Source organism: Staphylococcus sp. MB377 (assembly GCF_001922505.1).
GTDB classification, from domain to species: domain Bacteria; phylum Bacillota; class Bacilli; order Staphylococcales; family Staphylococcaceae; genus Staphylococcus; species Staphylococcus haemolyticus.
In genome coordinates this window covers 1-57,671 of the sequence record NZ_MAON01000055.1, presented here as the reverse complement: position 1 = coordinate 57,671, position 57,671 = coordinate 1, and the positions used below count along the sequence as shown (strand labels likewise).

At 32.7% G+C, this 57,671-nt stretch carries 56 protein-coding genes, 1 pseudogene and 1 riboswitch (1 of these 58 running past the window's edge); of the genes and pseudogenes, 16 read left to right on the top strand and 41 right to left on the bottom strand.

Annotated elements, in window-relative coordinates:
• From BB045_RS09550 to cyoE, 3 genes are all read right to left on the bottom strand, one after another.
• Positions 1 to 85 carry the start of a CAP-associated domain-containing protein gene (locus BB045_RS09550; protein WP_075140714.1) on the bottom strand. It extends 974 nt beyond the left edge of the window, so the window shows 85 of its 1,059 coding nt (coding positions 1–85); it begins with the start codon at positions 83 to 85; its stop codon lies off the left edge, out of view.
• Positions 86 to 280: 195 nt separating this feature from the next.
• Complete coding sequence (locus BB045_RS09545; protein ID WP_011276111.1) at positions 281 to 742, bottom strand: DUF420 domain-containing protein; 462 nt, start codon at positions 740 to 742, stop codon at positions 281 to 283.
• Between the two features lie 29 nt (positions 743 to 771).
• Positions 772 to 1,683, bottom strand: coding sequence for a heme o synthase (gene cyoE, locus BB045_RS09540; protein WP_070581282.1), 912 nt, complete (start codon positions 1,681 to 1,683; stop codon positions 772 to 774).
• 247 nt (positions 1,684 to 1,930) lie between these two features.
• On the opposite strand from cyoE, the gene BB045_RS09535 reads away from it, so the two are divergent.
• On the top strand, positions 1,931 to 2,845 hold the full coding sequence (locus BB045_RS09535; RefSeq protein ID WP_070581283.1) for a COX15/CtaA family protein: 915 nt from the start codon (positions 1,931 to 1,933) through the stop codon (positions 2,843 to 2,845).
• Positions 2,846 to 2,967: 122 nt separating this feature from the next.
• Here the strand turns inward: BB045_RS09535 and BB045_RS09530 are convergent, their stop codons facing one another.
• From BB045_RS09530 to BB045_RS09520, 3 genes are all read right to left on the bottom strand, one after another.
• Positions 2,968 to 6,417 carry a pyruvate carboxylase gene (locus BB045_RS09530; protein ID WP_075140713.1) on the bottom strand — a complete coding sequence of 1,150 codons (3,450 nt, stop codon included), beginning with the start codon at positions 6,415 to 6,417 and terminating at the stop codon, positions 2,968 to 2,970.
• A gap of 346 nt (positions 6,418 to 6,763) precedes the next feature.
• Positions 6,764 to 7,990, bottom strand: a complete 1,227-nt coding sequence (ftsW, locus tag BB045_RS09525) for a cell division peptidoglycan polymerase FtsW (protein WP_037536194.1) — start codon at positions 7,988 to 7,990, stop codon at positions 6,764 to 6,766.
• A 324-nt stretch (positions 7,991 to 8,314) separates the two neighbouring features.
• Positions 8,315 to 8,593, bottom strand: a complete 279-nt coding sequence (locus tag BB045_RS09520; RefSeq protein WP_075140712.1) for an Fpa/YlaN family protein — start codon at positions 8,591 to 8,593, stop codon at positions 8,315 to 8,317.
• A gap of 140 nt (positions 8,594 to 8,733) precedes the next feature.
• Between BB045_RS09520 and BB045_RS09515 the strand changes: the two genes are divergently transcribed.
• Complete coding sequence (locus BB045_RS09515; protein ID WP_075140711.1) at positions 8,734 to 9,219, top strand: hypothetical protein; 486 nt, start codon at positions 8,734 to 8,736, stop codon at positions 9,217 to 9,219.
• Position 9,220: 1 nt separating this feature from the next.
• Complete coding sequence (locus BB045_RS09510) at positions 9,221 to 9,412, top strand: YlaI family protein (RefSeq protein ID WP_070581287.1); 192 nt, start codon at positions 9,221 to 9,223, stop codon at positions 9,410 to 9,412.
• A gap of 119 nt (positions 9,413 to 9,531) precedes the next feature.
• On the opposite strand, the gene typA is transcribed toward BB045_RS09510, so the two are convergent.
• A complete protein-coding gene (typA, locus tag BB045_RS09505) occupies positions 9,532 to 11,376 on the bottom strand; it encodes a translational GTPase TypA (RefSeq protein WP_011276119.1) in 1,845 nt (614 codons plus the stop codon).
• A 97-nt stretch (positions 11,377 to 11,473) separates the two neighbouring features.
• Between typA and BB045_RS09500 the strand changes: the two genes are divergently transcribed.
• Positions 11,474 to 11,665: a DUF5325 family protein gene (locus BB045_RS09500; RefSeq protein WP_011276120.1), complete on the top strand. Its 192-nt coding sequence runs from the start codon at positions 11,474 to 11,476 to the stop codon at positions 11,663 to 11,665.
• A gap of 71 nt (positions 11,666 to 11,736) precedes the next feature.
• Here the strand turns inward: BB045_RS09500 and BB045_RS09495 are convergent, their stop codons facing one another.
• The gene (locus BB045_RS09495; RefSeq protein ID WP_037536186.1) at positions 11,737 to 12,552 is read right to left on the bottom strand and encodes an inositol monophosphatase family protein; all 816 of its coding nucleotides are present in this window, start codon (positions 12,550 to 12,552) and stop codon (positions 11,737 to 11,739) included.
• Between the two features lie 179 nt (positions 12,553 to 12,731).
• Here BB045_RS09495 and BB045_RS09490 point away from each other — a divergent pair, with 179 nt between their 5' ends.
• Entirely contained in the window at positions 12,732 to 13,343 is a 612-nt protein-coding gene (locus tag BB045_RS09490; RefSeq protein ID WP_070440256.1) for a YktB family protein, read from the top strand.
• Between the two features lie 466 nt (positions 13,344 to 13,809).
• Positions 13,810 to 15,150 carry an Nramp family divalent metal transporter gene (locus BB045_RS09485; protein ID WP_075140710.1) on the top strand — a complete coding sequence of 447 codons (1,341 nt, stop codon included), beginning with the start codon at positions 13,810 to 13,812 and terminating at the stop codon, positions 15,148 to 15,150.
• Positions 15,151 to 15,207: 57 nt separating this feature from the next.
• On the opposite strand, the gene BB045_RS09480 is transcribed toward BB045_RS09485, so the two are convergent.
• The 13 genes from BB045_RS09480 to BB045_RS09420 form a co-directional block, all read right to left on the bottom strand.
• Positions 15,208 to 15,693 (bottom strand): DUF4064 domain-containing protein, encoded by a 486-nt coding sequence (locus BB045_RS09480; protein WP_070440260.1) that lies wholly within the window; start codon positions 15,691 to 15,693, stop codon positions 15,208 to 15,210.
• A 140-nt stretch (positions 15,694 to 15,833) separates the two neighbouring features.
• Entirely contained in the window at positions 15,834 to 17,036 is a 1,203-nt protein-coding gene (gene auxB, locus BB045_RS09475) for a lipoteichoic acid stability factor AuxB (RefSeq protein ID WP_070440262.1), read from the bottom strand.
• A gap of 72 nt (positions 17,037 to 17,108) precedes the next feature.
• Complete coding sequence (locus tag BB045_RS09470) at positions 17,109 to 18,182, bottom strand: ABC transporter substrate-binding protein (protein ID WP_075140709.1); 1,074 nt, start codon at positions 18,180 to 18,182, stop codon at positions 17,109 to 17,111.
• Positions 18,179 to 18,991 (bottom strand): ABC transporter permease, encoded by an 813-nt coding sequence (locus BB045_RS09465; RefSeq protein ID WP_070581291.1) that lies wholly within the window; start codon positions 18,989 to 18,991, stop codon positions 18,179 to 18,181. The genes BB045_RS09470 and BB045_RS09465 overlap by 4 nt, the downstream gene beginning before the upstream one ends.
• Positions 18,988 to 19,800, bottom strand: a complete 813-nt coding sequence (locus BB045_RS09460) for an ABC transporter permease (RefSeq protein WP_070581292.1) — start codon at positions 19,798 to 19,800, stop codon at positions 18,988 to 18,990. The genes BB045_RS09465 and BB045_RS09460 overlap by 4 nt, the downstream gene beginning before the upstream one ends.
• Positions 19,793 to 20,887 (bottom strand): ABC transporter ATP-binding protein, encoded by a 1,095-nt coding sequence (locus tag BB045_RS09455; RefSeq protein ID WP_070581293.1) that lies wholly within the window; start codon positions 20,885 to 20,887, stop codon positions 19,793 to 19,795. The genes BB045_RS09460 and BB045_RS09455 overlap by 8 nt, the downstream gene beginning before the upstream one ends.
• A gap of 15 nt (positions 20,888 to 20,902) precedes the next feature.
• A complete protein-coding gene (locus BB045_RS09450) occupies positions 20,903 to 21,442 on the bottom strand; it encodes a helix-turn-helix domain-containing protein (RefSeq protein ID WP_011276130.1) in 540 nt (179 codons plus the stop codon).
• Positions 21,443 to 21,612: 170 nt separating this feature from the next.
• Positions 21,613 to 21,885: a UPF0223 family protein gene (locus tag BB045_RS09445; RefSeq protein ID WP_037535602.1), complete on the bottom strand. Its 273-nt coding sequence runs from the start codon at positions 21,883 to 21,885 to the stop codon at positions 21,613 to 21,615.
• A gap of 187 nt (positions 21,886 to 22,072) precedes the next feature.
• Positions 22,073 to 23,479 carry a dihydrolipoyl dehydrogenase gene (gene lpdA / locus BB045_RS09440; protein WP_053019394.1) on the bottom strand — a complete coding sequence of 469 codons (1,407 nt, stop codon included), beginning with the start codon at positions 23,477 to 23,479 and terminating at the stop codon, positions 22,073 to 22,075.
• 3 nt (positions 23,480 to 23,482) lie between these two features.
• On the bottom strand, positions 23,483 to 24,784 hold the full coding sequence (locus tag BB045_RS09435) for a dihydrolipoamide acetyltransferase family protein (RefSeq protein ID WP_070440276.1): 1,302 nt from the start codon (positions 24,782 to 24,784) through the stop codon (positions 23,483 to 23,485).
• A 202-nt stretch (positions 24,785 to 24,986) separates the two neighbouring features.
• Positions 24,987 to 25,964, bottom strand: coding sequence for an alpha-ketoacid dehydrogenase subunit beta (locus tag BB045_RS09430; RefSeq protein WP_011276134.1), 978 nt, complete (start codon positions 25,962 to 25,964; stop codon positions 24,987 to 24,989).
• A gap of 3 nt (positions 25,965 to 25,967) precedes the next feature.
• Positions 25,968 to 27,080, bottom strand: coding sequence for a pyruvate dehydrogenase (acetyl-transferring) E1 component subunit alpha (gene pdhA / locus BB045_RS09425; RefSeq protein WP_011276135.1), 1,113 nt, complete (start codon positions 27,078 to 27,080; stop codon positions 25,968 to 25,970).
• 172 nt (positions 27,081 to 27,252) lie between these two features.
• The gene (locus tag BB045_RS09420) at positions 27,253 to 27,876 is read right to left on the bottom strand and encodes a YkyA family protein (RefSeq protein ID WP_070581295.1); all 624 of its coding nucleotides are present in this window, start codon (positions 27,874 to 27,876) and stop codon (positions 27,253 to 27,255) included.
• Positions 27,877 to 28,006: 130 nt separating this feature from the next.
• Between BB045_RS09420 and def the strand changes: the two genes are divergently transcribed.
• The 3 genes from def to rnjA all read left to right on the top strand — a co-directional run bounded on the left by def (position 28,007) and on the right by rnjA (position 30,941).
• Complete coding sequence (def, locus tag BB045_RS09415) at positions 28,007 to 28,558, top strand: peptide deformylase (protein ID WP_011276137.1); 552 nt, start codon at positions 28,007 to 28,009, stop codon at positions 28,556 to 28,558.
• Between the two features lie 485 nt (positions 28,559 to 29,043).
• Complete coding sequence (locus BB045_RS09410) at positions 29,044 to 29,262, top strand: DNA-dependent RNA polymerase subunit epsilon (RefSeq protein ID WP_002448185.1); 219 nt, start codon at positions 29,044 to 29,046, stop codon at positions 29,260 to 29,262.
• Entirely contained in the window at positions 29,262 to 30,941 is a 1,680-nt protein-coding gene (rnjA, locus tag BB045_RS09405) for a ribonuclease J1 (RefSeq protein WP_011276138.1), read from the top strand. The genes BB045_RS09410 and rnjA overlap by 1 nt, the downstream gene beginning before the upstream one ends.
• A gap of 78 nt (positions 30,942 to 31,019) precedes the next feature.
• Here rnjA and BB045_RS09400 read toward each other — a convergent pair whose 3' ends face one another.
• The 4 genes from BB045_RS09400 to BB045_RS09385 form a co-directional block, all read right to left on the bottom strand.
• Complete coding sequence (locus tag BB045_RS09400) at positions 31,020 to 31,406, bottom strand: YbaN family protein (protein WP_037549350.1); 387 nt, start codon at positions 31,404 to 31,406, stop codon at positions 31,020 to 31,022.
• Between the two features lie 158 nt (positions 31,407 to 31,564).
• Positions 31,565 to 32,224, bottom strand: coding sequence for a potassium channel family protein (locus tag BB045_RS09395; protein WP_011276142.1), 660 nt, complete (start codon positions 32,222 to 32,224; stop codon positions 31,565 to 31,567).
• A 128-nt stretch (positions 32,225 to 32,352) separates the two neighbouring features.
• On the bottom strand, positions 32,353 to 33,369 hold the full coding sequence (locus tag BB045_RS09390) for a cytochrome d ubiquinol oxidase subunit II (RefSeq protein WP_053024630.1): 1,017 nt from the start codon (positions 33,367 to 33,369) through the stop codon (positions 32,353 to 32,355).
• Entirely contained in the window at positions 33,369 to 34,721 is a 1,353-nt protein-coding gene (locus tag BB045_RS09385; RefSeq protein WP_070581296.1) for a cytochrome ubiquinol oxidase subunit I, read from the bottom strand. The genes BB045_RS09390 and BB045_RS09385 overlap by 1 nt, the downstream gene beginning before the upstream one ends.
• 203 nt (positions 34,722 to 34,924) lie before the next feature.
• Here BB045_RS09385 and BB045_RS09380 point away from each other — a divergent pair, with 203 nt between their 5' ends.
• The gene (locus tag BB045_RS09380) at positions 34,925 to 35,158 is read left to right on the top strand and encodes a glutaredoxin family protein (RefSeq protein ID WP_070581297.1); all 234 of its coding nucleotides are present in this window, start codon (positions 34,925 to 34,927) and stop codon (positions 35,156 to 35,158) included.
• A gap of 110 nt (positions 35,159 to 35,268) precedes the next feature.
• Here the strand turns inward: BB045_RS09380 and ptsP are convergent, their stop codons facing one another.
• The 5 genes from ptsP to auxA all read right to left on the bottom strand — a co-directional run bounded on the left by ptsP (position 35,269) and on the right by auxA (position 40,845).
• On the bottom strand, positions 35,269 to 36,984 hold the full coding sequence (gene ptsP / locus BB045_RS09375) for a phosphoenolpyruvate--protein phosphotransferase (RefSeq protein ID WP_075140708.1): 1,716 nt from the start codon (positions 36,982 to 36,984) through the stop codon (positions 35,269 to 35,271).
• 2 nt (positions 36,985 to 36,986) lie between these two features.
• On the bottom strand, positions 36,987 to 37,253 hold the full coding sequence (locus tag BB045_RS09370; RefSeq protein WP_011276148.1) for a phosphocarrier protein HPr: 267 nt from the start codon (positions 37,251 to 37,253) through the stop codon (positions 36,987 to 36,989).
• Between the two features lie 334 nt (positions 37,254 to 37,587).
• Positions 37,588 to 38,130, bottom strand: coding sequence for a hypothetical protein (locus BB045_RS09365; protein WP_053024628.1), 543 nt, complete (start codon positions 38,128 to 38,130; stop codon positions 37,588 to 37,590).
• Positions 38,131 to 38,187: 57 nt separating this feature from the next.
• On the bottom strand, positions 38,188 to 39,360 hold the full coding sequence (locus tag BB045_RS09360) for a class I SAM-dependent rRNA methyltransferase (protein ID WP_070581299.1): 1,173 nt from the start codon (positions 39,358 to 39,360) through the stop codon (positions 38,188 to 38,190).
• 189 nt (positions 39,361 to 39,549) lie between these two features.
• Positions 39,550 to 40,845 carry a lipoteichoic acid stability factor AuxA gene (gene auxA, locus BB045_RS09355; protein ID WP_075140707.1) on the bottom strand — a complete coding sequence of 432 codons (1,296 nt, stop codon included), beginning with the start codon at positions 40,843 to 40,845 and terminating at the stop codon, positions 39,550 to 39,552.
• Positions 40,846 to 40,994: 149 nt separating this feature from the next.
• On the opposite strand from auxA, the gene graF reads away from it, so the two are divergent.
• The 4 genes from graF to BB045_RS09340 all read left to right on the top strand — a co-directional run bounded on the left by graF (position 40,995) and on the right by BB045_RS09340 (position 44,382).
• The gene (gene graF, locus BB045_RS12240; protein ID WP_107609884.1) at positions 40,995 to 41,114 is read left to right on the top strand and encodes a glycopeptide resistance-associated protein GraF; all 120 of its coding nucleotides are present in this window, start codon (positions 40,995 to 40,997) and stop codon (positions 41,112 to 41,114) included.
• Between the two features lie 286 nt (positions 41,115 to 41,400).
• Positions 41,401 to 41,500, top strand: a riboswitch (TPP riboswitch).
• Positions 41,501 to 41,588: 88 nt separating this feature from the next.
• Positions 41,589 to 42,164 (top strand): ECF transporter S component, encoded by a 576-nt coding sequence (locus BB045_RS09350; protein ID WP_053017839.1) that lies wholly within the window; start codon positions 41,589 to 41,591, stop codon positions 42,162 to 42,164.
• 12 nt (positions 42,165 to 42,176) lie between these two features.
• Positions 42,177 to 43,580, top strand: coding sequence for an ABC transporter ATP-binding protein (locus BB045_RS09345; RefSeq protein ID WP_075140706.1), 1,404 nt, complete (start codon positions 42,177 to 42,179; stop codon positions 43,578 to 43,580).
• Positions 43,573 to 44,382, top strand: coding sequence for an energy-coupling factor transporter transmembrane component T family protein (locus tag BB045_RS09340; protein WP_070440293.1), 810 nt, complete (start codon positions 43,573 to 43,575; stop codon positions 44,380 to 44,382). Before BB045_RS09345 ends, BB045_RS09340 begins: the two co-directional genes overlap by 8 nt.
• 483 nt (positions 44,383 to 44,865) lie before the next feature.
• Here BB045_RS09340 and purD read toward each other — a convergent pair whose 3' ends face one another.
• The 11 genes from purD to purE are packed head-to-tail and all read right to left on the bottom strand — an operon-like array spanning position 44,866 to position 56,102.
• Positions 44,866 to 46,104: a phosphoribosylamine--glycine ligase gene (gene purD / locus BB045_RS09330; RefSeq protein ID WP_070581303.1), complete on the bottom strand. Its 1,239-nt coding sequence runs from the start codon at positions 46,102 to 46,104 to the stop codon at positions 44,866 to 44,868.
• A gap of 34 nt (positions 46,105 to 46,138) precedes the next feature.
• On the bottom strand, positions 46,139 to 47,617 hold the full coding sequence (gene purH, locus BB045_RS09325; RefSeq protein ID WP_075140705.1) for a bifunctional phosphoribosylaminoimidazolecarboxamide formyltransferase/IMP cyclohydrolase: 1,479 nt from the start codon (positions 47,615 to 47,617) through the stop codon (positions 46,139 to 46,141).
• A 15-nt stretch (positions 47,618 to 47,632) separates the two neighbouring features.
• On the bottom strand, positions 47,633 to 48,199 hold the full coding sequence (gene purN, locus BB045_RS09320) for a phosphoribosylglycinamide formyltransferase (protein ID WP_070581305.1): 567 nt from the start codon (positions 48,197 to 48,199) through the stop codon (positions 47,633 to 47,635).
• Positions 48,199 to 49,230, bottom strand: a complete 1,032-nt coding sequence (purM, locus tag BB045_RS09315; RefSeq protein ID WP_070440301.1) for a phosphoribosylformylglycinamidine cyclo-ligase — start codon at positions 49,228 to 49,230, stop codon at positions 48,199 to 48,201. Before purM ends, purN begins: the two co-directional genes overlap by 1 nt.
• Positions 49,223 to 50,707, bottom strand: coding sequence for an amidophosphoribosyltransferase (gene purF, locus BB045_RS09310; RefSeq protein ID WP_070581306.1), 1,485 nt, complete (start codon positions 50,705 to 50,707; stop codon positions 49,223 to 49,225). The genes purM and purF overlap by 8 nt, the downstream gene beginning before the upstream one ends.
• Entirely contained in the window at positions 50,686 to 52,875 is a 2,190-nt protein-coding gene (gene purL / locus BB045_RS09305; RefSeq protein ID WP_070581307.1) for a phosphoribosylformylglycinamidine synthase subunit PurL, read from the bottom strand. Before purL ends, purF begins: the two co-directional genes overlap by 22 nt.
• Complete coding sequence (purQ, locus tag BB045_RS09300) at positions 52,868 to 53,539, bottom strand: phosphoribosylformylglycinamidine synthase I (RefSeq protein ID WP_033079948.1); 672 nt, start codon at positions 53,537 to 53,539, stop codon at positions 52,868 to 52,870. Before purQ ends, purL begins: the two co-directional genes overlap by 8 nt.
• 1 nt (position 53,540) lies before the next feature.
• The gene (gene purS / locus BB045_RS09295) at positions 53,541 to 53,801 is read right to left on the bottom strand and encodes a phosphoribosylformylglycinamidine synthase subunit PurS (RefSeq protein ID WP_033079949.1); all 261 of its coding nucleotides are present in this window, start codon (positions 53,799 to 53,801) and stop codon (positions 53,541 to 53,543) included.
• Positions 53,801 to 54,505: a phosphoribosylaminoimidazolesuccinocarboxamide synthase gene (gene purC / locus BB045_RS09290; protein ID WP_070581309.1), complete on the bottom strand. Its 705-nt coding sequence runs from the start codon at positions 54,503 to 54,505 to the stop codon at positions 53,801 to 53,803. Before purC ends, purS begins: the two co-directional genes overlap by 1 nt.
• Positions 54,506 to 54,508: 3 nt before the next feature.
• Entirely contained in the window at positions 54,509 to 55,633 is a 1,125-nt protein-coding gene (gene purK / locus BB045_RS09285) for a 5-(carboxyamino)imidazole ribonucleotide synthase (RefSeq protein ID WP_070581310.1), read from the bottom strand.
• Positions 55,620 to 56,102, bottom strand: coding sequence for a 5-(carboxyamino)imidazole ribonucleotide mutase (gene purE / locus BB045_RS09280; protein WP_037549288.1), 483 nt, complete (start codon positions 56,100 to 56,102; stop codon positions 55,620 to 55,622). Before purE ends, purK begins: the two co-directional genes overlap by 14 nt.
• 211 nt (positions 56,103 to 56,313) lie before the next feature.
• Between purE and folD the strand changes: the two genes are divergently transcribed.
• Positions 56,314 to 57,171, top strand: a complete 858-nt coding sequence (folD, locus tag BB045_RS09275) for a bifunctional methylenetetrahydrofolate dehydrogenase/methenyltetrahydrofolate cyclohydrolase FolD (protein WP_070581311.1) — start codon at positions 56,314 to 56,316, stop codon at positions 57,169 to 57,171.
• 262 nt (positions 57,172 to 57,433) lie between these two features.
• Positions 57,434 to 57,671, top strand: a pseudogene (locus BB045_RS09270) (ISL3 family transposase); the annotation flags it as partial.

Genomic DNA, 57,671 nt, shown 5'->3' with positions numbered 1-57,671 from the left:
ATTTAAGTCTAGGTGAGTAAAATAAATATATAAGAAATAATATTAAAAATATTACACCTAAAACTTTAATTATTAATTTTGCCATCTTTCACCCACCTGTTTTGAATTATATCTATTGTACAAAATAACTATTTTACTAATCAAGACATACTACTTAGCAAGACTACTTTTACCAAGTCATCCTTTTACAAATAAATTGATATTGATGTTACAAAAAAGACTAAGACAATGATGTCTTAGTCTCAATCAATTTGTATTTAAGTTGTTACACTAAATTCGATTATAATCCCAATGTTGCTTTAATTAGCGAAGTCGTTTCTCCACCTGGGTAAAATACATATAAAAGTAAGTAAACTGCTACACCAGTGATAGCTGTAAAGAACCATATAACTGATGCAATTGGACCTGCTTTTCTATGCCATTTAAATTTATCTTTATATGCTGTAATAATTTGAATTAGCCCTAGAACGCCACCAATTGTAGCTAAATTAATGTGGAAAATTAAGAAAATTTTATAATACGTTCTAACTGAGTCTGGTCCCCCGAAATCTGTATTACCTATAAATATAGTTCTTGATGCATAGATAATAAAGAAAGTTAATGCAAAGATTGCTGCCCATAACATTGTTTTCTTGTGCTTATCTATATCTCTATGCCAGATTTGCCACCATCCAATGGCAACAAAGATAGCACTAATCACAATACAACTTGTACTAATCGTCGGTAGAATTGGTAAATTCATATATTTCATCCTTATTAAATTTGTATATTTTAAATCATTTTTATCAGTGAGATAACAACAACTAAAACGAAAAATACTACTAAATAATTTAGGGAGTAAATAAACATTTTTGTTGCCCATTTAGTTTGATCTGTCGCTTTCTTAAAAGAAGTTAAACCAACATAAAGCCAACCTAAATTAAGCAATGTCGCTAATACTACAAATGTTGTCCCTAGACTTGATAAAAGAAATGGTAGCGGAAGTAAAAAGACTAACCATATAAACATACTTATTCTAGTACGTTTAAATCCTTTAACAGATGGTAACATAGGTATATTTGCTAATGAATATTCATCACTTCGTTTAATTGCTAGAGCATAGAAATGAATTGGTTGCCAACAAAAAACAACTAAAAATAATACAATTGCAATAAGACTTATATTTCCATCAATAGCAACCCAACCAATTAATGGTGGTACTGCACCCGGAAAACTCCCTACTACTGTGTTCCAAGTTGTATGTCTTTTAGACCAAATTGAATAATAAGACACATAACCCACAATGCCGATGAGTCCTAATACACCTGATGGTACATTTAATAAGAATAAACAAGCTTCTCCTACTAACATCATACCAAAACTTAAAATTAATAAATTTTTATCTGAAATTCTATCATTAACTGTCGGTCTATTTTGCTTACTTGGCATTATTCTGTCAATATCTTGATCATAATAATTATTTAATGCACAAGCGCCACCCATAATTAATGTTGATCCAATCAACATTAATAGAATTTGAGGTATTGACGATAGGAAGGAATGATTGCTCATCACAACAGCTAACCAAGCACCTGCAAATGCAGGAATTAAGTTACCTTGAACTAAACCCATCTTAATAATTTGTTGTAACTCTTTAAACGATACACGGCTCGATGGTTGTGTCAAAGTTTGCTCTTTGCTCATGATCCCCCTCCTTAAAATTTTCATATAATACTATGATATAGCAATTACTAAAAATTGACTAGTTTATATCAAATTTAATTGTGACACTTTAACGACATTCTACTTCATTAATTTTTTGTTAGTTCCTATTGTTGTATAATTATTTTAATAATAAAATTGTAATAAAAATAGACATTAATTAAGAGCATTCAGTACTAATTTATCTACACTGTCAAAATACTCTTGATTAATGATGGGGTGTATAATATTGTTTAACAAACGAAACCTTAAGTGGTTATCTGTATTAGCAACTATCATAATGGCATTTGTACAACTTGGTGGTGCATTAGTTACTAAGACTGGCTCGGAAGATGGATGTGGATCTTCTTGGCCTTTATGTCACGGTGCATTACTCCCTCAAAATTTACCTATCGATACAATTATCGAATTAAGTCATCGTGCCATCTCTGGTTTATCATTAATCGTTGTACTGTGGTTAGCTATTACAGCATGGAAACATATTGGCTATATTAGAGAGGTAAAGCCATTAGCAATAATTAGTATTGCATTTTTACTAGTTCAAGCATTGATTGGTGCAGCAGCTGTCATTTGGCAACAAAATTCATACGTATTAGCACTGCACTTTGGCATATCTTTAATCAGTTTCTCTTCAGTGTTTGTTTTAATGCTTATCATTTTTGAAGTCGATAAAAAATATGAAGCTGATGAACTATATATCAGAAAGCCATTAAGAAGATTAACATGGATGATGACAGGTATTGTGTATTTAACAATATATACTGGTGCTTTAGTTAGACATGCAAAAGCAAGTTTAGCATATGGTGGCTGGCCTTTACCTTTCCATGACATCATTCCACATACAGAGCAAGATTGGGTACAATTTGCGCATCGTGGTATGGCATTTATAACGTTCTTCTGGATAATGATAACGTTTATTCATGCAGTTAAAAATTACTCTGAGAATAGAACAATTCGATATGGGTATACAACTGCATTTATCCTTATCATCTTACAAGTAATTACTGGTGCACTATCTGTAATGACTAATGTAAATTTATTCATTGCACTTTTACACGCTTTATTTATCACAATATTATTCGGTATGATAGCTTACTTTATTATGTTAATGCTACGTACCATTAGAAGTGAAAAAATTAAATAACCTATTAGTATAAAAGGAGATGTGAATGGTTCATTCACACCTCCTTTTTATTTTAAAATTTTATTAACGATGACGTTTATAAATATTTATTAATTAGCTCATTTTTAAAATATATTTTGATTTTAATCTGCTTTTTCAATTTCAATAAGTAAGTCACCTGTTGCAATCGCATCGCCGTTTACAACCGTTACTTGTTTTATAGTTCCATTGAATGGTGCTTGAATCGTTGTCTCCATCTTCATCGCTTCTGTAATTAATAAAGGTTGGTTTACTTTTACTTCTTCACCAACTGTAACTTTAACTTCAGTTACCGAACCAGGCATTTGAGCACCAATATGACTAGGATTTGATTTGTCAACTTTAGGTTTCAAGTTCGTATTTGTTTTAATATTTTCATCTTTTATAGAAATACGACGTGCTTGACCATTCATAACATAATAAATTGTTCGATAACCATTTTCATCCGGCTCACTAATTGTTTCAAGTTTAATAATTAATCGTTTACCAGTATCAATCTCTATTTCGACTGTTTCACCATTACGCATACCGAAGAAGAACGTTGGCGTATCTAATAATGATAAGTCACCATATTGTTGTTTTGTTTGCATAAACTGATCAAATACTTTTGGATATAATACATAACTGATTACATCTTGTTCAGTCACTTCACCATAATCTTTTGCTTCAAGTTCTTGTCTAATTTCATCAAAATTCACAGGATCTAAATACTCACCTGGACGTTCTGTTAGTGGTTGTTGACCTTTGAGGATGACATCTTGCAATTCCTTATTAAAGCCATTGACTGGCTGACCTATATCACCTTTAAAATAAGATACAACCGATTCAGGGAAGTCTAACTTATGGCCTTCTTTGATGACTGATTGCTCATCCAAGTCATTTTGCACCATATAAAGCGCCATATCACCTACAACTTTAGATGATGGTGTTACTTTTACGATATCGCCAAATAAGAAATTAACACGACGATACATATCTTTGACCTCGTGGAAACGTTCACCTAAACCTAAACTTTTTGCTTGTTGTCCTAAATTTGAATATTGTCCACCAGGCATTTCATGTTCATAAATTTCGGTATTAGGAGACTTAATGTCACTTTCAAAGTCACTGTAGTATGGACGTACAATACTCCAATAGTGACTGAGTTCTTCTAATCCTTCAATATCTGCTCTTAGATTTCGATTAAAACCATTTAATCCATAATACAACGAATTGGCGCTAGGTTGACTTGTTAAACCACTCATTGATGCAACAGCTGTATCAATGATATCTACACCTGCATCTATCGCTTCTTTATAGATAAGTAGACCATTTCCACTTGTATCGTGTGTGTGTAAATGTATCGGTAAATTTATTGCAGATTTTAATTCTCCTATAAGTTCATATGCTGCTTTAGGTTTTAACAATCCTGCCATGTCTTTAATTGCTAAGATATGGAACCCTTCACGTTCAAGTTCTTTTGCTAATTTCACATAGTATTCAAGTGTAAATACATTTGAACGTTCAGGATTTAATATATCACCGGTATAACAGATTGCACCTTCAGAAATCTTACCTGCATTTTGAACCGCTTCATTTGCAACTTTCATTTGATCTACCCAGTTAAGTGAGTCGAAAATTCTAAAGACATCTACGCCTGCATTCGCACTTTCTTTTACGAATTTTTCAATCACATTATCAGCATAATTTTTATAGCCAACTGCATTTGAAGCACGTAATAACATTTGGAATAAAGTATTGGGAATTGCTTTACGTAATCTTTCTAGTCGTTCCCATGGATTTTCTTTTAAAAAGTTGTAAGCGACATCAAATGTTGCGCCTCCCCACATTTCTAAAGAGAAACTATCTTTAAACACTTCAGCAGTTTTAGAAGCAATATTCATCATATCCTTAGTACGAACGCGAGTTGCTAAGAGTGATTGGTGTGCATCACGAAAAGTAGTATCAGTGACCAATACGTCGCTTTGCTCTCGTACCCAATTAGCTACTGCTTTAGGTCCTTTACTATCTAGCAGCTGTTTCGTTCCATTCAACGTATTAATTTTACTATGTGGCACTTGTGGTATAGCTGTCGATTCATAATCAGGTTTGAGTCTTTTTTCAACATTAGGGAAACCGTTAATCGTTACATTACCGATATATTCTAACGTTTTAGTACCACGATCTAGAGTCGGTGCAATATTAAATAATTCGGGTGTTTCTTCTATAAATTTAGTCGTATAATCCCCACTGCGGAATTGATCATTACGCATCACGTTAATTAGAAACGGAATGTTAGTTTTCACACCACGTATACGCATTTCACGAAGAGAGCGTTCCATCTTTTCTTCAGCTTGTTTAAATGTAACCGCATGTGTTGATAACTTAACCAATAGTGAATCATAATAAGGAGATATTTCTGCACCTTGGAAACCGTCACCAGCATCTAAACGTATCCCAAAACCACCACTAGATCGATAAGCGATAATAGTACCTGAATCTGGCATAAAGTCATTAGATGGATCTTCTGTTGTTATACGACATTGAATTGCATAACCTAATGTTTGAATTTCTTCTTGTTGTGGCATAGAAACGCGTTCATCAAATAAGTTAGCACCATCAGCAACTAAAATTTGAGTTTTAACAATATCTATACCAGTAATCATTTCAGTTATTGTATGTTCTACTTGAACTCGAGGATTAACTTCAATAAAGAAGAACTCATCCCCTGATACTAAGAATTCTACCGTACCTGCGTTAACATATTTGATATTATTCATTAATTGTAATGCTGCATTACAAATTCGTTCTCGTAATTCTTTTGATAAGCCAACTGAAGGAGCTACTTCCACTACCTTTTGATGACGACGTTGCACCGAACAATCACGTTCATATAAATGAACAATATTACCATATTCATCCCCAATAATTTGTACTTCAATATGTTTGGGATTATCTATGTATCTTTCAATATATACTTCACTATTACCAAATGACTTTTCGGCTTCAGATTTAGCTCGATGGAATGCATCTTCTAATTCTCCTTCTTCATGTACGATACGCATCCCTTTACCGCCACCACCACTCGTAGCTTTAATCATTAAAGGAAAGCCAGCTTCTTGAGCAAATGCTTTTGCTGCTTCAAAGTTTTCAATCGGTCCATCTGTACCGGGAATAACAGGCAAATTAGCATTTATTGCAGTTGTTCTAGCTTTGACTTTATCTCCAAACATATCTAAATGTTCTATATGCGGACCAATGAATTTAATTCCTTCTTCATCACAACGTTGTGCAAATTGTTTATTTTCACTTAAAAAACCATAACCAGGATGAATGGCATCTACACCAGCTCGTTTAGCCACATCTATAATACGTTCAATGTTTAGATAACTTTCGGCTGGTCCCAAATCCTTTCCTACTAAATAAGATTCGTCTGCTTTATATCTATGCAAAGCGTTTTTATCTTCATTTGAGTATATTGCCACTGTTTTAATATTTAATTCTGTTGCTGCCCTAAAAATTCTAATTGCAATTTCGCCACGATTAGCTACTAATAATTTTTTTATATTTTTCAAAAAAGGCACTCCCCTTTTAAAGTTTGAATATTCTAACTAATTAGATAATAAAATTTTATACTAACTCAAAAAATAAAGCTATATTTATTTATTAAATAGTTGTTGTAAAATTTGTAAAGTAACTATAATGAATGAAAATGATTTCCGTATTAATAAACTATTAAAAAATAAATATTTCTATGGTAATCACTAAAAATTATCATTAGTTATAATTTCATATTATCATTTTAAATAATAATACTCCACTTCCAATGACGTTGTATATTATGTTTTCATAAAAATGTAAAAAACCTTTACATGAAATCAAGCTTATTTCACGTAAAGGTTATCATCCTTATTTAAGAGATTATCTAGTTATACCTAGTTTTTGTTTTCTAGCTTTTTGTGATCGTTTTTCATCAATTTTTATTTGTTTTGCGACTAACAATAGCAGACCCATTGCGATGCTTAAACTCAACATAGATGAACCACCAAAACTTATAAATGGTAGAGGTACACCAGTTAATGGAATCGTTGCTGAAATACCACCTAAATTGACAAAAGTCTGACTTCCAATATAACTAGCAACGCCTACACAAATTAATTTATAGAAATATGATGGTGTTTTAGTAGCTAATACGAAAGCACGATAAACTATGAAGAATAATAAGCAAATGACGAATAATCCACCTACTAAACCAAGTTCTTCACAAATGACTGCAAATATAAAGTCAGTATGTGCTTCTGGTAAATAACCAAGTTTCATAATTCCATTGCCTAAACCACGACCAAATAATCCACCATTTCCAATTGCCATCAATGAGTTGGTTAAATGATAACCTGTACCGGCTTCTGAACTAAATGGGTTCATTAATGTACTAAAACGCGCTTTCAAATAATGTGGCATCATTCCACTTACAATAAAGAGCAATGCAATCGCGATGAAACTTCCAGCAATAAGCAAAACCGGTCCTCTTACTAATTTTTGAACACCGATACCTGCAAAAATAAACATTGAAACAATAATAATCATGATTAACAATGTTTGCCCAATATCACCTTGCAACAATACTAAAAATAAGCATACGCCTATTAAAAAAAGTGGCGCAGCAATTACTTTAATTTTCTCTCTTACTTGCGGTAATTTTCTACTTATTACATATGAAATATATAATATGAATGCAATTTTCAATAATTCCGATGCTTGCAAGTTCATAAATCCAAGATTTATCCAACTTTTAGATCCGTTAATATTTTTACCTATAATAAGTGTTAAAAATAGTAATACGAAGATTATAATCATAATCCATTTTTGAATATTGGGTTGTTGTAATATTTTAATATTCAACATAAAAGCGATAAAAAATACGACAATAAAACTCATAATAACGTAAATGAGTTGTCTATTATAAAAATACGTGCCAGATACTTCAAGTCCACCTGTTAACGTCCCTTTAGTTGCAGCAACCATACTTGCACTATAAACCATGATTAAACCGAAAAGACATAAAACAACGTATGTAATTAATAATGGATAATCGATGAACTTAGCAGTTCTACCTATGTATCTAAATATATTTTTTAAATTACTCATAAAAATGATCATCCAATTCTAGAATTTTAAAATTATAATGGTAAATAAAATTACGTTTTAAACCAAATTTACTGTCTAAACTATTATATACTTTGTGCTCGTTGTTTAACAAATATAAACTAAATTTAAATCTAATTATTACTTTCAATATTTTTATATTTAATATGATAATAATGCTTAAAATATAAAATGACTGAAAATATTATAAACATAATATTTCAGTCACTATGGTGAGATAATTTGTATGTAATTAATATTACAAATAACTCAAATTTATAAACGAAAAGTAAATGAATAAACTTTACTTATATATTTAATCGATAGTTATTTTACATTTGTAAACGCTTCATGAAGTTTAGATAATTCCTTTTCTAAACAAAGCATTAAATTTTTGCCGTCTTCTTTATCAACTAAGCCAAGCTTAACTGCAAAATCAACTTCTTTTTGTAAACCAAACATTTGTGTGTCGAGAACTTCTTCATATAACGGGCATGAAGGTAAAGTTAAATTATCCATTTGAACTTTAATTAAATGTAAGATTCTATCAGCATCTTGATTTAATTGCTCATAAGCCACGTTACTCATCTTCGATTGCTTCGGCATCACATACTCCCCCTATCATTAAATATCTTCATATCAAAAGTTTATCTTACTACTTTTTAAAAAGCAAGTTTATTCAGTGAATACAAGAATTTAATTGTGATAAAATAATGACTAGAATGAAATTAGGGAGTGGGCAAAAAATGATTCAAATCAAAGGCTTAGTCAAGTTCCCTATCACTTTAGATAGTACAACTTGGATATTCGATGATAGAAAAGTAGAAATTGAAGACATTGAAAGTGGTGTGTTTGAAGGAACGAAACCAATTAGATTCGAAGATAATCGCGAATGGAATAGAGCGATTCTTGAAGGTCAAACGAATCCACCTACTTTAAACTCAGAGATAAAATATCGTAAGCGTTCTGTATTAGAAGATTCATATGCAATCAATATGACACCTTTCTTTAAAATTGCAGAACCAAAAGACGATGCTACTGCGATAAAATTATTTAATGATGAGTCCTCAATTGAAGTTCCAATAGAGTTATTACCTTATCTATTTTTCCAATTTGCGAAAGATGGAAAGCGTATGTATGATGATAATGCAGTAGACAGCTTTGTTTTCAACCCAGATGAAAAAGGATACTCACATGAATTTAAGTATGTTACGCATATAGAGGTGATCTAATTTGCGTGAAGTTCAGTGTATCATTTGTGATACAAAGGTTTTAATTGATGAAAATACGGTTGAAGCCAAACGACTTCGAAATAATCCTATAAGAACTTTTATGTGCGATGATTGTAAAAGTCGTTTAGATAGACCAAAACAACGTCTTAATAAACACCAACCGTTTAACTTCGTTAAGAGTGAAGAATTGTAATTTTTTTAGTAAATTTAATTAGGTTTTACTCAAAAAAGCCAGTAAATGAAATGACAAAATTTCATTTACTGGCTTTCAAATTTGATGTTTCAAACTATATTTTACGTTATAAACTTTAATTACTCATCTTGCATCATTTGTTTAACACGTTTAGCTTCTTTTTCACGTAATGATTTATTTAAGATTTTCTTTCTTAAACGAATACTTTGAGGAGTAACCTCTACTAGTTCATCATCATTAATATATTCTAAAGCTTCTTCAAGAGTAAGAATTCTTGGTCGGTTCATAGTTTGTGTTTGATCTTTAGTTGCTGAACGTACGTTTGTTTGATGTTTCGCTTTAGTAATATTAACAGTTAAATCATTTTCACGATTATGTTCACCAACAATCATACCTTCGTAGACTTCAGTACCTGGCTCCATGAAGTTAACACCACGATCTTCTAAATTGATGATAGCGTATGCAGTTGCTTGACCTTGGTCCATTGAGATAAGCGCACCATTACGTCTACCTCCAATTTGTGCTTTAACACGAGGTCTGAACTCTTCGAATGTATGGTTGATAATACCATATCCACGAGTCATAGACATAAATTCAGTTGTGTATCCAATCATACCACGTGCAGGTACCATAAAGATTAAACGCGTTAATCCGTTATCAGTAGTCGACATGTCTAACATTTCACCTTTACGTGCACCTAATGATTCAATTACTGAACCTGCATTTTCAGAAGGCACTTCACATTGAACACGTTCGAAAGGTTCACTTAGAACACCGTCAATTTCACGTAAAATAACTTGTGGCTTAGATACTTGAAGTTCAAAACCTTCACGTCTCATATTCTCAATTAAGATAGATAAATGTAACTCACCACGACCTGCAACTACCCATGTATCAGGAGAATCAGTTGGCGTAACTTTTAATGAAACGTCTGTTTCAAGTTGTTGATCTAGACGTTCTTGGATTTGACGTGCAGTGACATAATCACCCTCACGTCCTGCAAATGGTGAATTATTTACTTTGAATGTCATTTCAAGAGTTGGTTCATCAATACGTAATACAGGGAGAGCTTCTTGGTGATCTGTAGGTGTAACTGTTTCACCTACGTTAATATCTTCCATTCCTGAAACCGCAATTAAATCACCAGCTTGTGCTTCTTCGATCTCTTCACGTTTCAATCCAAAATAACCGAAAATCTTAGTCACACGGAAATTCTTAACTGTACCGTCTAATTTAATAAGTGACACGTTATCACCGACACGCATTTTACCTCTAAATACGCGTCCTACACCTATACGTCCTACATAATCATTATAATCTAATAATGCTACTTGGAATTGTAATGGTTCATCATGATTATCTAATGGCGCTGGAACATAATCTATGATTGTTTCATATAATGATTGCATGTTTTCATCTTGTTTCTCTGAATCAAGACTAGCAGTACCATTGACAGCTGATGCATATACTACTGGGAAGTCTAATTGTTCATCATTCGCTTCTAATTCGATAAATAAATCTAAAACTTCATCTACTACCCCTTCAGGTCTAGCTGATGGTTTGTCAATTTTATTTACTACTACAACGGGTTTTAAATCTTGTTCTAATGCTTTTTTTAGTACGAAACGTGTTTGAGGCATTGTTCCCTCGTATGCATCTACAACAAGTACAACACCGTCAACCATTTTCATAATACGTTCAACTTCGCCACCAAAGTCAGCATGCCCAGGTGTATCTAAGATGTTAATTCTTGTGCCTTTATAGTCAATCGCAGTATTTTTAGCAAGAATTGTAATACCACGTTCTCTTTCTAAGTCATTAGAGTCCATTGCTCTTTCGTCAACATGTTCGTTCTCTCTGAAAATTCCAGATTGTTTTAGTAATTCATCTACTAAAGTCGTTTTACCATGGTCAACGTGCGCAATGATTGCAATATTACGTACATCTTCTCTTCTATTAGTCATTTTATTATTCCTTTCTCGAGTAAACTCCCACTTTTAATTACAACTTTTTTATTATATCATATTATTAGTAAAAGATAACAAAAAGGTGGGGTATGGGATGGAAAAACCTAAGTCTAAAGGTATATTTTGGGTTCTATCTATTATAGCAGTAATATTTTTAGTGCTTTTTAGTTTCAGCGTTGGAGCTGGTAGTATTCCAATGATGATTTTAACATTTATACTTTTCATTGCAACTTTTGGCGCTGGATTCACGCTTAAAAAGAAATATCGTGAAAATAACTGGCTTTAATATAGAAAAATGTCTCGGTAGTAAAATTTGGAAGAAATTCACCTTTCAAAGTTGACTGACCGAGGCATTTTTTATTTTCTAAAACGTTGATGTAACTCTGTTAATACTTCATTATGAGGATTTAAATAATTTTCTAGTATCTCATTATGCGTTGCTTTATTTCCAACTAAAATAGAATTAGCACTTTCAATAGTGAGCGGTTCACCCATTAAATTACTTCCAATTCCACCAACTTCATTTAAAATAATCAAACCACCTGCAAAATCCCATGGTTGCAATCTTGGCGTGATATATGCAGCCAATTGTCCTTTGGCTACACTTATAATTTCTAATGCCGCACTTCCAAAAGCTCTACAACTTCTTGCTTGGTTTACAATCTCTGAAAAAATGGGTCCCATTTTTGGCTTAGTAACCCAGTTTGGATTAATTCCTATTAAACTTTGGTTAAGTTGCGTGTTATCAATGGTTTTTAATTCATGATTGTTTTCAAAAGCACCTTCGCCAACTTTAGCATGGTATAGTACATCCTTCATTACATCATAAACTAAACCTGCATATGGCTTGCCATCTCGATAAATACCTATGGAAATCGCAAATCCCTCTTGTTGATGAACAAAATTTAAAGTTCCATCAATTGGATCAACAACCCATACCACACCATTGACGTCTTCCATATGATGTCCATGTCCTTCCTCACCAATGACGCGATGATCAGGATAGCTTCTTAGAATTGCATCGTATATATAGTTTTCAGTTGCTTTATCAACATTTGTTACTAAGTCGTTTGGGTTCGATTTCGTTTCAATACTTAAATCTTCTTTCATCATTATTCTAACTTTGTTGCCCGCTTCTAGTATTAAACCTTGTGCAAATTCATATAGTGACATATCATCATCTCCTGTTGTCTTCTATTATACAAAATTTCTGGCATTATAATCTATACATCATTGTATACCTTATAATTGTGAGTTTAAACGCTTGAAACCTTAATTCTGCTTTTGGAATGATTGAGTCATTCTATGCTACAATAACTTTAAATTAATTATTCTGAAAAGGAGCAACGCTAATGACACAATATACATTTAAACCTAAAGATTTCAAAGCGTTTGAAGTTGAAGGCTTAGATGCTCGAATGGAAGCATTAAATGAATATGTAAGACCTCAACTTAATCAATTAGGAGATTATTTTAGTGAATATTTCACTTCTCAAACTGGAGAAACTTTTTATGCACATGTTGCAAAACATGCTCGTAGAAGTGTAAATCCCCCTGTAGATACATGGGTAGCTTTTGCTCCAAATAAACGTGGATATAAGATGCTACCTCATTTCCAAATTGGTTTATTTAAAGACCATTTATTTTTAATGTTCGGTGTTATGCATGAAGGTAAAGATAAAGCTGAACGTGTAAAAGTGTTTGATAAGCACTTTGATGTGCTTAAACAATTGCCTGAAGACTATCAAGTGAGTTTAGATCACATGAAACCTGAAAAATCCTTCATTAAAGATTTAAGTGACGATGAGTTACATAAAGCGATTGATCGTGTTAAGAATGTTAAGAAAGGAGAGTTCTTCGTTGCACGCTCCCTCTCTCCTAAAGATGCTGAATTAAAATCTGATAAAGCCTTCCTATCTTTTGTAAAAGAAACATTTGATGAATTTTTAAAATTCTATGAATAAATAAAACATTTAATTCAATATGAGTTGTAAACTATGTTTACCTTAAGTAAAAGCCTGGGCCATAATTCAATGACTCAGGCTACAAATATATATTGGCAATAGTTGACTGATTTAAAAATGTACTTGTAACAAGCTTTTTTAATTCTAGTCATCCTTGCCTGGTGGGCGGACCCCAACAAAGTGAATTTCCTAAAGAAATACTACAAACTAAGCAAGTTGGGGTTCGGGGTCCCAACAAAGTGAATTTCTCAAAGAAATTCTACAAGCTAAGCAAGTTGGGGTTTGGGGCCCCAGCAAAGAGAATTTCATTAAGAAATTCTACAAGCTAAGCAAGCTGGGGTTACAACGAAATAAATTTTGGAAAATATTATTTCTGTACCCTCCTTTTTTTACGCCTAATTTTATTAGGTTGACCTAAAAATAAAGTTGGATTATTATAAAATATATTAGTTTAAGGAGTTTTTTTATGGGTTCAATAGACAACAAAGAACAACGTAGTTTAGATGAAATTAATAGCACAATCGAATTTAATGGCTCGCAACGTACTAGTCAGAAATTTTTAGCTTTTCTAGGACCAGGTTTACTTGTAGCTGTTGGTTATATGGATCCAGGAAATTGGATTACATCAATGCAAGGTGGCGCACAATTTGGTTATACTTTAATATTTGTAATTTTAATATCTAGCTTATCAGCAATGTTGTTACAAAGTATGACTGTTCGTTTAGGTATCGCTACTGATAAAGATTTAGCACAAATGACTCGTCACTATTTAAACAAACCAACTGCAATTATATTTTGGGGGATTGCTGAACTTGCAATCATTGCCACTGATATTGCTGAAGTAATCGGAAGCGCGATTGCTTTGGATTTACTTTTTAATATTCCTTTAATCATAGGTGCTTTAATAACAGTTTTTGACGTATTTTTATTACTTTTTATAATGAAATTTGGTTTTAGAAAGATTGAAGCAATCGTTGGTACTTTAATCTTTACTGTACTGATGATTTTTGTATTTGAAGTTTACATTTCATCTCCAAATTTAATTGAAATACTTAACGGATTTGTTCCACATTATCAAATTATTGCTAATCATAGTATCTTGTATATTGCATTAGGTATTATTGGCGCTACAATTATGCCTCATAATTTATATTTGCACTCATCAATCGTGCAATCACGTAAGTATAATCGCCATAGCTTTACTGAAAAAGCCCAAGCGATTAAATTTGCAACAATTGATTCTAATATTCAATTAAGTATCGCATTTATTGTAAATTGCTTACTACTTGTTCTAGGGGCTGCTTTGTTTTATGGCGTCAATTCAAATAGCTTAGGTGGTTTCTATGATTTATATCAAGCTTTAAGAACACAACCTGTATTAGGTGTTGTAATGGGAAGTATAATGAGTACACTATTCGCAATAGCATTATTAGCATCCGGTCAGAATTCAACAATCACTGGTACACTCGCAGGTCAAATAGTTATGGAAGGGTTCTTAAAACTTTCTATACCAAATTGGATGAGACGCTTAGTAACAAGAAGTTTGGCTGTCATACCTGTTTTAATATGTCTTGTTATTTTCCAGGGCAATGAGTCTAAAATGGAACAATTGCTAGTATTTTCACAAGTGTTCTTAAGTATTGCACTACCTTTCTCATTAATACCTCTGGAATTAGCAACAAGTAATGAAAAATTAATGGGTCCGTTTAAAAATAAAAAGTGGGTTAATATATGTGCTTGGGGTTTAATCATCATATTGAGCTTCCTCAATATTTATCTAATAATAGAAACCTTTAAAGAATTATAAAAAAATCTAACGATTTAGCATTATAAATACTAAATCGTTAGATTTTAGTTTTATATTTTAATAAATATATGGATCATCTTTCTTACGTTCATTATATGATTTTTCAGTTTGCCATTCATCCATTTTTAATTTTGTTGATTTAGGTTTTTGTTTAGGTAGATTAGGATCCTTTTTAACAAATAGCATGATTGCTACAATAATCCACAATATTCCTGCAATTAAACTCATATTAAATATACCTACTAATGCTGCGACAATTAAAAGACAACCTGCTAAAATAGGACGACCTTTAATGATTAACATACCAATAATGCCTAACAACGTTGAAAAGATTAATGTTCCCATAGAAAAAGCCATAGCAAAGTTGACCATTTCAGGTGTAACTTTAACATCTTGATTTCCAAATTGTTTTATCATTTGTTGATATTGTTCAGTATTATTGTTATTCCTAACCATAAAGTAAGATAGTGATGACATAATTAAATAAATAATACTTAAACCACAAGCAATCCATCCAAGAATTAACTCTACTTTTCTACTCACTTTCTTAGCCTCCATTATTAAAGTATTTAATTAAATCATACTAAAATTGTAATATGTTTGCGACTAACTTCATGAATTAAATTTTGGATATTGACACAAAACGATTAAGCCATATATGACTTAACCGTTCTAAGTGTATATTAGTTTTTATTATCTTCTTCTTGGTTGTTGACGTCTTTCTCTGATTCGATGTCATCTTTATTCAAGATTTGTTTACGTTCTTCATAGTTCATACGACGTTGACTAACAGCACTTGGTTGATTTTTACGACGCTCTTTCATACGTTGATTATAAGCTTTGCGCTTTTCTTTTTTCTTAGCTTTAATTTCAGCTTTTTCTCTCTTACGTTGTGCTTTTTCTTCTCTTTTATCAACTTTTGGCTCAGTATCTACTACATTTTCAGCAAAATCGTAAGACTCTTCATCACTAGTGTTATCAAATTGTGATTTTTTATTCGCCTTTTTGTTGTATTTAGCCTGTCTAGAGAGTACTCCCGTTGCTTCAACATCATCAGCATCCGATTGATATTCTCCAGTAATTGCACGTTTTGGATATTGATTATATTTATCTTCCTCAGTATCAGTTGCTAAATCTTGCTCTTCATCATTACGAATCGTTGTTTCATCGTAGTTGTTATCTCGATAATTACTATCGATATCATCATTGTAATAAGGTTTTTTACGACGTGTACGACGTTCAGATATTTTGGTTTTACGTGGTGATTCAACATAGTCTTCATCATAATCATTATATTGATTATGATCGTCGTAATCATAGTCATCATTAATATTTCTATTAAATCCATAATAACGATCATCATATTCATCTCTAGGATAATATTGATTTTCGTAGCCGTGTGATGGACCATATATAGGCACTGTCTCGACCTTGCTCTTCCTTACAAACATCATGATTGCAATAATAAAGAAGAAAATAGGAATAATTAATGTTACGAATAATAATACTAATGGCAATGTAATAATTGAGGCAATTAAAAATAAGAATCCAGAAAGTATTCTCATATTCATAGATATAAGTGCTAAAAATGAAATAAGCAAACACACTATGAAATAAACGATAATTGCCCATACACCATTTTGTAACCAAATTACAAATTGTGTTGTATTTAAACTATTATTTGTTAAAATTTGCTGAATTAGTTCATTACTATTCATTGAGTTTTCAAGATTTTGAATTGATGTATCATTACTAAATGACACGAGTGCAATAAACATTGTAATAACCGTCAATATAAGTAAGAAAATCCAACTAAACCAACCTAAAAGTTTTTCAGTCAGACGACTCACAGGCCGTTTGATTTGCGTGTAACGTTCTCCTGACATGTATTACAACTCCTTATTTTACTTATCAAATAATTATATCTAATTCATTATAAAATAACTACTATTTATAGTCTATTTTAAAGACATTTTAAAGTTTAAGAAACTTTCGTTATATTCTCCTAAAGTTTTAGGACCTAAATCTTTGTAGACTTCTAATCGTGATTGCTCTTTTTGAGTAGGATAGAAACGATGATCATCTCTAACTTCTTTAGGTAACAACTGACGAGCCACTTTATTTGGTGTAGAATATCCGACCCATTCTGTATTTTGTTTATTATTTTTAGCATCAAGAAGGAAATTCATAAATTTATAAGCCCCTTCTTTATTCTGAGCGGTTTTAGGAATAACCATATTATCAAACCATAGGTTAGATCCTTCTTTTGGAATAACATAACTATATTTGTCACTATCTTGTACTAAAGGAGCTGCAACACCACTCCATACTACTGCAATATTCCCCTCATTTTGTTCAAGCATCATTGTGACTTCGTCTCCAACAACACCACGAACTTGTGGTGTAAGGTGATTCAAATCTTTCTCTGCTTCTTTTAAATGACTTGGATTTGTATCATTTAAACTATATCCTAATTTGTTCAAAGCTAATCCCATAATTTCTCGTGCACCATCAACTAATAAAATATCGTTTTTATATTTAGGTTGATATAATGCTTGCCAACTACTAAAGTCTCCATTTGGGTAAACCTCTTTATTATATAAGATGCCTACAGTACCAAAGAAATAAGGTAGTGAATACTTATTATGTCTATCATATGACATGTTCATGTAATCAGAATCTAAATTTTTTATATTTGGAATTTTACTATGATCTAGTGGTTCCAATAAATTTTCACGCTTCAATTTCTGAACGGTATATTCACTAGGAAAAGCCACATCATAATGGGTTCCACCATTTCTAATTTTAGCTTCCATGGCCTCATTAGAATCAAACGTTTCATATATAACTTGAATACCTGTTTCTTTCTCAAATTGTTTAATTAAAGCGGGGTCTATATATTCTCCCCAATTATACACGTATATCTTTTCACCAGTACTAGTATTATCCTGCGATTTAAACCAGTGACTTATACCTAAGCATATTAATCCAACGACAATTGCACCTAATATTAACTGTAAAAATCGCTTCACTGATTTACACCTCGCTTAGTTAATTGCCGTCTCTTAACTGTATGTTGTATTGCATAATAACCAATAATTCCTAATACAATAGCTGTAAATAAAATAGTTGAAATTGCATTTATTTCCATACTAATACCTTTACGTGCCATAGCGTAAACTTCTACAGATAATACACTAAAGCCATTACCGGTTACAAAGAAACTTACTGTAAAATCATCTAATGAGTATGTTAGCGCCATAAAGAATCCACCTATAATTGAAGGCATTAAATTAGGTATTAAAACACGTCCAAGTATTTGTGATTCGGTAGCACCTAAATCACGTGCAGCATTTAGAATATTATTATTCATTTCATATAACTGTGGTAACACTACGATAACTACGATAGGAATGCAAAATGCAATATGCGACGCTAACACTGTTCCAAAACCTAGTCCTAAACCAGTTAAATGTCCTATTGCTGTAAACATAATTAAAAATGAGGCACCAATAACTACATCAGACGAAACCATTAGCACATTATTAAGCGTTAATAATGTTACTTTAAATTTTTTATTTCTTAAATAATATAATGAAATGGCACCAAATGTTCCTATTATGGTAGAAATTGCAGCTGCTAATAGCGCAACTGCTACCGTATTAAAAATTACAGACATCAGACGATCATTCTGAAATAGACTTTGGTAATGTTCCAAAGTAAAATGCTCAAAATGAATCATATTTCCCGCTGAATTAAATGAATAAAACATAAGGAAAAATATCGGAATATATAATATAGCTAATAAAATGCCAATATATAATTTTCCATACCACTTCATTTAATTCGCCTTCTTTCGTCCGTGGATTTCGATTTAGTAATGATTAAAATAAATGCCATAAATACAATCAAGAATATGGCGATTGTAGAACCCATACCGTAATTCTGAATAACTAGGAATTGTTCTTCAATCGATGTACCAATATTGATGACTTTATTACCTGCAATTAATCTTGTAATCATGAATAGCGATAATGCTGGAATAAATGTTACTTGAATGCCTGTCATGACACCTTCTTTAGTTAAAGGTACGATAACTTTTCTAAATGTAGTAAATGGACTAGCCCCTAAGTCACTAGAAGCTTGTAACAAATTATTCGGGATAGCTTTCATACTATTAAATATAGGTAGAATCATAAATGGTATATAAATATAGCTTGCTACTAATAAAAATGCCCCCGGTGTAAATAATAGATTAGCCGAAGGTAAATGAATAAAATTTAGAAATCTATTTATTAAACCCTCATGGCTTAGTAAACCAATAAAAGCATATGTTTTAAGTAATAGATTTATCCACGTCGGAATAATTAAAATGAGCAACCACATATTTTGATTTTTTGACGAACGAATAAAATAAGCAGCAGGGTAGCTAATTAATAGAGTGATTATAGTAATTAATGCTGCATAAAAAATCGAATCCCACATCATTTTTAAATATTTCATTGATAATATTTGTTCATAGTTTGTAAAACTAAAATGACCATTTAAATCAGTGAATGAGAAATATACAAGTAAAATAACCGGCACCATTATGAATAACACCATCCATAATAAATATGGAATGATTAGCACTTTATTTATATTACGCATTGTCAAATTCCTCATAACTTTCAATACGTTTATCAAATTCCTCTTCTGTTTCACCTGGAACCATGATGTGTATTGCCTCAGGGTCAAAATAGAGTCCTACTTCGCTTCCAACTTCTGCTTTTTTAGTTGTCTGTATGACCCATTCATATCCTTTTCTATCAATGCAACAAATTTCATAATGAACGCCTCTAAATAACATTGAATCAACAGTAGCTTTAAATAGCCCTTTGTCTGCGTCTATTAATGAAATATCTTCAGGTCTAATGACGACTTCGACATTTTTGCCTGAAGGTATACCAGCATCTACACATTCAAAATCTTGACCATATATATTTACTACGAAATCCTCAACCATTTTACCCTCAACAATATTGGATTCGCCTATAAAATCAGCTACAAAGCGATTGACCGGTTCATCATAAATATCTGTAGGTGTACCAAATTGTTGAATTTTACCGTCTTTCATAACAAATATGTAATCGCTGAGCGCTAATGCTTCTTCTTGATCGTGAGTAACAAAGATGAAAGTAATTCCTAAACGTTTTTGTAATTCACGCAATTCATACTGCATTTCAGTTCTTAATTTTAAATCCAAAGCAGATAGAGATTCATCTAACAATAAAATTTCCGGCTCATTAACTATTGCTCTTGCGATAGCAACGCGTTGCTTTTGACCGCCACTCATTTCATTAATATTTCGTTGTTCATACCCCGATAATTTCACTAGTTTTAAAGCATTTATTACTTTTTCATCAATATCTTTTTTGGAATGCTTTTTCAACTTTAAACCAAAAGCAATATTGTCATAAACATTCAAATGAGGAAATAAAGCATAATCTTGGAAAACAGTGTTCACCTTTCTTTTATTTGCAGGCAAATCACCTATTGATTTATTTAAATATATAATATCTCCATCATCTGGTTGTTCGAATCCAGCTATAAGTTTTAAGATTGTGGTTTTACCACAACCTGAAGGACCTAGTAATGTATAAAAATGTCCTGACTCAATCTCTAAATCCATTTTGTTTAATATCGTTACATCGTCAAAACCTTTTGTCACACCTTTAAAAGATAACAATGACTCCATTACTATACTCCCCCTTTATAAATATGATGCTGTCGCAACAATTAAAATTTCAATTTCATCGGTTGTTTCATTATGTAATTGATGTATTTCATTAGCCCTAAAATATAAAACATCTTGTTCATTTGCCTGATATCGTGAATTTCCTAATGTAAGTGTTACACACCCTTTTAAGCAATAAATGAATGTATCTGACTCAGATGGATCAAAGTGTTTATAAGACGCACCTGGTTTTAATGATAATATGAGCGGTTCCATTTCAAATTCATTAGATTTCATTACTAACCAATTAAGGACATAACCTCTATCATATTCATCGTAAATAGTTCGTTCATTTTTAGTGTATAGCACTTTTTCTTTTGACTTCTCTTTAAAAAAATCACTAGGAGAAGTACCTAACACTTCTAGAATATTTAAAAATGTTTCCATACTAGGGGAAGCATGTTGACTCTCAATTTGAGATATGTACCCTTTTGATAAATCTGTTCGTTCTGCTAGCTCTTCTTGTGTTAAATTCTTTTGACGTCTTAAATTACGTAATTTATTTCCAATTTGCATCGCTAATCACCTTAAAAAAGCTATACTTTGTTTAGTAATATTAAACATTTTGTTTAATGCTTAATAAAAATAACAAAATATAGCTTTAACTTCAATACTTTTTTGAAATTAATTAAAATTAATGATGCAGATATTATGATTTTTAATAATTAACGTTAAATCGTTATAAGTTATTTTGCGCTGAATGATGTTAATTCAGGATTGTTCTTTACTTCTTGTACAACTTTATAACTATTATAATTACTTTTTTCTTCAAATTCTTTAAATAATTGCTTTTCTTCTGCTTTGCCGGGAACAATTTCTTTGAATCGTTTATAATGATTCATTAAGTCTTGACCGTTAACCGAGTTTTCATAATAATTTTCAATTTTATTAAAGAAAGCAATCACATCAACCATTTCTTCATTAGACCAATCTAAGTCTAGTGGATATTGGTATTCCATTTTATTCCTCCATTCATTGTGTTAGCCATTAGTAATCTATTACCCTTTTTGGTTAAATAATTATAAAAAAGGGGTGAAACCAAGTTCAAACATGAACTTGAGTTGCACCCCTCTTGGATGTCAAATAACCTCAATCAAATCTAATTAAAGTTATTCGATCTATATAGTTAGTCAGTTTGACTAAAAATTACATTGTGTGGATTGGCAATCCAATTGCTTTTTCAGCAGCTTCCATAGACATTTCACCTAATGTTGGGTGAGCATGTACTGTTAATGCGATATCTTCAGCATTCATACCAGCTTCGATAGCTAGACCTAATTCAGAAATGATATCTGAAGCGCCATTACCGGCAATTTGTGCACCGATAACAGTATCGTCTTCTTTAAGTGTGATAAGTTTAACGAAACCAGTTGTATCATCTAATGATAAAGCACGGCCGTTACCAGCATAAGGGAATTTAGAAGCTTTGTAGTCTAAACCTTCTTCTTTAGCTTGTGCTTCAGTGTAACCTACTTGAGCTAATTCTGGTTCAGTGAAACATACAGCTGGCATACCGATGTAGTCTACTTCTGATGCTTGACCAGAGATAGCTTCAGCAGCTACTTTAGCTTCATAACTTGCTTTATGAGCAAGTGGTAAACCAGGGACGATATCACCAATTGCATAAATATTGTCGATAGAAGTACGGCTTTGTTTATCTACTTCTAATAATCCACGATCTGCGAATTTAAGTCCTAACTCTTCTAAACCTAATTCGTCTGTGTTTGGACGACGACCAACAGTTACTAATACATAATCAGCTTCGATAGTTTTTTCTTCACCTTTAGCTTCATAAGTAACTTTAACGCCATTTTCAGTTTCTTCGGCATTTTTAGCCATTGCTTCAGTAATGATTTCAACGCCTTTTTCTTTCATGCCTTTTTTAACTGGTTGAACCATTTGTTTTTCGAATCCGCCAAGAATTTCTTTAGCGCCTTCTAAAATTGTAACGTCTGAACCAAAGTTAGCAAATGCAGTACCAAGTTCTGAACCAATGTAACCGCCACCTACAACGACTAATTTACCTGGAACTTCTTGTAAGTTTAATGCACCTGTTGAATCGATAACACGTTTACCAAACTCAAAGTTAGGAATTTCAATTGGTCTAGAACCTGTTGCGATAATAGCGTGTTTGAAATTGTAAGTTTGTGCACTTTTTTCATCCATAACACGTAAGCTGTTATTATCAACGAAATAAGCTTCACCTTTTACAATCTCAACTTTATTACCTTTTAATAAGCCTTCAACACCACCAGTTAATTTGTTTACAACTGATTTTTTGAATTCTTGAACTTTGTCGAATTTAAGTGATACGCTTTCAGCGATAACACCTAAGTTTTCAGAGTGTTGAGCTTCTACAAAGCGATGTGAAGCGTGTAATAATGCTTTTGAAGGAATACAACCAACGTTTAAGCATACACCACCTAAGTTACCTTTCTCAACGATAGTAACTTTTTGTCCTAATTGTGCTGCGCGAATTGCTGCAACGTATCCACCAGGACCTGCTCCGATTACAATAGTATCTGTTTCAATTGGGAAATCTCCAACTACCATGTTTTACCCCTCCATTAATAATAATTCTGGATTATTTAATAAGCGTTTAATGTGATTCATAGCATTTTGTCCAGTTGCACCATCAATTTGTCTGTGGTCAAAGCTTAATGATAAAGCTAATACTGGAGCTGCTACAATTTCACCATCTTTAACGATAGGTTTTTGAGCAATACGGCCAATACCTAAGATAGCTACTTCTGGGTGGTTGATAACTGGAGTGAACCATTGTCCACCAGCTGAACCGATATTACTGATTGTGCATGTTGCACCTTTCATTTCATCAGATGTTAATTTACCATCACGAGCTTTAACCGCTAATTCGTTGATTTCATCTGAAATTTGGAAGATTGATTTTCGGTCTGCATTTTTAACTACAGGTACTAATAAGCCTCTGTCAGTATCAGCAGCAATACCAATATTCCAGTAATGTTTGTGTACAATTTCGCCAGCTTCTTCATTGAATGAAGTGTTAAGTGCTGGGTATTTTTTAAGTGCAGAAACTAATGCTTTAACAACATATGGTAAGAAAGTTAATTTAGTACCTTGTTCAGCTGCAACTTCTTTGAATTTTTTACGGTGATCCCATAAATCTTGAACATCAATTTCATCCATTAATGTTACGTGAGGAGCAGTGTGTTTTGAGTTAACCATTGCTTTTGCAATTGCTCTACGCATTGCTGGGATTTTTTCAGTAGTTTCAGGGAAGTCTCCTTCAGGTACTGATTGAGTTTGAACTGCAGAAGTATCTTCTGATGTTGATGCAGCTGCACTTTCATTTGAAGCTGTTGCTGCTTGAGCACCACCACCATTTAAGTGGTTATCGATATCTTCTTTAGTAATACGACCATTTTTACCTGAACCAGCTACTGCTTTGATGTTAACGCCTTTTTCACGTGCATATTTACGAACAGATGGCATAGCTTTGATTTGTCTATTTTCATCTACTTCTTCATCTTGTGAAGCTGATGCTGCTGGTGCATCTTCAGTTTTAGCTTCTTCTTGAGTTGGTGCTTCTTCAGATGAAGCATCGTCATCGTGACCACCTTTAAATTGCATATCTTCTGCATCAGGTGCATCGATTTTGACAATAACATCACCTACAACTGCTACAGTACCTTCGTCAACTACAACTTCTTCAACAGTACCGCTAACAGGAGATGGGATTTCAACTACAGATTTGTCATTTTGAACCTCTGCTAATACATCATCTTCTTCAATTGTATCTCCGGCTTTAACAAACCATTTTACAATTTCACCTTCGTGGATACCTTCACCAATGTCGGGTAATCTAAATTCAAATGCCACGTTCTTGTCCTCCTAGATTTCTTATTCATCATTTAATAAATTTATAACATAGAGTAAGGACAGAATAATTTGAAAGCCTAAACACAAACTATTTTGCCCTAATTCTCTAGTTTACACTTACTTATTCACACATAGAATAAAAAGTAAACATTTTACTTACTTCCTATAAGTCTGCTTGCTAGCTAATTGATAAGCTAAAATATTAGAATTCTAAAGTTGCTTTAGCTTTTTCAATGATGTCGTTTTTGTTTGGTAACCAAACATTTTCAGCTTGTGTAAATGGATATACTGTATCAGCAGCAGCCACACGAGCGATTGGTGCTTCTAATGAAAGAATAGCACGTTCAGCTAATTCAGCAGCTACAGTAGCACCAACACCAGCTTGACGTTGAGCTTCTTGAACTACTACAGCACGGCCAGTTTTTTCAACTGATGCAACTAAAGTATCGATATCGATAGGTTGTACAGTACGTAAGTCAATAACTTCAACTGAGTAACCTTCTTTTTCTAATTCTTCAGCAGCTTTTTCAGATTCTTGAACCATTGCACCGTAAGCGATTAATGTGATATCGTTACCTTCTTTTTTCACATTAGCTTTACCGATGTCAATTGTATATTCTTCTTCAGGAACTTCTTCACGGAATGAACGATATAATTTCATATGTTCTAAATATACAACTGGGTCATTAGATCTGATTGATGAAAGTAATAAACCTTTAGCATCATATGGACCTGAAGGAATAACTACTTTAATACCAGGTGATTGAGCTAAAATACCTTCTAAGTTATCAGCGTGAAGTTCAGGAGTATGAACACCACCACCAAATGGTGCACGGATTGTAACAGGTGCTACTTTTGAACCACCTGAACGGAAACGTGTACGAGCAATTTGACCTGCAACTTCGTCAAATACTTCAAATACGAAACCAAGGAATTGGATTTCCATTACAGGGCGGAAACCTTCAACAGTTAAACCAAGAGCTAAACCACCGATACCTGATTCAGCTAATGGTGTATCGAATACACGGTCTTCACCGAATTCTTTTTGTAAACCTTCAGTTACACGGAATACACCGCCGTTAACACCAACGTCTTCACCGAAAACTAATACGTTTTCGTCATTTTGCAATTCAGTTTTAAGCGCATTATTAATCGCTTGAACCATTGTCATTTGTGCCATGGCTTATTTCGACTCCTTCTCTTTGTAAATTTCATATTGTTCAGCTAAGTTTTGAGGCATATCTTCGTACATGATATCCATTAAGTCAATAACTGTTTGTTTTGGAGTATTGTCAGCCTCTTTGATAGCTTTCTTGATGTCGTCTTTAGCACGTTCAATAACTTCATTTTCTTTTTCTTCGTTCCATAATCCTTTGTTTTCAAGGAATTTTCTGAAACGAACTAATGGATCTTTTTTCTCCCAATCTGCATCTTCATCTGAAGTTCTATATCGAGTTGGGTCATCTCCAGCCATTGTATGTGGACCATAACGATAAGTCATAGTTTCAATTAATGTTGGACCTTCACCATTAATAGCACGATCACGAGCTTCTTTAGTAGCTTGATATACAGCTAATGCATCCATACCATCAACTTGGATACCTGGGATACCTACTGCAATAGCTTTTTGAGCTAATGAAGTTGCTGCTGTTTGTTTACTACGTGGTGTAGAAATAGCATAGTTATTATTTTGGATAACAAAAATTGCTGGTGCTTTATAAGCAGAAGCAAAGTTGATACCTTCATAGAAGTCACCTTGTGAAGAACCGCCGTCACCAGTGTATGTGATAGCAACTGCTTTTTTACCACGTTTTTTAATACCGAATGCTACACCAGCAGTTTGAATATATTGAGCACCGATAATGATTTGTGGACTGAATGCATTAACACCTTCAGGGAATTGATTTCCTTTGAAGTGTCCTCTTGAGAATAAGAAAGCTTCAGTTAATGGTAAACCATGCCAAATGATTTGTGGCACATCACGGTAACCAGGTAAGATGAAGTCCTCTTTTTCTAAAGCATATTGTGAAGCTAATTGAGAAGCTTCTTGTCCAGCTGTAGGCGCATAGAAACCTAAGCGTCCTTGTCTGTTTAATGAAATAGAACGTTGGTCAAGAATACGTGTCCATACCATTCTTTCCATTAATTCTACTAGTTGTTCATCAGTTAAATCAGGTACTAAGTCTTCATTTACGACATTACCATCTACATCCAAAATTTGAACCATTTCAAATTTCGACTGAGTATCATTTAATACTTTTACTGCATCGAATTGGGCTTGTAACTTAGGAGCCATTCAATTCACCATACCTTTCCCATATAATAGAAATTCATTTTATCCTCTCATAGTGTACCACAATTTATTTATACTGTTAAATATTTTAGTAAAGTTCTGTATTACTAAAAAAGATACAGTTTTTTACAACTGTATCATTCCAATCAACTAATCTGTACTAATGCTTATATTGCTACAGATTATCAACATCTTGTTTTTCTTTATTTACTGTGTTCATAGCTTTTGAATAATCTTTAAATTTATTTTGGAAATTCTTCTGAGCCTTATTCAATGCATCATTTTTTTCATCAACTTGTGATTGAGTTACACCATCTTGTTTAATAAGTTCAAACAAGTCTTTTTCTTTTTGCAAGACATTTTTATACGCACTTGCATATTCATCATGTACTTTATATTTATTTTTTACAGCATCGTCTAATTGCTTAACTTCTTTTTTCTTATCATCACTTTTAATTTCATCAATATGTGACTCGCCTTTTTTAAACTGTTTTTCAGAATCATTTAAAGTTGATACTTCTTTATCAAATGTTTCTTGTCTCTGTTTGATATTTTCAAGAATATCATCAGCAGCTTTCTTACGAGTATCCTCATTATCACTATTAGCTTTTTTATATAAACCTTGCTTCTTTTCCTCAAGTGAGTTTAATTTTTTGCTAATGCTATTAATTGATTGCTCTTTATCAAAAGCTTTTTGAATATTTTCATTATACGCTTTAACTTCTTTTTTATCTGTTGTACAGCCTGCTAATAAAATAGTTGATGCTGCTACTACCGCAACTGTTTTACGTAGTTTCATTGAGTGTAAACCTCCTAGTAGTCATTCGACTGTAATAATATAGAATTATACTTTATAAATCAAATGAAATAAGATAATGTACTTATTATTCATTTTTCTGTTATATTTTATTGTAAGGAAGGTGTATGACATGTTAACTATGAAAGATATTATAAGAGATGGTCATCCTACGTTACGTGCTAAAGCTGAAGACGTAAGTTTGCCTCTTTCTGATGAAGATAAAAATACATTAAAAGAAATGCGTCAATTTTTAATTAATAGTCAAGATGATGACATTGCAAAAAAATATGGTTTACGTTCTGGTGTAGGTCTAGCCGCCCCACAAATTAATGTTTCAAAACGAATGATTGCTGTCTATTTACCTGATGATGGAAATGGAAAAGCTTATGACTATATGCTAGTTAATCCTAAAATTATGAGTCACAGTGTTCAACGTGCTTATTTACCTACTGGAGAAGGTTGCTTAAGTGTGGATGAAAATATCCCTGGTTTAGTTCATAGACACTTCAGAGTAACAATTAAAGCGTTAGACATTGATGGTAACGAAGTTAAATTGAGATTAAAAGGTTACCCTGCAATTATATTCCAACATGAGATTGATCATTTAAATGGTGTTATGTTCTATGACTATATTGATCAAGATAATCCATTAACTCCACTACCTGATTCTGTTGAAGTATAACTTTTAACAATTTTATTTTGCTCAAACTATTTTCAATGATGGAACTAGTTTGAGTTTTTTATTTGTATTATAGTTGTTAAATTAAATTTATTCCTTTTAATAATTTTAAAAAATATATAACGTTTATGAAGTAATGAAGAGATATAAACTGCTTTATTTATTTATATACATAATGTAAAATGAGTAGTAACTGAAATCTTAGTGTAACGCTAATTTTCAAATAATGAACGACATTAACAATTACCTTAGTGAAAGCTTGAGACTCAAATTTACAAGATATTTATATGAATGTATATCATTAGGTCGACAATCATCAAGTGACTTTAAAACCATTATTTATACAGATAAATTTATCTTCTTATTTATGATTTATGAAGCAATTCCTATTGTCGTAATCAACTAGATTTGAAGTATCAAGTTAATAAATTAGGGTTCAGATTAATATAATCAATTTAGATGTTTAAATTTAGGAGGAACTATCCAATATGGCAGTATTTAAAGTATTTTTCCAACATAATAAAGATGAAGTAATCGTTCGTGAAAACACAAATACGATTTATGTTGAAGGTGAAACAGAAGAACAAGTAAGACGTTATTTAAAAGACCGCAATTACAATATCGAATTCATTACTAAATTAGAGGGCGCACATTTAGAATATGAAAAGGAACATTCTGATCATTTTAACGTGGAGAATGCTCAATAATGAAGCAATTACATGCTAACGAAGTAGGTGTATATGCTTTAGGTGGCTTAGGTGAAGTCGGTAAAAACACTTATGCTATCGAATATAAAAATGAAATTGTTATCATTGATGCCGGAATAAAATTCCCTGATGATAATTTATTAGGGATTGATTATGTTATTCCTGATTACACTTACCTCGAACAAAATCAAGACAAAATTGTCGGTCTATTCATTACACATGGACATGAAGACCATATAGGTGGTGTGCCCTACCTATTAAAGCAAATTAATGTACCTATCTATGGCGGTCCATTAGCATTAGGATTAATTCGCAACAAGTTAGATGAACACAACTTATTACGTAATGCTTCATTAAATGAGATTACAGAAGATAGTGTTATTAAGTCTAAACACTTTGAAATATCATTTTACTTAACTACACATAGTATTCCTGAAGCTTATGGTGTAATAATTGATACACCTGAAGGTAAGATTGTTCATACAGGTGACTTTAAATTTGATTTCACTCCTGTAGGCGAACCTGCGAATATTGCTAAAATGGCAGAATTAGGTAAGGAAGGCGTATTATGTCTATTATCTGACTCAACAAATGCATTAGTACCTGATTTCACATTAAGTGAACGTGAAGTAGGTCAAAATGTAGATAAAATTTTCCGTAACTGTAAAGGACGTATCATATTTGCTACATTTGCTTCTAACATTTACCGTGTACAACAAGCGGTTGAGGCTGCTATTAAATACAATCGTAAAATAGTAACATTTGGTCGTTCCATGGAAAATAATATTAAAATTGGTATGGAATTAGGCTATATTAAAGCACCGCCAGAAACTTTTGTTGAACCAAATAAGATTAACAATATTCCAAAACATGAATTACTAATTTTATGTACAGGATCTCAAGGTGAACCGATGGCGGCTTTATCAAGAATTGCAAATGGAACTCATAAGCAAATTAAAATTATACCTGATGATACTGTTGTATTTAGTTCATCACCTATTCCAGGTAACACTAAGAGTATCAATCGCACGATTAATGCATTATACAAAGCGGGTGCTGATGTTATCCACAGTAAAATTTCAAATATCCATACATCAGGTCACGGTTCTCAAGGCGATCAACAACTTATGCTTCGCTTGATTCAACCGAAATATTTCTTACCAATACACGGTGAATATCGTATGCTTAAAGCGCATGGACAAACTGGTGTCGACTGTGGTGTTAAAGAAGAGAACGTCTTTATCTTTGATATCGGTGATGTACTCGCATTAACACATGACTCTGCTCGTAAAGCCGGGCGCATACCTTCTGGTAATGTGTTAGTAGATGGTAGTGGAATTGGTGATATAGGTAACGTTGTTATTCGTGATCGTAAATTATTATCTGAAGAAGGATTAGTCATTGTAGTGGTTAGTATTGATTTCAACACTAATAAATTACTTTCAGGTCCAGACATCATTTCTCGTGGTTTTGTGTACATGCGTGAATCAGGTCAATTAATTTATGACGCTCAACGCAAAATTAAAACCGACGTAATTTCTAAATTAAATGCTAATCCAAATATTCAATGGCATCAAATTAAATCTTCAATCATTGAGACATTACAACCTTATCTATACGATAAAACTGCTCGTCGCCCAATGATTTTACCTGTGATTATGAAAGTAAACGAAGATTAAATATAATGATGTACTTCACATAGAGAAATCCGTAAATGAATTATAATATTCATTTACGGATTTTTTATGGAATTTCACCTATGAATCTTTTTCTTGATTAAAATTTGCTGGCAACGTTTTAACAAATGTAAATAATACAATTGTTTGAATCACGACCATTATCATTAATCCAATTCGAATATATAAGTTTGAAATCATAAAAATAGAAAAACCAACTACTATATATAAACTTATAAGTATTCTTATTTTTTCTTTCATAGTATACCCTTTGTATTTTTTAAAATTTTCAACATAATTTTTATAAATTTGAGTGCTTTCAAGCCATATTTTGAATTTCCGAGAACTATTAGTAAAACAAATCGCTGCTAAAATTAGAAAAGGTGTCGTAGGTAGTAATGGTAATACTGCCCCTGTAAACGCGATTACAGTAAATACTATTCCTAATGCTATTAATACATATCTCATGTAGTAGAATCATCACTCCATCATCTTATTCTCAAAAAATTGTTGCTGATTTTTAAATTCTTCTAACTGTTTATAAAAAAATCACAAATATCAATGTTACTAAATATGAAATCAATAGATTTTTATTTAGTAGTCATTAAATAGTTGTGATGCAACATTTATCTTACAATTTTCTTTTCAAAACGATTTAAATCATTATCGTGTCCGATCATAATCAATATATCTCCAAATTCTATATTCATAGACGGGTCTGGTGATACAACAATTTCCTTGCCTCGTTTAATTGCTATTATATTAATTCCAAATTGCGCACGAATATCCAAATCAATAATTGATTGGCCTGTCATTTTTTCGCTTGCTTTTAATTCAACTAGTGAATGCTCATCTGCTAATTCAAGGTAATCTAAAACACTAGCACTTGCGACATTATGTGCGATTCGTCGTCCCATATCTCTTTCAGGATGGACAACTGTATCCGCACCAATTTTATTTAAAATTTTAGCATGATAATCATTTTGAGCTTTAGCTGTAACTTTCTTAACTCCTAACTCTTTGAGAATTAGCGTAGTTAATGTACTTGATTGAATATTTTCACCAATCGCTACTATAACATGATCAAAGTTACGTATCCCTAAACTTTTCATCACTGCTTCATCAGTAGTATCAGCTACTACAGCATGCGTTGCAATATCACTATATTCATTGACGCGTGCCTCATCCCTATCAATTGCCATAACATCCATATCTAATGCATTTAATTCTCTTACAATACTTCCACCAAATCGACCTAACCCAATAACAACATATTCTTTCTCCATTTAATAGCTACCCCTATCTATAAAAAAAATAAGGAAAAAGCTGAAACAATCGACATCATGTAGATCACTATTAACCAAGTTAATGTACATAGATGTTAATTATTTCAGCCCCCCTTTTATTATTATAATTATTTTTTACCTTCAACATATTCTTTATCGAATACAAATAATCTTAATAATAATATTAACGATGGAACTAATAAAAGTAAACCTAAAATAAATACAATCACTAGTGCTAAGCCCATTGAAGCATTAACACCTGAATCACTCACTTTGATGTATGGATATAACAAGTAAGGTAATTTACTTATTCCGTATCCATAAAAAGCGAATGCCATTTGTAATATAACCATGATAAATGCTAGACCATGATATTTCTTGATGAAGTTTAAAATTCCGGCTACTACAAAACAAATGAAACTTAATGCGAACATCCACCAATAATTTTGAACTGCATTATTAAAATGATCTGCATTTTGAATTCTTAGAGATAAGAAAACAAATAGAGAAATAATAATCATTGGAGGTCCCCAGAAAATAAACCATTGTCGCATATATTTATAAGCTACTTCGTCTTTAGCTTTCGAAGCGTAATATGTTAAAAATCCAGAAGAAATATATAATACACTTATGATTGCTAGAAAGACGACTGACCATGCAAATGGACTTAGTAATAATTGGAACCAATCTAAATCAAAATGAGAACCACGTTCAGTAATATAGCCACCTTCCGATATAGTTAATACCGTTGCCAATGATGCTGGTATTAACAAACCTGTAAGTCCATACATGATAATCCATGGTAATTTAGTATCCTGACCATAATGTTCAAACGCGTAAAAGCTTCCTCTAATAGAAATTAAAATCAACGCAATTGAACCAGGAACTAATAGCACAGTACCAAAGTATAACGCTGAATCAGGGAAAAATCCTACGAATCCGACAAAGAAGAAAACAAAGAAAACATTAGTAACTTCCCAAACAGGATTTAAGTAACGCTCTACTAAGTGATTTATCTTTCTCTCTTCCCCAGTTAATTTTGTGTGTAAGGTAAAGAAACCTGCACCAAAGTCAATTGAAGCAACAATGATATATAAGAATAAGAAAGTCCAAAGTACGGTAATACCTATAGTTGTGTAATCCATTAAGCATGACCTCCTTTTTCAATGACTTTATCTACATCATCTTGAGCAGGCTTGTCTTTGAACATGCGAATTAAAACATATGCAGATGTAAAAAGTAATACTAGATAAAGTAGTCCGAATAGAATTGTTACAAGTGTTATTCCTCCTGCCTGAGTAGCAGCTTCACTTACTCGCATATAACCTCTAACAATCCATGGCTGACGACCTACCTCAGTTAAAAACCATCCAAATTCGATTGCTAACATTGCAGCTGGTCCTGTAAGAAGAACTGCATATAGCATACCTTTATGCGTAACGTATTTACGCAGTTTTTTAATCATTAAAGTTAAAATAAAGGCTCCTGAAATAACAAAACATAACACACCCATAGTTACCATTAAGTCAAAGAAATAATGAACGATTAATGGAGGTAATTCATTTTTAGGGAAGTCATTAAGACCCTCTACTTTAGTATTTACATTGTTGTCTGCCAAGAAACTAAGCATACCTGGAATCTTGATTGCACCTTCGACTTCTTGAGTCTTTTCATTTAGAACTCCGAAAAATACTAAATCAGCCTTAGATTGTGTATCAAAATGCCATTCGTAAGCTGCAAGTTTTTCTGGTTGAACTTGATGTAAGAATTTAGCAGATAAGTCTCCAGCTAACATTGACAATAATGTTGATATGAAACCAACAATCATAGTCATCTTTAAGGCCTTTTTATGGTATTCTGCATCTTTGTTGTATTTATTTTTCAATAATTTAAAAGCTGCAATAGATGCAAGAATAAACGCCATTGTCATACCTGCTGTAGCTACTACATGAAACGCCCTAACTAGGAATGATGAATTGAACATTGCTTCAAGTGGTTGTACATTAACCATTTTGCCATTTTTCATTTCAAAACCTGCAGGTGTATTCATAAATGAGTTTACAGAAGTAATAAAGAACGCGGAGAATGAACCACCAATGATGACTGGTATACTAATAATGAAGTGTGTCCATTTATTTTTAAAGCGATCCCATGTGTATAAATAAATACTAAGGAAAATAGCTTCAAAGAAGAATGCAAAAGTCTCCATAAATAAAGGTAAAGCAATCACGTGCCCACCCATTTTCATAAATGTTGGCCAAATTAATGATAATTGTAAACCGATAATCGTACCAGTTACAACACCAACAGCCACAGTAATGGTATAACCTTTCGACCAACGCTTAGCTAGTGCTATATATTTAGGATCCTTGTTTTTAATTCCTAAAAATTCTGCGATTGCGAACATTAAAGGCATACCAACACCGACAGTCGCAAAGATGATATGTACTGCTAGAGTCATACCTGTTAGGAAACGACTAATTTCAACGGAATCCATAATTTTATCACCTTTTCTATATCTAATTTTTAAAAAGCAATTAATTTAAATTATATTATGTTCTAATTTCTAACTAAATCCTTTTGCTTAAATTTAAGAAAGATTTTTAATATGTAATTCACATAATTTTCACAGTTTGCAATTGGATCAAAAATTTTATATAGTAATTTTCATGATAATAACCAAATTGGGAGTGAACTAAATTGACGGAATTAGTTATTTATACTCAAAATGATTGCCCGCCTTGTACATTTGTAAAAAATTATCTTACAGAACACAAGGTAGATTACATTGAAAAAAATATCTCGAATAATGAATACCGTTCTGAGATGATTGATTACGATGCATTTGCTACACCTTTTATACTTATAGATGGTGAACCAATGTATCAAGTTGATTTGGATAAAATCAACACTAAGTGTCACATTAAATCATAAAGTCATCGCAGTAATAACCTAACACTAAAAAGGAACTATTTAGTTGTTAGGTTTATTATTTTGTAATACAAAAACACCTCAACTTAAGTTAAGGTGTTTCGAATACATCATTATTTAGAAATGTTATTAACTAAATCTTTTACTTCTTCTTGAGTAGCACAATTAATTGCACGATTTGCTAATTCAGACATTTCATTTTTACTTAAACCATTAATTTGTCTTCTAGCTTTTAAGATAGATGTCGCACTCATTGAGAATTCATCTAATCCTAAACCTAATAATAATGGGATAGCTGTTTCGTCTCCAGCCATTTCACCACACATACCAGTCCATTTACCTTCTTTATGAGAAGCTTCAATGACTTGTTTAACCAAGCGTAAAATAGCTGGGTTATAAGGTTGGTATAAGTATGAAACGCGTTCTGACATACGGTCAGCTGCCATAGTATATTGAATTAAATCATTAGTACCAATACTGAAGAAATCCACTTCTTTAGCAAAGATATCAGCTAGAGCAGCTGTAGATGGAATCTCAACCATGATACCTAACTCAATTTCATCAGATACGTCATGACCATCATTTTTAAGATTTTCTTTTTCTTCTAAAAGAATGGCTTTAGCATCACGGAATTCATTGATTGTAGCTACCATTGGGAACATAATGTTTAATTTACCGTAAGCTGAGGCACGTAATAATGCACGTAATTGTGTTCTGAAGATATCTTGTTGATCTAAGCATAGACGAATTGCTCTGTAACCTAAGAATGGGTTCATCTCTTTAGGTAGATTTAAATAAGGTAACTCTTTATCGCCACCAATATCTAATGTACGAACTACAACTCGTTTGTCTTTCATTGTTTCTAGCACTTTTTTATAGGCTTCAAATTGCTCATCTTCAGTTGGCATTTGATCTCTACCCATATATAAGAATTCAGTTCTATATAAACCGATTCCTTCAGCACCATTTTCCATTACACCGTATAAATCATCAGGTGTACCGATATTAGCAGCTAATTCAGCATGTTCACCGTCGATTGTTACCGTTTCAGCATCACGTAATTTTTGTAATTCTTTTTTATCTTCAAAGAAACGTTCACGTTTGTTTTGATAAGCAACTAACTCATCTTCTGTAGGGTCAACAATAACGTCACCTGTGATTCCGTCAACGATAACCATATCACCTTGTTTAACTTCTTTAGTAACTGATTTTGTACCAACAACTGCAGCAATTTCTAATGATCGACTCATAATTGCTGAATGGCTCGTACGACCACCAATATTTGTTACGAAACCTTGAACAAATTCTTTATTTAATTGTGCAGTATCTGAAGGCGTTAAGTCGTTACCAACGATAACAACACTCTCATCAATCATACTTGGGTTTGGTAATTCAACACCTAAAAGATGTGCTAGCACACGTTTAGATACGTCTCTAATATCTGCTGCACGCTCTCTCATGTATTCATTATCCATAGATTCGAAGATTGTAATAAATTGTGAAGTTACTTCATCAAGCGCTTCTGGGGCACTCACTTTTTCGTTCGCAATTTTGTCTTCGATTGGTTGAATCAACTCTGGATCATCAAGTACTAATAAATGCGCATCAAAGATTGCGGCTTTATCAGGACCTAATTGTTTTTCAGCATTATTTCTGATTTTAGTTAATTCAATTTTAGAAGCTTCTAACGCATTTCTGAATTTTTGGATTTCAGCATCAGTATCAGTGACTTTTTCATTAGTGAATGATAAATCAGGTTCTACTAATAAATAAGCTTTAGCAATTGCGACACCGTCTGATGCCGCAATACCATTAATTAATTTTGACATAATTATTCAGTTAAACCTTCTTTAGATAAGACATCACTGATAGCTTGAATTGCGTCTGCTTCATCGCTTCCATCAGCATAGATAGTGATTTCAGCATCTTTACCTACACCTAAACTCATAACACCCATGATTGATTTTAAGTTAACTTTTTTACCGTTATATTCTAATTGAATATCTGAATCAAATTTTGATGCAGTTTGAACTAACATAGTTGCAGGACGTGCATGAATACCAGTTTCATCGATAATTACATAAGATTTTTGTTCCATAATCTATTTCTCCTTCGCAAAGTTAGAATATTCAAATTTGTCATAATCTAACATAATTTTATACCATAACACTACCAAAATATAATACTAAATTCAATTCTAATAGGATTGAAAAACTATTATAATCGGTTTTTATAGAAATAAACAAGTGTTTCAAATTCTATAAATTAGATTCTAATCTTCAATATTTTTTACTTACTTATAATATGCACAAAACACTAATTAAAATCCCTATAACAACTTCGGTTTAAATGATATTTTAAGACAAATTTGTATGATAATTATTTTAGCTTTATCACTAAGCTCACTTCAATTATACTACAACATTTTCAATTTAAATAATATCATGAAGCACTTTTTCACATTTTTCAATATGTTCACGTCCAAGTTTATTCATGAAATAATAGCTTATTGATGCTGAGACAACTTGTCCCACAACTGGGAACCATTTAGTTTGTTTTGCTGCCGCACGTTTTGCCATATCTCTAATAATCACTTTTAGTACTGCACTAGACACTTTTCTACCAATAAATGAACTACCTTGTATAGCAGCTGCTGCAAGAATTCGTTCTTTCACATCATCGCCAAGTGTATTAACTTGTTTGTGATCTAAACCATAAATTTTATTAATATCTTCAATAATATCTCTCATTAATTTAATATCTACACCGAAATCTAATCCTGGAATTGGTACAACACTCATACCTGAAGATAAAAGTGACTTTTTCTTAACAATTGTTTCTGCTTTAGCTCTGCGCTCAGCTATTTCTTCTTTCGTTGTTGGTAAAATACTTTTTTCTTTAATTTCTTCAATGTTTAGAACTTTATTACCAACTTTGTTTGTAACTCCACTTGAAAATCTATTCATAATGCCCATTAATAGACACACCTTTCATAATTCATTCATTAAACATTTATACCCACTTTTTATTATTTAATGCTTGATATTAATGAATACAGCTTTTAAATATTTTGAGGGTTTATAGTGCGGATGTGTTTTAAAGTCCTTAGGTAAGCCCATTACTTCCTCAATTTCGTAAGTTACACTCGCTTCGTTAAGTGTTGTTTTAATAACATTTTTAAATGCTTTTAATGAGAAAGCACTTGAATTTGTACATAATAATAACGAGCCATTTGGAGCAAGTATACTTAATGCACCATTAATTAAATCATCATAATTCTTTTGTACTGAGAATGTTTTCTTCTTATTTCTTGCAAAACTTGGCGGGTCAATAACTATTGTGTCGTAAACTTTGCCATGTCGTGCAGCATAATTGTAAAAATCAAATGTATCCATGACATATATATATTGACTTTTAGGGTCAATACCATTTAAACCAAAGTTTTCTTCAGTTAAACTACGTGAACGGTTGGCTAAATCTACACTTGTCGTTGATTTAGCATTTTGACCAGCTACTACAGAAAACGCACCTGTATAACTAAATAAATTTAGTATATCTTTCTCTTTTGCAAAATGATCACGTAATTTCTTACGTACTTCTTTTTGATCTAAGAATATACCTGTCATCAAACCATCATCTAGGTCTACATTGTAAAATGTAAAATTCTCCTCTATAACTATTGGAAAATCAGGTGTTTCACCGAGTACATGTCCACCGGTGTATTCAGAGTCTTTAAAACGCATTTTTTCATAAATTGACTTAAATGGAAATACCTGTTGAATGGCTTCAATGACATTATAGCGAAACTTATATATCCCCTTTGAATACCATTGAATCAATAAGTGACCATCGTAATTATCGATTGTTAAACCTCCAACACCATCGCCTTCAGCGTTAAATAGTCTAAACGCATTGGTTCCTTCAATGTGATAGTAATAATCACGCTCTTGTAATGCAACTTGAAATTTTTTTTCGAAAAAAGAAGTATTAATGGCTTCGTTTTGATCATAACTCAATACCCAGCCTAAACCTTTATGTTGACGTCCTACATATGCAGTCGCAATGTACTGTTCTTGATCGTTCATAAGATAAAATAAATCGCCTTCTTTTAAATGATCATTGTTATAAATATCATCTTCATCCACAAGTGGATATTGATTTAAATACTTTGATTCCTTACCTCTATTTAAAGTTGCTATTTTCATTTGTTAACGCTCCTAATTTGAATGCTTTTGTAGTTTAAAGTTTATAAAAATTTCTAAATATTATTCGTTATTATTTTAACAAATATGAATTTGTCATTACACAAAATAACATAAACAAAAAAGGTGGATCGCGAAGTCTATTTTGTCACCATAGATTTCACGCTTCCACCTAAGTAAAAATTGAAATAATTAAGGTCTTTCTCTCAATTGTAACGTAAATGCGATAATAACCGCCATCAACATTAAGATTAGAGTTGGAGTAATAAAAATCGATAATAATAATCCGTGAATCATAATGTTTACGAATTCAGTTAACAATTTAAAGAATAGAATACTAATCATAAATAATTGTAAATAATAATATTTACCTCTTAAGAAATGTGTAAATGTAGTTGCAATGTATGTAATGATTACAAACATTAACAATAACAATGTTACCCATTCAACAACATATTGCGTTTGAGATAGTTCCCATTCACCAGAAACAAACAATGCGTTTCTGTTATTAAATTCGATAAATGTAAATAAGAATAGAATGAAGCCACAGAATGTTTCTACATATGCTGGTTTAATCCATTTTGGACGTCTCATCCAATTTGGTATATCATCTTCTTCAATATTAAATACATTTTTGAATTTATTTTTAAATTTATCACGTTTTGATCTGATTTTTTCTAAATCGACACTTCTTCTCGTCTTACGTGCATATTCTGATGTTTTATCTTGAAGTTGTTTAAAATGAACTTTAGACTGATTCGAAACATTTCCCTTACTTGTTCTTGATAATTCAGGTTCTTCTTCACCCAATTCTTCTTTAGTTAATGGTAAAGCTCTTCTTAAGAATAGGAAATTCCATATTGAAGCTTGCGCTAATAACCACATAACTAAGAAAAATGTATTTACACTTAAAATATCTATTGGTGCAATTTCATTTGCATCAATTTTACCGTATAGAGAAATTTGAGTAATTAAATAACTTATTCCGTATGAAAAGATAATCCATAGATAATGGCTTTTTCTATTAGCAACATTAAGTTCATCTTTATATACAATGAAGCCTGTGTGAATTATAAAAGGAATAATAAAGATAATTGCCCAAAAACTGTACACTTGTGTCATTAAAGTAATTGAAATGAGGAAGTATAAAATCCCAATAATTAAAAAGAAAATTGAGATGTCGTAATCATATTTCGTAGTTCTAAATAATGCGTATCCAATAAGCATTACAAGAATACCAAACAGAATAATTATGACTGCACTAATAATAGGAAAGTTGCCTATGAACCTACTCATCACTCTAATAATTTCACTGAAGAATGCATTAAGAAAATCCCATAAATTATGAATTTTCAATTCAACTTTTTCTTTATCTTTTAATTGATTGATTAAAGGTAAGTTTATTAATATTATGAGACCCGTGAAGAGTGAAACGATACCGATAATATAACTAAAAATTATCTCGGTGTGTTTCTTAAGAAAAGACATACTGTTCACCTCAAAATTCATTATATAGTAAGATGTTCATCTTGTCTTTATTAAACAATAAAATACATCTCGAGACCTATATAGGTTTATCCTACTTTTAAATGGGTAAACTTATATTGTAATCATTAATCTATCAAGGAGTGTTAATTATGACAAACGAAGATGCTAAAAAAGCAAAAGAAGTTGAAGAAAAATTAAAAGAACAAAACGAAGAAAAATCAGATGATATTGAGCAAACTAAAAAAGATGTTCAAGACACTTTAGATTAATTATTAAGAAATCTCAATTCGCTGAAGTTGAGAACAATATAATATTTAACTGCTACACTGCTAAAAAGTAGTAGTTAACTAAAACTGAGAGAACGCTCTTTTCGAGCTTTTCCCAGTTTTTTTTTACTACAAGGTTTAAATATTCTAGAGATTTCACATGCTAAATGTATTAAGAAACAGCGTGTTCAAAGTAAAATCAAATCTAATCCTCCTTTTTATTTGTAACTTAGTAAAATCATCTTGACATTAAATCTTAAAAGTCATACATTTAAAATAAATTAAATATAAAACGCACTAGGGGTGTGTATACTGAGATGAGGTTTAACCTCGAACCCTTTGAACCTGAACTAGTTAAAACTAGCGTAGGAAAGTGTTGCTAATATAAATAATTGTGGTAAATACATATATCATTTTATTTAAATTCACGCACAACTTTCTACGGATGGTTGTGCGTTTTTTTTAGGAGGAAATAACATGTCAAAAGGTTTAAAGCTTTCAGAAATATTAGTAACTGTTCTGATTGCAGTAGTATTTGCAATTATTTATAATTTATGGTGGTTTGCATATAATGTGGCCCAAGTTGCCGGTGTTCACATTGAACAATTAACTTATGGCGTTTGGTTTATGGCAGCTATAGTTGCGTATTTAATAATTCCTAAGCCTGGTATTGCACTAATTGCAGAATTTGCTGCAGGCGCTGGTGAAACAATCGTTATGGGTAAATTTGATATTCCTACAATTGTATATGCTATTCTTCAAGGTTTAGCTTGTGAAATTATTTTTGCTATTTTCAAATATAAATCTAGATCATTAATGGTTGCTGTATTAGCAGGATTAGCAACTGCTTTAATATCATTCCCAGTTGATTATTATTATGGCTATTTAGCTGAAGTAGCAGGATGGAACCTTCTTTTATTCATTATCTTCCGTTCTATTAGTGGTATAGTAATCGCAGGTTTATTATCTTATCTGATTGTTAAAGCATTAGATCAAACAGGCGTAACGAAATTATTCCGCCCTGCATCTCAAAAAGACTACGACAACCTATAAGGGGAAATTAAAGTGTTAAAAGCGAAAAATTTACGTCTAAAATATCCTAACGGCGAACGTAAAATCTTCGATAATTTAAATATTGAAATTAAAGATAAAGAAAAAGTGCTTTTACTAGGTCCTTCTGGATCTGGTAAGAGCACATTGCTTAATGTTTTAAGTGGTATCGTTCCAAATCTAATTGAATTACCGATGAAATATGATGAGCTTGAAATTGACCCACACTCCGGCGTTATTTTTCAAGATCCAGATACTCAATTTTGTATGCCTAAAGTGTATGAGGAACTTGCATTTGTTCTTGAAAACAAACAAGTACCACGAAGTCAAATGGATCCACTCATTGAAGAAGCTCTTGCTTCTGTTGATTTAAATGTTACTGATAATACTTTTGTCAATCATTTAAGTGGTGGCATGAAACAAAAACTCGCTATTGTAGAAACTATTTTACAAGAAGCTAATACATTATTCTTAGATGAACCAACTGCCATGTTAGATGTAGATGCTACAGCTGATTTATGGCAAAGACTTATTCAACTATGGTCTGATCAAACTGTACTTATAGTAGAACATAAAGTTGAACACATCTGGGAACACGTGGATAGAGTCATTTTAATGAATTATGAGGGTCAAATCATAGCAGATGGAACACCAGATTATGTGTTGAAAAATTGCGAAAGTTTACTCACAGAATTTGGTGTATGGCATCCACAAGCTTGGGACCATGCCCAAGAATCATCTAAATTTTCACATAATACAGATGAAACGCTATTTGCCTATAAAAATGGTAATATTATTAGAGGAAAAAAACATTTGTTCCAAGTACCCGAATTAACTGTTCGTTCTGGAGAATGGATTACTATTACAGGGAAAAATGGTACAGGTAAAACAACATTATTAGAATCTATGATGCAACTAATAAAATATGAAGGCGTTATGTCATATAAAAATACTACGTTAAAGAAAATTAAAGACGCAGCTCAACATATGTATTTAGTTTATCAAAACCCAGAATTACAATTCATAACAAATTCAGTTTATGAAGAAATATATATTCATTATAATCATCAAGAACCATCAATCGCTGAAAAAGAAACGATGAAACTATTAAAGTTATTACATTTAGAAGCTGTTAAAAATCAACATCCTTTTGAATTATCTATGGGACAAAAACGACGACTTAGTGTGGCCACTGCACTTAGTTCACGAGCAGAAATCATCTTACTTGATGAACCTACATTTGGACTGGATAGCCATAATACTTTTCAATTAATTGAACTATTCCAGGAAAGAGTTTCTAATGGACAAACCATTATTATGGTTACTCACGATCCTGAAATCATACATCGTTATCCAACACGTCGTTTAATAGCTGAAGACAACCAACTCATCGAGAAGGAAGGTGAATCAAATGTTTGAACGTTGGAAGAAACATTATTCCTTTGTAGATGACGTTAATATCATTACAAAACTTTTACTTGGTGTATCATTATTTATTTTCATTATTTTTGTTCACAATTTTGATTATATGATTTATATAACAATAATTATGTTTATTTTTTTAATGGCATTTAATGGGACTCAATTTAAAATCACCGGTGCATTTATTTTAGCCTCTGTCTTGTTTGCCTTATTATCATCATTATTTATGATTCTTTATGGTGATGGTACGCATATGTTATTTAAATGGGGTATCATTCAAATTAGTACTGAAAGCATCGTACGTGGTTTACATTTATCACTAAGAACTATAACAGTCTCTATGTTTGGTATTTTATTAGCATTAACATCCGAAATTGTAATGATTTTTTACAGTTTGATGCAACATTTAAAAGTAAAACCAAAAATTGCATATGCATTTATGGCTGCAATTAGAATGGTGCCTCTCATTTTCACTTCATTAATTCAATTAAGACGGTCATTGAAAATGCGTTATCAAATGATTGATGCTTCAAATTATAGAGGTCTAAAACGATTAAAACATTTATTGATACCAATATTAAGTCAAAATATTCGTCGAGCACATCAATTGTCTGTTGCGATGGAATCTAAGGGTTTTAAGGACGGTCCTAGAACCTATTATTATAAAGCACCATTTTCTAATAAAGATATTTTATTTATTATTTGCGTTGTGGCTATACTAATTATCGCATTTTATCTTTCACAATACTTCCCTATAACAGGCATTACTGATGCACGAGTATCAGGTTATACATCATAGATACAAGGAAGTGGGACAGTAATAATATTTTTCAAAATTTATTTCGTTGTAACCCCAGCTTGCTTAGCTTGTATAATTTCTTAATGAAATTCTCTTTGCTGGGGCCCCAAACCCCAACTTGCTTAGCTTGTATAATTTCTTAATGAAATTCTCTTTGCTGGGGCCCCAAACCCCAACTTGCTTAGCTTGTATAATTTCTTAATGAAATTCTCTTTGCTGGGGCCCCAAACCCCAACTTGCTTAGCTTGTATAATTTCTTAATGAAATTCTCTTTGCTGGGGCCCCAAACCCCAACTTGCTTAGCTTGTAGAATTTCTTAATGAAATTCTCTTTGCTGAGGCCCGCCTACCAGGCAAGGTTGATTAGAATAAAAAAAGCTTGTTACAATGGCATTTTTAAATCAGTCAACTACTGCCAATATATAATTGTATAATTGTAGCCTGAGTCATTGAATTATGTCTCAGGCTACAATTATATATTCACTTATTTTAATGCTTTATTTCCAATATCACTACGATAAAATAGATTATCACTCTTAATTTTTTCTACATTTTTATAGGCTGCTTTTTGCGCTTCTTCAATTGTTTCTCCTTTTCCAACAGCTAATATAACTCTGCCTCCTGAAGTAACAAATGCATCATCTTCTTTACGCAATCCACTCACAAAATAAGTATCATTTAATTCAAAGCCTGTTACTTTAGCTCCTTTTTCATAAGCACCTGGATATCCTTTAGAAGCTAGCATAACTCCTACAACAAAATCATCTTGCCATTGAAATAGAATAGGTTCTTTACGATCTAAAGCAACAATTTGAGCCATTAAATCACTTTCCAAACGACTTAATAAAACTTGAGCTTCAGGATCACCAAAGCGCGCATTAAATTCAATTACTTTCGGGCCTTCTGACGTTAAAATAGCACCAATATAAAGTAATCCAAAATAATCATAACCTTCAGCTTTCATCGCTTTTGCAATAGGCTGTGCAATATCTTTATTTGTGCGTTCTAAGACATCTTCAGTAATATGTGGCACCGGGCAATATGCACCCATTCCTCCAGTGTTTGGTCCTTCATCATTATCAAAAGCACGTTTATGGTCTTGCGCAATACAATCAAATGGAACTGCATAATCCCCGTTAATAAATGTCATTAATGAAAATTCTTCACCCTCTAAAAATTGCTCAAAGACCACTTCACCATGTTCTTCAGGATAAAGTGATTCTACTGCTTTAATTGCGTCTTCACGTGTTTCAGCAATGATTACACCTTTACCAGCAGCTAAACCATCTTTTTTAACTACAATTGGTAAATCACAATGATTTACATATGCCAGCGCATCTGTTTTGTTATTTGTTTCTTTATATTTTGCTGTTGGAATATTATATTTTTGCATAATTTTTTTAGCGAACAGCTTAGATCCTTCAATTTGAGCTGCATCTTTATTAGGACCAAACACTTTAACTCCTGATTGACGTAATTTATCAGATAAACCATCAATTAATGGTTGTTCAGGACCAACAACCACCCATTCAACCTTATTTTCTTTAACAAAGTTTAAGATTGACTCATGATCAGACTCTGCAATCTCAGTATGCACTCTTGCAACATTAGCCATAGCATCATTACCTGGAATTACGTGCAATTGATCAATTAACGGTGATTGATGTAATTTATTTGCCAAAGCATGCTCTCGACCACCTGCTCCGATAACTAAAACATTCATTAATATTACCCCTTCCATTATTTTGAATGATTAATTAATGCTTAAAGTGACGCATGCCCGTAGTCACCATGGCAATACCATATTTATTCGCCATATCTATTGAGTCTTGATCTTTAATTGATCCACCCGGTTGTATGATGGCTTTGACACCATGTTTTGCAGCTAATTCAACCGTATCATCCATTGGGAAAAAGCCGTCTGATACTAAAGCAACATTGTCATTCATTTCTATAGCACGCTCTAAAGCTATTTTGGCTGAACCAACACGGTTCATTTGACCTGCACCAATGCCTACAGTTTGTTTGGTATTGCTCAATATAACAGCATTACTTTTAACAGATGGAATCACTTTCCAACCAAGTAGCATTGCATCCCATTGATCATCTGTAGGCGCTTTTTCAGTTACTACTTTCATGTCTTCTATAGCTACCTCAAAGTTATCTTTATCTTGAACTAAATACCCACCTGAAACTGAAACAAATTCTTCTTCACGATTATCAATCGTCATATCTATTTCTAATAGACGTATGTTTTTCTTTTTAGTTAAAATGTCTAAAGCTTCATCAGTAAATCTTGGAGCAATCACTACTTCTAAAAATATAGCATGTAATGTTTCAGCTAAATCAGCAGTTACTGTTCTATTTAATGCGATAATGCCACCAAAGATAGATTGATTATCTGCATCATAAGCATGTTTAAATGCAGTTTCAATATTGTCGCCAATACCAACACCACAAGGGTTCATATGTTTAATTGCAACGGCAGCAGGCTCTTTAAATTTCTTAACAAGTGAAAGTGCAGAATCAGCATCTTTAATATTGTTAAAACTTAAAGCTTTACCATGTAATTGTTTAGCACCTGCAATTGTGTGTTTGCTATTCGAAGTACGAACAAAACGCGCTGATTGCTGAGGGTTTTCACCGTATCTTAATTGTTCACTATCACCTTTGAAATAACTTACAATGGCATGATCATATTCGTTCGTATGTGCAAAAACTTTAATCATTAATTCTTTACGGAAATCCTCATCGAGTCGGTCTTCCTTTATGCGTTCAATGACTTCATTATAATCAGCTGGATGTACAATTGTAGTCACATGTTTAAAGTTTTTAGCTGCAGCACGTAACATTGTAGGTCCGCCAATATCGATGTTTTCAATTGCTTCTGTTTCTGTTACATCCGGTTTGGCGACTGTTTTTTGGAAAGGATATAAGTTAACTACTACCATATCGATTAAATCAATATGTTGTTCTGATAACTGTTCTAAATGTTCAGGTTTATCACGATCTGCTAAAATGCCACCATGTACTGCCGGGTGTAATGTTTTAACACGTCCGTCCATAATTTCAGGAAATTGCGTTAATTCTGAAACAGATTTCACCGGTACAGAAGCATCTTCTAAAGCACCTTTAGTTCCTCCAGTTGAATATAATTCATAATCTAATTTGATTAAAGATTTAGCAAACTCCACTATTCCACTTTTGTTTGAGACACTTAAAATTGCTTTTTTCATGATTAGATTAACTCCTTATTTAATAACTTTAGCTATAACACTTGGATAAAGTTCATACTCCAAACGCTTTACACGTTCTTCCAAATTCTCTTTAGTATCGTCCTGTTTTATATCACATTGTCGTTGTTCAATAATTTCTCCCGTATCCATACCACTATCAACATAATGTACAGTTGAACCAGTTACCTTATCGCCACTATTAAACGCTTGTCCAATTGCATCTTTCCCCTTATATTTCGGTAATAGTGATGGATGGATGTTTAAAATTTTACCTTCGTAAGCGTCTAATAAATCAGATCCAATTAATCGCATATAGCCAGCAAGTATTATCCATTCAACTTCTTCACGCTTTAACAGTTCTATTAAATGTTGTTCGTAATCTGCTTTAGTAGTGAAATCCTTAGGCTCATTTATATTAACTGTTACTTTTAAATGTTTGGCTCGTTCAACACAATAAGCATCGTGATGATCAGTATATAATGAAGTAATTTCTATATTGTTGAGCTCCCCTTTATCTGCTTTTAGCACAATATTCTCAAAATTACTACCTGATCCAGATGCAAATATAGCTACTTTAGTCACTATTCTACCCCCTCAAGTAAAATGGGTGACTCTGCATTGGCAATGATTTCACCTATTTCGTAAGAAGAAATACCTTGTTGTTTTAAGATATCAAGTGTTTGTGCAACGTCTTTTTTATCTACTATGGCTGTGAAACCAATACCCATATTAAAGACATTGTACATTTCATCCGTTCCAATATTAGCTTGTTGTTGTAACCAATCAAATACTTTTGGTGTAGGAAAAGCTTGTGTATAAATTTTCGCTGCTAATCCATCAGGTAATCCACGTGGAATGTTTTCATAGAAACCACCACCAGTGATATGATTCATTCCTTTAATTTGAACAGCTTTTTTCAAAGCAAGAATTGGTTTAACATATAATTGCGTTGGGGCTAAAAATGTTTCTAAGTACGTACGACCATCAAAATCGTCATTTAAATCAATACCAGATTCTTTAATTAATTTACGTACTAAGCTATAACCATTTGAATGTATTCCGTTAGAGGCTAAACCAATGATGGCTTGACCTTCTTGAATTGCTGATCCATCAATATAGTCGTCTTTCTCGACTGCTCCAACAGCAAATCCGGCAAGGTCATATTCACCTTCATGATACATTTCACCCATTTCAGCTGTTTCTCCACCAATAAGTGCAGTGTTAGTCTCTTCGCATCCATCACTTACACCTTTAACAATCTGTTCGATTACTTCTGGAACAACTTTGTTCGTTGCAATATAATCTAAGAAATATAATGGTTCAGCACCAGTAGTCAAAATATCATTTACACACATTGCTACTGCATCTATTCCGATTGTGTCGTGTTTATCATTATCAATAGCCAATTTCAATTTAGTACCAACACCATCTGTACCAGAAACTAGTACAGGCGCCTTCATATTTAATTGAGACAAATCAAAGGTAGCACCAAATCCACCTAAACCACCTAGTACCTCTTTACGCATTGTTCGTTTAACATGACTAGACATTCTCTCAACCGCTTCATAACCTGCATGAATATCAACACCTGATTGTTCATAAGCTTTAGACATGAATATTACCCTCTCTATCAAAGTAGTGTTTATGATTATTAATATAATCCTGTTGACGTTGACTTAAGTTATTATAATATTTATCTTCGTAATCAAATAGTCCTGCTGGATAATCACCTGTAAAGCTCTCTACACATAAACCACTATACGGTGCGTCATAATTTAATCCAATCGATTCAATTAGACCGTCTACGCTTAAATAAGATAATGAGTCTGCACCAATATAATCACAAATTTCTTGTGGTGACTTACTTGCAGATATGAGTTCAGCAGTCGTTGAAACATCTATTCCGTAAAAGCTTGGGAACATAAATTCTGGAGAAGCGATTCTTACATGAACTTCTTTTGCTCCGGAGTCTTTTAACATTCTGACAATACGTTTACTCGTTGTTCCACGCACAATTGAATCATCAACTAAAACAATTCGTTTACCTTCTACGATATCCTTGACTGCCGATAATTTAACGCGGACACCTTGTTCTCTTAACTCTTGAGTCGGTTGGATAAATGTACGAGCTACGTATTGGTTCTTCACCAACCCCATTTCATAAGGTAGGTGGCTTTCTTCAGCATACCCACTTGCAGCTGATAATGATGAGTTGGGTACTCCAATAACCATATCTGCATTTGCAGGGCTTTCTTGTGCTAATTTTTTTCCAGATGCTTTACGAACAGCATGAACATTTTTGCCAGCAATAGTAGAATCAGGACGAGCGAAATAAATATATTCCATAGCTGAAATGGCTGTATTTGTATGACTCGTATATGATTTCACTTCAATACCTTCATTATTAATAACAACATATTCTCCGGCATGGATATCTTGCACGTATTCAGCACCTAATACATCAATGGCACATGTTTCACTAGCTAAGATGTACGTGTCATCTTGCATTTTACCTACTACCAGTGGACGGATAGCATTAGGATCTACTGCTCCATATAATGCATCTTTAGTAAGTATTGCAAATGTGAATCCGCCTTTAATTTGTCGCAAACTCTCTTTTAACGCTTCTTCAAAAGTTGGTGCTTTACTTCTGCGTATTAAATGCATAATCACTTCAGTGTCAGATGAAGAATGGAAGATTGCACCATGTTTTTCCAAATATTGACGTAACGTCTGGGCATTAATTAAATTACCATTGTGGCAAATCGCAACGCTCATATCGTAAAAGTGATATAAAAATGGTTGTATATTTTCAATCCCTTTATTACCTGATGTGGCATAGCGAACATGGCCTATGGCGTTGTGTCCATCTTTAAGTTGATCCATTTGATCACCTTTTATTGCTTCTGTTAACAATCCAAGACCACGTTCACCTTTTAAAACTTCTCCATCTGATACAACAATACCTGCACCTTCTTGACCACGATGTTGTAAACTGTGAAGTCCCATATAGGTTAATTGAGTGGCTTCTGAATGATTCCAAATGCCGAACACACCACATTCTTCGTTTAATCCACTGTAGTTAAACATTGTGCAATTGCTCCTTCCCAACTTTCTTTAATCTCTGAGACTTTTTCAACAATCGAACTTTGAGCATTAGTAACTTTAAATTCATCAACATCTGTTAATTGACCAATTTCTACAGCTCCCTCAATATTTAACGTCTGTCCATCTTTAACAGCAATAATATATCGACCTTGCGTTTCACTAAACAATTGTGCATCTGAAAGGTCAATTGAAGCTTCTAGTCCTAAACCATAATGAGCACTGATACGCGCTAAACTGATCAATAAACCACCTTTACCAACTGTTTGTACGTGAGAAGCAACGCCACTTCTAATCGCATTCTTGACTGCTTCTCCTTTATTAACTTCATCACTTAAATCAATCGTTTCAAATTCATGATTGACTTTACCGTATAATAATTTTTCAACTTGACTACCACCAAAGTCATCTCTTGTTTCACCAACTAAATATAATTTATGACCAGCTTCAGGATGGAAATCATTCAGATAATCAATATCCTCTATTAAACCAACCATTCCTACGACAGGCGTTGGGAAAATGGATGTACCACGTGTTTCGTTATAGAGTGATACGTTACCTGAAACAACCGGTGTTTTTAATACTTCACACGCTTCTGACATACCTTTCGTTGAATCAATTAACTGCTGATAGATTTCTTTCTTTTCAGGAGAGCCATAATTTAAGCAATCCGTCATAGCAAGTGGTGTTGCACCTACTGCTATTAAATTGCGATAGGCTTCAGCTACGACCATTTTTCCACCTTCATAAGGCTGATTAAACACATAACGCGCTTCACCATCAATTGTAGAGGCTACAGCTTTATTCGTACCTTCAACACGAACAACTGAAGATTGTAAACCTGGTTTAATGATAGTATTGGCACCAACTTGTTGATCATATTGTTCATACAAATAATGTTTTGAGGCAATCGTTGGATGTATTAGAAGTTTCTTGAATGTTTCTTCGACATTTATAGAACTATAGTCATTTTTAGATGTGTTATACTCTTTCACTTCACCTTCTAAAACATAGACCGGCGCTTCATCTGCAAGTGATTGAACCGGTATATCCGCGAATACTTCATCTTCATATTTAAGTACGAAGCGGTCAGTATTTGTTACTTCACCAATAACTGCACTATCAAGTTCATGTTTTTCAAATAAATCTAAGAATTTTTGTTCAGTACCTTTTTCAACTACTAATAACATTCTTTCTTGTGTTTCAGAAAGCATCATTTCATAAGGTGAAATACCTGGTTCTCGTGTAGGCACTTGATCTAAATGTAATTCAAGACCACTGCCACCTTTAGCTGCCATTTCTGATGATGAAGATGTTAAACCAGCGGCCCCCATATCTTGAATACCAACTAATTCGTCGAAAGTAATCGCTTCTAATGTGGCTTCCATTAATTTTTTACCTACAAAAGGGTCCCCAATTTGAACAGATGGTCTTTTACTTTCACTTTCTTCAGTTAATTCTTCGGATGCAAAAGTTGCACCATGAATACCATCACGGCCTGTTTTTAAACCTACATAAATGACTGAGTTACCTTCACCTTTAGCAGTCCCTTTTTGAATCATGTCATGATCAATAACACCTACACACATGGCATTAACCAATGGATTTCCATCGTAACAATCATCAAATTCAATTTCTCCAGCTGTTGTAGGTATACCGATACAATTTCCATAACCGCCAATACCACGTACTACACCTTTAAGTAAACGTTGGTTCTGTTTAACTGACAATTCACCGAAACGTAGACTGTTTAACAGATTGATTGGTCTAGCTCCAATTGATACGATATCTCTAATGATGCCACCTACACCAGTTGCAGCACCTTGATAAGGTTCGATAGCTGACGGATGGTTATGTGATTCAACTTTAAATACTACTGCTTGATTATCACCAATATCCACAACACCTGCGCCTTCACCTGGTCCCATTAAGACATGCTCACCAGTAGTTGGAAATTGTTTTAAGAATGGTTTAGAGTGCTTGTAAGAACAGTGTTCACTCCACATAACCGAGAAGATGCCTATCTCTGTAAAATTAGGTTCTCTTCCTAATATTTCACAAACTTTGTTATATTCTGCGTCACTCAAGCCCATATCTTGATATAATTTTTCAAACTTAATTTCTTCAATACTAGGTTCGATAAACTTAGACATTTTGTTCCCTCCAACTATTAACCATTGCTTCAAATAATTTCACGCCACTGTCAGTTCCAAGAATTTTTTCAAGCGCACGTTCAGGGTGTGGCATCATTCCGCAAACATTACCTGCTTTATTTACAATACCTGCAATATTTTCATGAGAGCCGTTTGGATTATCTTCATATGTTAAGATAATTTGATTATTTTCAACTAATTCGTTATATATGTCATCTGTACAATAATAATGACCTTCGCCATGCGCTACTGGATAAACTACAATTTCATTCTCACCATACAAATTTGTAAAAGGAGTTTGATTATTAGCAATTTTTAGATTTTCATTTCTGCTAATAAATAAATGAGAATCATTATGGAGTAATGCACCAGGTAATAAACCAATCTCAGTGAGAATTTGGAATCCGTTACATACACCTAGAACGGGTTTGCCATCATTAGCCAAGCGTTTTACTTCGTTAATTATTGGTGCTACACTCGCCATTGCACCTGAACGTAAATAGTCTCCAAATGAAAAACCACCAGGGATTAATACGCCATCATAACCTTCCAATGATGTCTCACGATAATCAACATAATCTGCTTGCGCACCTGACTTAATCGCTGCGTTGTACATATCTCTATCACAATTAGATCCTGGGAATACGAGAACTGCAAATTTCATTTTATGCATTCTCCTTTTCGTCAACGATTTTATAACTATATTCTTCAATTACAGTATTTGCGAATAACTTTTCACTTAATGTCGTCACAATGTTATCGACCGCTTCATCAGTTGCTTCGTCAACCGTCATGTATAAAACTTTACCTACACGAATATCATTAACTTGTTTATAACCTAAGTCGTGAACAGCTCGATTTAGTGCTTGTCCTTGAGTATCTAACACCTGTGGTTGTAATGTAATGTGAAGTTCAATAGTTTTCATTATTTTAATTCCTCCAATTTATTTAAAAATGTTGTATATGTGTCAATAAGTGAACCTGTATCATTGCGATAGACGTCTTTATCAAAGTTAGAATCAGAATATTTATCCCAAATACGACATGTATCTGGAGAAATTTCATCAGCTAATAAAATTTTACCGTCAGAAGTTTTACCAAATTCAACTTTAAAATCAACTAATCTTAAATCCATCTCATCCATCAATTGAACTAATACTTTATTAATATCTTTAGCCATAGTTTTTAGTGTTTCAATTTCACTATCGCTCGCTATTTTTAAAAGTTTAACGTGATCATCCGTAATTAACGGGTCATTTAAGTCGTCATTTTTATAGAAAAATTCAACTAACGGTGCTTCGAATTCGTAACCTTTGTTAAAACCTAAACGTTTCGTTATAGAACCTGTTGCTATGTTACGTACTACAACTTCTAGTGGAATGATTTTAACTTCTTCAACTAATTGTTCCGTTTCAGAAAGCTGCTTAATAAAATGACTCGCAATTCCATGCTGAGCTAAATATTCAAATATTATAGAGGTAATTTGATTATTTAATCGTCCTTTACCTTCCATTTTGTCTTTTTTTGCACCATTACCAGCCGTAACTTCATCTTTATACTCAACTCTCAATTGACCTACATTGTCTGTTGAGAAAATTCTTTTCGCTTTTCCTTCATATAATAGCGCCATTAACTATTCTCTCCCTTCAAACTGTTTGAGCATATCTTTCTCAGTTTCATCGACATTATTCGTTAAAATTGTCATATGTCCCATTTTACGATTAGGTTTACGTTCAGGTTTCCCATAAATATGAACATGCCATTCTGGATGATTAGCGAACTTATCTTCTAATAAATCTAAATCGCGACCCAACAAATTCATCATCACTGCAGGTTTTAAAATCTCAATTTCTTTTGGAAGATTTTGTCCAGTAACTGCTAATATATGTGTATCAAATTGTGAATAATCACAAGCTTCAATTGAATAATGTCCTGAATTGTGTGGACGTGGTGCAATTTCATTTACATATAAATGATTTGATTTATCGATGAAGAATTCGACTGTAAACGTACCTACAAAATGTACTTCATTAATAATTTTATTTACTTCATCTCTAGCTTCTTGTTCCTTATCACTTCTCGCAGGCACAATGGTTTTAAATAATATTTGATTTCGATGTTCATTTTCTTGAAGAGGGAAATACGTAATTTGTTTTTGGTTACCAATCGTAACAGTTAAAGAAACTTCGAGTGCAATATCAAGAAATTGTTCTGCTACACACTCATGTTGTGAAATGAGATCTTTAGCTTCTTGAATGGATTCTTCATTTTTAACTAATACTTGTCCTTTACCGTCGTATCCACCAAAACGCGTTTTAACTATAAATGGATATCCTAATTGATTAATCACAACATTTAGGTCTTTTTCCTCTTTAATAGGTAAAAAAGGAACAATTTTAGATCCTGCTTGTTGTAATGTTTGTTTTTCAGTTAAACGATCTTGTAGTAATTGAATAGCTTGATAACCTTGAGGAATATTGAATTTTTGAGTTAGACGAATAAGTTGTTCAGCTGAAATATTTTCAAACTCATAAGTGATTACATCAGATTTCTCACCGAGTTCATGCAAAGCTTCTTCATCGTCATAAGCGGCAGTTATAAATTCGTGAGCTACTGATTTACACGGACTATCAGGGTTAGGGTCTAAACAAATGACTTTAAAGCCCATTTTTTGAGCAGATTGAGCCATCATTTTACCTAATTGACCGCCTCCAATAATACCAATCGTGTCACCGAACTTTAATTTACTGAAGTTCATTTTGCATTTCACCAACTTTATCTACTAGACTTTGCTCATATTCATCTAAATGTTTACGAACTGATTCATTACTAATACTTAAAATTCTCGCAGCTAATATCCCAGCATTTTTTGCACCTGCATTACCTATTGCAGTTGTAGCCACCGGAATACCTCCTGGCATTTGAACAATCGATAATAAAGAATCCAATCCTTTTAAACTTTTTGACTCAATCGGTACACCTATAACTGGTATTGTTGTCATTGATGCAACCATTCCTGGTAGATGTGCAGCACCACCTGCACCAGCAATAATGACATCGTATCCATGTGTTCTAGCTTGACTTGCAAATTCATACATTAATTTAGGCGTACGATGTGCCGAAACGACTTTCTTATCGTACGGTATTTCGAATTTATCTAACATCGCACAACTTTCTTGCATAACCTTCCAATCTGAAGAACTACCCATAATAACCGCTACTTTCACTTTGTACACCCTTTCAAAAGTTTGAAATTTAGTTACGATAAGTTGTATATTACAGATATAGCATAACAATCATGAGATGCTTTTTCAATCAAAAATCGAACTTTAACTTAATTTTTGCTTTTAATTTACGTCTTTCAGCTATCGATTGACGTGACAGAAGATTTAAAGTTAAGGTAAAAGTATGATTTAAACAAACAAGGAGGAATTTTTTGTGGTTGCAAAAATTTTAGATGGGAAACAAATTTCTAAGGACTACAGACAAGGTTTACAAAATCAAGTTGAAGCATTAAAAGAAAAAGGTTACACACCAAAATTATCCGTAATCTTAGTAGGTAATGATGGTGCGAGTCAAAGCTATGTAAACTCTAAAAAGAAAGCTGCTGAAAAAATCGGTATGATTTCTGAAATTGTTCATTTAGATGAGGATACTTCTGAAGAAGAAGTATTAAAAGAATTAGACCGTTTAAACAATGATGATTCAGTAAGTGGAATATTAGTTCAAGTACCTCTTCCTAAACAAGTAAGTGAACAAAAAATCTTAGAAGCGATTAATCCTGAAAAAGACGTTGATGGCTTCCACCCTTCAAATATCGGTAAGTTATATATTGATGAGCAAACTTTTGTTCCATGTACGCCACTAGGCATTATGGAAATTCTTAAACATGCTGATATTGATTTAGAAGGTAAAAATGCAGTTGTTATTGGTCGTAGCCATATTGTCGGTCAACCAGTATCAAAATTATTATTACAAGCTAACGCTACAGTAACTATTCTACATTCACGTACTAAAGACATGCATAGTCATTTGAAAGATGCTGATGTTATTGTCAGCGCAGTTGGTCAACCAGGTTTAGTAACTAAAGATGATGTAAAAGAAGGCGCTGTTATTGTTGACGTTGGTAACACTCCAGATGAGAATGGTAAATTAAAAGGTGACGTTGAATTTGAAGAAGTTAAAGAAGTTGCCGGTGCAATTACGCCAGTTCCAGGTGGCGTTGGCCCATTAACAATTACTATGGTGCTTAATAATACATTATTAGCTGAAAAAATGCGTCGTGGCATTAAATAATATAATTATTCTTACTTAAACTATATGTATGTTGAGAAACTCGTTTAAATTTCAATTAAATAAAGCGAAATAAAAGCACATAGATGATGTTTATTAAATATCATCTATGTGCTTTATTCATTTATAATTTATGGCTCTATAATAAATTGGACTGATGACTAAAAATCATCAGTCCAATTTTTATGTTTGAATACAAAAATGGCGCAATTACCTCTATAATTATTAGCTACCAAACAAAATAAAAAAGAAAGGTAATGCGCCTATGTGTAAGTCTATATTAAATACATTAAGAATTAAAGATAAAAATCTAAATTTTTCAGATGAAGTGATTGAGAAAAAGCACAAAGGACGAATGAGCTTATTTTACTATGCTGAGCTCACTTATCAACCTACACATTGTGAAAATTGTTCAACTAAAAATGAAAATTTCTCTATAGTAAAAAATGGTAAGAAAACCTCAACGATTACTTTACTTAAAATTATGGAAATGCCCGCTTATT

Coding starts and splice junctions, on each gene's coding strand:
- BB045_RS09420 (WP_070581295.1), bottom strand. CDS start 27,876: ATGAAACTACGTAAAACAGTTGCGGTAGTAGCAGCATCAACTATTTTA.
- cyoE (WP_070581282.1), bottom strand. CDS start 1,683: ATGAGCAAAGAGCAAACTTTGACACAACCATCGAGCCGTGTATCGTTT.
- def (WP_011276137.1), top strand. CDS start 28,007: ATGTTAACTATGAAAGATATTATAAGAGATGGTCATCCTACGTTACGT.
- BB045_RS09370 (WP_011276148.1), bottom strand. CDS start 37,253: ATGGAACAAAAATCTTATGTAATTATCGATGAAACTGGTATTCATGCA.
- BB045_RS09350 (WP_053017839.1), top strand. CDS start 41,589: ATGTCAAAAGGTTTAAAGCTTTCAGAAATATTAGTAACTGTTCTGATT.
- BB045_RS09455 (WP_070581293.1), bottom strand. CDS start 20,887: ATGGAGTCATTGTTATCTTTTAAAGGTGTGACAAAAGGTTTTGACGAT.
- purK (WP_070581310.1), bottom strand. CDS start 55,633: ATGAACTTCAGTAAATTAAAGTTCGGTGACACGATTGGTATTATTGGA.
- BB045_RS09445 (WP_037535602.1), bottom strand. CDS start 21,885: ATGGAATACCAATATCCACTAGACTTAGATTGGTCTAATGAAGAAATG.
- purQ (WP_033079948.1), bottom strand. CDS start 53,539: ATGAAATTTGCAGTTCTCGTATTCCCAGGATCTAATTGTGATAGAGAT.
- BB045_RS09365 (WP_053024628.1), bottom strand. CDS start 38,130: ATGGGCATTATGAATAGATTTTCAAGTGGAGTTACAAACAAAGTTGGT.
- BB045_RS09495 (WP_037536186.1), bottom strand. CDS start 12,552: ATGTCACTATATGAATTTGCACAAGGTTTAATACTAGAAGCGGGCAAC.
- BB045_RS09400 (WP_037549350.1), bottom strand. CDS start 31,406: ATGAGATATGTATTAATAGCATTAGGAATAGTATTTACTGTAATCGCG.
- purL (WP_070581307.1), bottom strand. CDS start 52,875: ATGTCTAAGTTTATCGAACCTAGTATTGAAGAAATTAAGTTTGAAAAA.
- BB045_RS09520 (WP_075140712.1), bottom strand. CDS start 8,593: ATGCCGAAGCAATCGAAGATGAGTAACGTGGCTTATGAGCAATTAAAT.
- auxB (WP_070440262.1), bottom strand. CDS start 17,036: ATGTCAGGAGAACGTTACACGCAAATCAAACGGCCTGTGAGTCGTCTG.
- rnjA (WP_011276138.1), top strand. CDS start 29,262: ATGAAGCAATTACATGCTAACGAAGTAGGTGTATATGCTTTAGGTGGC.
- purD (WP_070581303.1), bottom strand. CDS start 46,104: ATGAATGTTTTAGTTATCGGAGCAGGTGGTCGAGAGCATGCTTTGGCA.
- BB045_RS09450 (WP_011276130.1), bottom strand. CDS start 21,442: ATGCAAATTGGAAATAAATTACGTAATTTAAGACGTCAAAAGAATTTA.
- BB045_RS09385 (WP_070581296.1), bottom strand. CDS start 34,721: ATGGATTCCGTTGAAATTAGTCGTTTCCTAACAGGTATGACTCTAGCA.
- BB045_RS09500 (WP_011276120.1), top strand. CDS start 11,474: ATGGAAAAACCTAAGTCTAAAGGTATATTTTGGGTTCTATCTATTATA.
- pdhA (WP_011276135.1), bottom strand. CDS start 27,080: ATGGCTCCTAAGTTACAAGCCCAATTCGATGCAGTAAAAGTATTAAAT.
- purH (WP_075140705.1), bottom strand. CDS start 47,617: ATGAAAAAAGCAATTTTAAGTGTCTCAAACAAAAGTGGAATAGTGGAG.
- purM (WP_070440301.1), bottom strand. CDS start 49,230: ATGTCTAAAGCTTATGAACAATCAGGTGTTGATATTCATGCAGGTTAT.
- BB045_RS09360 (WP_070581299.1), bottom strand. CDS start 39,360: ATGAAAATAGCAACTTTAAATAGAGGTAAGGAATCAAAGTATTTAAAT.
- BB045_RS09465 (WP_070581291.1), bottom strand. CDS start 18,991: ATGAAGTGGTATGGAAAATTATATATTGGCATTTTATTAGCTATATTA.
- ptsP (WP_075140708.1), bottom strand. CDS start 36,984: ATGTCAAAATTAATTAATGGTATTGCGGCATCAGACGGTGTCGCAATT.
- ftsW (WP_037536194.1), bottom strand. CDS start 7,990: ATGAGTAATTTAAAAAATATATTTAGATACATAGGTAGAACTGCTAAG.
- graF (WP_107609884.1), top strand. CDS start 40,995: ATGACAAACGAAGATGCTAAAAAAGCAAAAGAAGTTGAAGAAAAATTA.
- BB045_RS09485 (WP_075140710.1), top strand. CDS start 13,810: ATGGGTTCAATAGACAACAAAGAACAACGTAGTTTAGATGAAATTAAT.
- BB045_RS09430 (WP_011276134.1), bottom strand. CDS start 25,964: ATGGCACAAATGACAATGGTTCAAGCGATTAATAATGCGCTTAAAACT.
- typA (WP_011276119.1), bottom strand. CDS start 11,376: ATGACTAATAGAAGAGAAGATGTACGTAATATTGCAATCATTGCGCAC.
- BB045_RS09545 (WP_011276111.1), bottom strand. CDS start 742: ATGAATTTACCAATTCTACCGACGATTAGTACAAGTTGTATTGTGATT.
- purC (WP_070581309.1), bottom strand. CDS start 54,505: ATGGCGCTATTATATGAAGGAAAAGCGAAAAGAATTTTCTCAACAGAC.
- BB045_RS09460 (WP_070581292.1), bottom strand. CDS start 19,800: ATGCGTAATATAAATAAAGTGCTAATCATTCCATATTTATTATGGATG.
- purF (WP_070581306.1), bottom strand. CDS start 50,707: ATGTTTAACTACAGTGGATTAAACGAAGAATGTGGTGTGTTCGGCATT.
- BB045_RS09340 (WP_070440293.1), top strand. CDS start 43,573: ATGTTTGAACGTTGGAAGAAACATTATTCCTTTGTAGATGACGTTAAT.
- purS (WP_033079949.1), bottom strand. CDS start 53,801: ATGAAAACTATTGAACTTCACATTACATTACAACCACAGGTGTTAGAT.
- auxA (WP_075140707.1), bottom strand. CDS start 40,845: ATGTCTTTTCTTAAGAAACACACCGAGATAATTTTTAGTTATATTATC.
- lpdA (WP_053019394.1), bottom strand. CDS start 23,479: ATGGTAGTTGGAGATTTCCCAATTGAAACAGATACTATTGTAATCGGA.
- BB045_RS09490 (WP_070440256.1), top strand. CDS start 12,732: ATGACACAATATACATTTAAACCTAAAGATTTCAAAGCGTTTGAAGTT.
- BB045_RS09395 (WP_011276142.1), bottom strand. CDS start 32,224: ATGGAGAAAGAATATGTTGTTATTGGGTTAGGTCGATTTGGTGGAAGT.
- BB045_RS09410 (WP_002448185.1), top strand. CDS start 29,044: ATGGCAGTATTTAAAGTATTTTTCCAACATAATAAAGATGAAGTAATC.
- BB045_RS09390 (WP_053024630.1), bottom strand. CDS start 33,369: ATGGATTACACAACTATAGGTATTACCGTACTTTGGACTTTCTTATTC.
- BB045_RS09515 (WP_075140711.1), top strand. CDS start 8,734: ATGATTCAAATCAAAGGCTTAGTCAAGTTCCCTATCACTTTAGATAGT.